The sequence below is a fragment of the Streptomyces sp. HUAS TT7 genome, assembly GCF_051550175.1.
In the GTDB taxonomy this organism is placed as follows: domain Bacteria; phylum Actinomycetota; class Actinomycetes; order Streptomycetales; family Streptomycetaceae; genus Streptomyces.
The window spans coordinates 1641802-1699472 of the sequence record NZ_CP196175.1; the positions used below are offsets into that span (position 1 = coordinate 1641802).

At 69.0% G+C, this 57671-nt stretch carries 40 protein-coding genes and 4 pseudogenes (1 of these 44 running past the window's edge); 18 read left to right on the top strand and 26 right to left on the bottom strand.

Annotated features, from left to right (window positions below):
* On the top strand, positions 1-32 hold the 3' end of the coding sequence (locus ACSHXC_RS07215; RefSeq protein WP_438290771.1) for a hypothetical protein. Its footprint begins 361 nt before the window's first position; the window shows 32 of its 393 coding nt (coding positions 362-393); its start codon lies beyond the left edge, outside the window; it ends in the stop codon at positions 30-32.
* A 200-nt stretch (positions 33-232) separates the two neighbouring features.
* Positions 233-958 carry a VOC family protein gene (locus ACSHXC_RS07220; protein WP_438290772.1) on the top strand — a complete coding sequence of 242 codons (726 nt, stop codon included), beginning with the start codon at positions 233-235 and terminating at the stop codon, positions 956-958.
* Positions 959-1104: 146 nt separating this feature from the next.
* Here the strand turns inward: ACSHXC_RS07220 and ACSHXC_RS07225 are convergent, their stop codons facing one another.
* From ACSHXC_RS07225 to ACSHXC_RS07240, 4 genes are all read right to left on the bottom strand, one after another.
* Positions 1105-1851 (bottom strand): class I SAM-dependent methyltransferase, encoded by a 747-nt coding sequence (locus ACSHXC_RS07225; RefSeq protein ID WP_438290773.1) that lies wholly within the window; start codon positions 1849-1851, stop codon positions 1105-1107.
* Between the two features lie 136 nt (positions 1852-1987).
* On the bottom strand, positions 1988-4414 hold the full coding sequence (locus tag ACSHXC_RS07230; RefSeq protein WP_438290774.1) for a SpoIIE family protein phosphatase: 2427 nt from the start codon (positions 4412-4414) through the stop codon (positions 1988-1990).
* A 134-nt stretch (positions 4415-4548) separates the two neighbouring features.
* Positions 4549-6939 carry an MFS transporter gene (locus ACSHXC_RS07235; RefSeq protein WP_438290775.1) on the bottom strand — a complete coding sequence of 797 codons (2391 nt, stop codon included), beginning with the start codon at positions 6937-6939 and terminating at the stop codon, positions 4549-4551.
* A 187-nt stretch (positions 6940-7126) separates the two neighbouring features.
* Positions 7127-7570 (bottom strand): SRPBCC family protein, encoded by a 444-nt coding sequence (locus ACSHXC_RS07240; RefSeq protein WP_438290776.1) that lies wholly within the window; start codon positions 7568-7570, stop codon positions 7127-7129.
* A gap of 163 nt (positions 7571-7733) precedes the next feature.
* On the opposite strand from ACSHXC_RS07240, the gene ACSHXC_RS07245 reads away from it, so the two are divergent.
* Both ACSHXC_RS07245 and ACSHXC_RS07250 read left to right on the top strand, forming a co-directional pair.
* The gene (locus ACSHXC_RS07245; protein WP_438290777.1) at positions 7734-8771 is read left to right on the top strand and encodes an Rv2578c family radical SAM protein; all 1038 of its coding nucleotides are present in this window, start codon (positions 7734-7736) and stop codon (positions 8769-8771) included.
* 81 nt (positions 8772-8852) lie between these two features.
* Complete coding sequence (locus tag ACSHXC_RS07250) at positions 8853-9257, top strand: RidA family protein (protein WP_438290778.1); 405 nt, start codon at positions 8853-8855, stop codon at positions 9255-9257.
* A gap of 3 nt (positions 9258-9260) precedes the next feature.
* On the opposite strand, the gene ACSHXC_RS07255 is transcribed toward ACSHXC_RS07250, so the two are convergent.
* Positions 9261-9839: an adenylosuccinate lyase gene (locus tag ACSHXC_RS07255; protein ID WP_438290779.1), complete on the bottom strand. Its 579-nt coding sequence runs from the start codon at positions 9837-9839 to the stop codon at positions 9261-9263.
* A 403-nt stretch (positions 9840-10242) separates the two neighbouring features.
* Between ACSHXC_RS07255 and ACSHXC_RS07260 the strand changes: the two genes are divergently transcribed.
* From ACSHXC_RS07260 to pssA, 9 genes are all read left to right on the top strand, one after another.
* Positions 10243-12024, top strand: a complete 1782-nt coding sequence (locus tag ACSHXC_RS07260) for a 3-hydroxyacyl-CoA dehydrogenase family protein (RefSeq protein WP_438290780.1) — start codon at positions 10243-10245, stop codon at positions 12022-12024.
* A gap of 91 nt (positions 12025-12115) precedes the next feature.
* The gene (locus ACSHXC_RS07265) at positions 12116-12922 is read left to right on the top strand and encodes a TetR family transcriptional regulator (RefSeq protein WP_399487554.1); all 807 of its coding nucleotides are present in this window, start codon (positions 12116-12118) and stop codon (positions 12920-12922) included.
* 390 nt (positions 12923-13312) lie between these two features.
* Positions 13313-14650 (top strand): crotonyl-CoA carboxylase/reductase, encoded by a 1338-nt coding sequence (ccrA, locus tag ACSHXC_RS07270; protein WP_438290781.1) that lies wholly within the window; start codon positions 13313-13315, stop codon positions 14648-14650.
* A 14-nt stretch (positions 14651-14664) separates the two neighbouring features.
* Complete coding sequence (locus ACSHXC_RS07275) at positions 14665-16692, top strand: protein meaA (protein WP_438290782.1); 2028 nt, start codon at positions 14665-14667, stop codon at positions 16690-16692.
* Positions 16689-17663 (top strand): HpcH/HpaI aldolase/citrate lyase family protein, encoded by a 975-nt coding sequence (locus ACSHXC_RS07280; RefSeq protein ID WP_438290783.1) that lies wholly within the window; start codon positions 16689-16691, stop codon positions 17661-17663. Before ACSHXC_RS07275 ends, ACSHXC_RS07280 begins: the two co-directional genes overlap by 4 nt.
* Before the next feature lie 5 nt (positions 17664-17668).
* On the top strand, positions 17669-18178 hold the full coding sequence (locus tag ACSHXC_RS07285) for a MaoC family dehydratase (RefSeq protein WP_189963304.1): 510 nt from the start codon (positions 17669-17671) through the stop codon (positions 18176-18178).
* A gap of 2 nt (positions 18179-18180) precedes the next feature.
* Positions 18181-19386 (top strand): acyl-CoA dehydrogenase family protein, encoded by a 1206-nt coding sequence (locus ACSHXC_RS07290; protein WP_053730140.1) that lies wholly within the window; start codon positions 18181-18183, stop codon positions 19384-19386.
* A 173-nt stretch (positions 19387-19559) separates the two neighbouring features.
* A complete protein-coding gene (locus ACSHXC_RS07295) occupies positions 19560-20216 on the top strand; it encodes a phosphatidylserine decarboxylase (protein WP_189963308.1) in 657 nt (218 codons plus the stop codon).
* Complete coding sequence (gene pssA / locus ACSHXC_RS07300) at positions 20203-21057, top strand: CDP-diacylglycerol--serine O-phosphatidyltransferase (RefSeq protein WP_189389371.1); 855 nt, start codon at positions 20203-20205, stop codon at positions 21055-21057. Before ACSHXC_RS07295 ends, pssA begins: the two co-directional genes overlap by 14 nt.
* Before the next feature lie 223 nt (positions 21058-21280).
* Here pssA and ACSHXC_RS07305 read toward each other — a convergent pair whose 3' ends face one another.
* Positions 21281-22801 carry an MFS transporter gene (locus ACSHXC_RS07305; RefSeq protein WP_438290784.1) on the bottom strand — a complete coding sequence of 507 codons (1521 nt, stop codon included), beginning with the start codon at positions 22799-22801 and terminating at the stop codon, positions 21281-21283.
* Between the two features lie 141 nt (positions 22802-22942).
* Positions 22943-24097: a glycerate kinase gene (locus ACSHXC_RS07310; protein ID WP_438290785.1), complete on the bottom strand. Its 1155-nt coding sequence runs from the start codon at positions 24095-24097 to the stop codon at positions 22943-22945.
* 142 nt (positions 24098-24239) lie between these two features.
* On the opposite strand from ACSHXC_RS07310, the gene ACSHXC_RS07315 reads away from it, so the two are divergent.
* The 3 genes from ACSHXC_RS07315 to ACSHXC_RS07325 are packed head-to-tail and all read left to right on the top strand — an operon-like array spanning position 24240 to position 27223.
* Positions 24240-25955, top strand: a complete 1716-nt coding sequence (locus ACSHXC_RS07315; RefSeq protein ID WP_438290786.1) for a BCCT family transporter — start codon at positions 24240-24242, stop codon at positions 25953-25955.
* 59 nt (positions 25956-26014) lie between these two features.
* Entirely contained in the window at positions 26015-26527 is a 513-nt protein-coding gene (locus tag ACSHXC_RS07320; RefSeq protein ID WP_438290787.1) for an NUDIX domain-containing protein, read from the top strand.
* A gap of 36 nt (positions 26528-26563) precedes the next feature.
* Entirely contained in the window at positions 26564-27223 is a 660-nt protein-coding gene (locus ACSHXC_RS07325) for an SIR2 family NAD-dependent protein deacylase (RefSeq protein WP_438290788.1), read from the top strand.
* 24 nt (positions 27224-27247) lie between these two features.
* Here the strand turns inward: ACSHXC_RS07325 and ACSHXC_RS07330 are convergent, their stop codons facing one another.
* The 9 genes and pseudogenes from ACSHXC_RS07330 to ACSHXC_RS07370 all read right to left on the bottom strand — a co-directional run.
* On the bottom strand, positions 27248-27745 hold the full coding sequence (locus ACSHXC_RS07330) for a hypothetical protein (RefSeq protein WP_438290789.1): 498 nt from the start codon (positions 27743-27745) through the stop codon (positions 27248-27250).
* Positions 27746-27791: 46 nt separating this feature from the next.
* The gene (locus ACSHXC_RS07335) at positions 27792-28625 is read right to left on the bottom strand and encodes an eCIS core domain-containing protein (protein WP_438290790.1); all 834 of its coding nucleotides are present in this window, start codon (positions 28623-28625) and stop codon (positions 27792-27794) included.
* Between the two features lie 90 nt (positions 28626-28715).
* A complete protein-coding gene (locus ACSHXC_RS07340) occupies positions 28716-30107 on the bottom strand; it encodes a hypothetical protein (protein ID WP_438290791.1) in 1392 nt (463 codons plus the stop codon).
* A gap of 229 nt (positions 30108-30336) precedes the next feature.
* Complete coding sequence (locus tag ACSHXC_RS07345) at positions 30337-30834, bottom strand: methylated-DNA--[protein]-cysteine S-methyltransferase (RefSeq protein WP_438290792.1); 498 nt, start codon at positions 30832-30834, stop codon at positions 30337-30339.
* Positions 30835-30846: 12 nt separating this feature from the next.
* The gene (locus ACSHXC_RS07350) at positions 30847-32316 is read right to left on the bottom strand and encodes an AlkA N-terminal domain-containing protein (RefSeq protein ID WP_438296475.1); all 1470 of its coding nucleotides are present in this window, start codon (positions 32314-32316) and stop codon (positions 30847-30849) included.
* A 127-nt stretch (positions 32317-32443) separates the two neighbouring features.
* Positions 32444-33301, bottom strand: a complete 858-nt coding sequence (locus ACSHXC_RS07355; protein WP_438290793.1) for a geranyl diphosphate 2-C-methyltransferase — start codon at positions 33299-33301, stop codon at positions 32444-32446.
* A gap of 90 nt (positions 33302-33391) precedes the next feature.
* Entirely contained in the window at positions 33392-34585 is a 1194-nt protein-coding gene (locus ACSHXC_RS07360) for a family 2 encapsulin nanocompartment cargo protein terpene cyclase (RefSeq protein ID WP_438290794.1), read from the bottom strand.
* Between the two features lie 120 nt (positions 34586-34705).
* Positions 34706-36124, bottom strand: coding sequence for a family 2B encapsulin nanocompartment shell protein (locus ACSHXC_RS07365; protein WP_438290795.1), 1419 nt, complete (start codon positions 36122-36124; stop codon positions 34706-34708).
* A gap of 390 nt (positions 36125-36514) precedes the next feature.
* Positions 36515-36790: pseudogene (locus ACSHXC_RS07370) on the bottom strand (macro domain-containing protein); the annotation flags it as partial.
* Positions 36791-36901: 111 nt separating this feature from the next.
* Here ACSHXC_RS07370 and ACSHXC_RS07375 point away from each other — a divergent pair.
* Positions 36902-36997, top strand: a pseudogene (locus tag ACSHXC_RS07375) (Uma2 family endonuclease); the annotation flags it as partial.
* Between the two features lie 127 nt (positions 36998-37124).
* Here ACSHXC_RS07375 and ACSHXC_RS07380 read toward each other — a convergent pair.
* The 4 genes from ACSHXC_RS07380 to ACSHXC_RS07395 are packed head-to-tail and all read right to left on the bottom strand — an operon-like array spanning position 37125 to position 46133.
* The gene (locus ACSHXC_RS07380; protein WP_438297101.1) at positions 37125-37646 is read right to left on the bottom strand and encodes a hypothetical protein; all 522 of its coding nucleotides are present in this window, start codon (positions 37644-37646) and stop codon (positions 37125-37127) included.
* A 46-nt stretch (positions 37647-37692) separates the two neighbouring features.
* Complete coding sequence (locus ACSHXC_RS07385; protein ID WP_438290796.1) at positions 37693-39174, bottom strand: polymorphic toxin-type HINT domain-containing protein; 1482 nt, start codon at positions 39172-39174, stop codon at positions 37693-37695.
* 40 nt (positions 39175-39214) lie between these two features.
* Complete coding sequence (locus ACSHXC_RS07390) at positions 39215-39514, bottom strand: Imm53 family immunity protein (RefSeq protein ID WP_438290797.1); 300 nt, start codon at positions 39512-39514, stop codon at positions 39215-39217.
* Complete coding sequence (locus ACSHXC_RS07395; RefSeq protein WP_438290798.1) at positions 39507-46133, bottom strand: RHS repeat-associated core domain-containing protein; 6627 nt, start codon at positions 46131-46133, stop codon at positions 39507-39509. Before ACSHXC_RS07395 ends, ACSHXC_RS07390 begins: the two co-directional genes overlap by 8 nt.
* Before the next feature lie 806 nt (positions 46134-46939).
* Between ACSHXC_RS07395 and ACSHXC_RS07400 the strand changes: the two genes are divergently transcribed.
* Positions 46940-50776, top strand: coding sequence for an FG-GAP-like repeat-containing protein (locus ACSHXC_RS07400; RefSeq protein ID WP_438290799.1), 3837 nt, complete (start codon positions 46940-46942; stop codon positions 50774-50776).
* A 955-nt stretch (positions 50777-51731) separates the two neighbouring features.
* Here the strand turns inward: ACSHXC_RS07400 and ACSHXC_RS07405 are convergent.
* The 6 genes and pseudogenes from ACSHXC_RS07405 to ACSHXC_RS07430 all read right to left on the bottom strand — a co-directional run bounded on the left by ACSHXC_RS07405 (position 51732) and on the right by ACSHXC_RS07430 (position 57277).
* Positions 51732-52427, bottom strand: coding sequence for a type 1 glutamine amidotransferase domain-containing protein (locus tag ACSHXC_RS07405; protein ID WP_438290800.1), 696 nt, complete (start codon positions 52425-52427; stop codon positions 51732-51734).
* Between the two features lie 336 nt (positions 52428-52763).
* A complete protein-coding gene (locus ACSHXC_RS07410; RefSeq protein WP_438290801.1) occupies positions 52764-53057 on the bottom strand; it encodes a hypothetical protein in 294 nt (97 codons plus the stop codon).
* 882 nt (positions 53058-53939) lie between these two features.
* Positions 53940-54632: pseudogene (locus tag ACSHXC_RS07415) on the bottom strand (eCIS core domain-containing protein); the annotation flags it as partial.
* A 382-nt stretch (positions 54633-55014) separates the two neighbouring features.
* The gene (locus tag ACSHXC_RS07420) at positions 55015-55569 is read right to left on the bottom strand and encodes a hypothetical protein (protein ID WP_438297102.1); all 555 of its coding nucleotides are present in this window, start codon (positions 55567-55569) and stop codon (positions 55015-55017) included.
* 32 nt (positions 55570-55601) lie between these two features.
* Positions 55602-55676 (bottom strand): annotated as a pseudogene (locus ACSHXC_RS07425) (hypothetical protein); the annotation flags it as partial.
* Positions 55677-55771: 95 nt separating this feature from the next.
* Positions 55772-57277 carry an AAA family ATPase gene (locus ACSHXC_RS07430; RefSeq protein ID WP_438290802.1) on the bottom strand — a complete coding sequence of 502 codons (1506 nt, stop codon included), beginning with the start codon at positions 57275-57277 and terminating at the stop codon, positions 55772-55774.
* Between the last annotated feature and the right edge of the window lie 394 nt (positions 57278-57671).

A 57671-nucleotide genomic window follows, 5' to 3' on the forward strand; every position in this document is an offset into this window, starting at 1 on the left:
GGCGCAGGGAGAGCTGCGACCCCGACCAGTGACCCGCGCGGGACGGGCTCCGACATGCGAGCGGGGGCCGAGGGCGAGACAATGGTGAGGTCTATGTGCCGGTATGCCGAAATTCCCGAGAGCGAGGGTTTCAGTGACGCCGTCACCGAGTAATCCCGATACCACCGCGGATCCGCGCCCGGCCGCCGATTCGAGCGCCGCCGTGTGCGGGGCTCCGTGCTGGGTGAGCCTGATGGCCCGCGACCTGGATGCCGCGCTCGACTTCTACGGCGCGACCATGGGCTGGACGTTCCGGACCGGGTCGCTCGGTGAGGAGTTCCGGGTCGCCCTGGCGGACGGGGTTCCGGTCGCCGGGATCGGAGCGCTGGCGCCGTCCCTGCAGGTGGCGGTCGCGTGGACGCCGTATTTCGCGGTCGGGGACGCCGATGTCACCGCGGCGCGCATCCGCGAGCGGGGCGCCACGGTCGCAGTCGGCCCGGTCGCCCTGCACACCGGGCGCGGCGCGCTGGCCGCCGACCGGGACGGCGCCGTCTTCGGGATCTGGCAGGGCCCGCTCCTCTCGAACTGGGAATCCTGGCGCGACACCGCCCCCACCTGGACCCGGCTGCACACCCGCAACGCCTTCGACGCGGCGATCTTCTACGGCGAGGTCCTCGACTGGGCCTGCGACCGGCCCGGCTGCTGCGACGTCCAGTACGAGCACGAGGAAGTCGTCCTGCGCCACGCCGGGCACATCGTCGCGCGCCTGACGTCCGGAGCGGTCGAGGCCGCTCCGGACCCGAGCCTGCGCCCCCACTGGCACACCCACTTCTCCGTCGAGGACCCCCAAGGCCACGCGGAGAAGGCCCTGGCCCACGGCGCCACCGCCCTCGCCGACGGCATCTCCGCCACCGGCACCTGGGTCCGCCTCAAGGACCCGGACGGCGCCACCTTCACCCTCAGCGACACGGCGCGCTGACTCCTGCGCGCCGAAGGCGATGGCGCGGGACGAGTGCGAGGATCCCGGTCGGCGCCGGAGCGACGGCCTGGGCGATCGGCCAACTGCCGTGCTGTGCAAGGACTTTGCTGCGTACGGTGGCATGTCCCCGGTGAATTCCCTTGAGATCAGGGCCCCTTCGAGCCCTCGCTGCCTGCCGGGCTGACCACCAGCCATCTGGACGGCAGCTCGATGCGCCGGCCGTCGGCGGTGTACTCCGTGGTGGTGAGCGGGAGTTCGCCCTCGGCGAGCACCGTCAGGCCCGCGGTGGTGAGCAGCTCCACCAGAGCGGCGTCGGAGAGCTCGCCCGGCGCGATGCCGTGGGCGAAGACCGGGCGGAGCTTGGGCGGCGGTCCCGCCGGGCTCTGGGCCAGACCCATCAGGACCGGCTTCGCGGCCTCGGCGAGCTCCACCACGAAGGCCCGGCCGTCCGTGCCGACCAGCGTGGCGATGGCGTCGGCGACGGGCTGGCGGTCGGCCGCCTCGCACTGGTGCAGGACGCCGCGTACGTACACGTTGGCGTCGCCGATGCGGGTGTGCAGCTCGTCGACGGCCTTGGTGTCGGCGGCGTCGAGCTGCTCGAACTCGGCCTCGCCGTCCGGGTCCTGACTCCGGGCGTGCTCGACGGCGGCGAGCGAGAGGTCGACGCCGGTCACCTTCGGGTAGCGGGCCGCGAGATAGCGGGTCTGGGTGCCGTTGCCGCAGCCGAGGTCCACCAGGGGCAGGCCGGGGCGGTCGATGCGGGCGGCGAAGTGGGCCAGGTGACGGGCGGCGGTGAGGGCCGGTTCCGCATCCCAGAAGACCGCGCCCTGCTCGTCCGGCGCCTCGCGCCAGAACCCCTCCCAGGCGTCCTTGTACCGACTCGTCACGCTCATGACCGACTCCCCAGGCTGCACACACAGTGTCAAGATCGGTCTACCGCGCCGGGCGCACCCGGACAAGCACCGGCGCATACCTTCATCTGCCGTTCGGCTGCGGGGAGTTCGGGCGCCCCCCAGGATGCGGACGATGTCAGCGCGCCCGGCGCCCCGTGTGCGGCAGTGCCACGTCGAACCAGACGGTCTTGCCGTTGCCGGTGCGGCTGGTGCCCCACTCCCGGGCGAGCGCGCTGACCACGCGCAGGCCCCGGCCCGCCTCGTCGCGCGAGCCCGCGCTGAGCAGCGTCGGCAGGGTGTGGTCGTCGTCGACCACCTCGCACAGGAGCGCCTCGGCGCGCACCAGGCGCAGCTCGACCTGGTGGCCGTGCGTGTGCCGGATGCCGTTGGTGACGACCTCGCTGACCAGGAGCTCAACCGTTTCCGCGACGTCCGACAGGCCCCAGTGCGCGAGCTGTTCGCGGACCAGGCGGCGGGCCCGGCCGACCTCGCGCGGGTCGGCGTCGAGCCGCCACTCGGCGACGTCCTCGCGGGTGATGCCGTTGAGCCGCGCCATGAGCAGGGCCACGTCGTCCTTGCGGCCGCCGCGGGTGTTGAGGGCGCGGATGATCGTGTCGCAGGCGTCGTCCATGGAGGCCGCCGGGTGCGCCGCGAACTCGCAGAGCGTGGCGAGGCCGACGCCTATGTCCTCGCCGCGCACCTCGACGAGCCCGTCGGTGCACATGACGAGCCGGTCGCCGGGCTCGACCCGGATGCGGGCCGTCTCGAAGGGCACCCCGCCGACGCCGATCGGGGCTCCGGTGGGCAGTTCGAGGAGCTCGCTGCGGCCGTCCGTCGACCGCACGATCACCGGCGGCACATGGCCCGCGTTGGCCATGAGCAGCTCGCCCCTGATCGGGTCGTACACGGCGTACAGGCAGGTGGCGAGGTAGTGCTCGCCCAGGCGCTGTGCCAGGTCGTCGAGGTTGCGCAGGAGCTGGTCGGGCGGCAGGTCGAGCGCGGCCATGGTCTGCACGGCGGTACGCAACTGGCCCATCATCGCCGCCGAGTTGAGGCCGTGGCCCATGACGTCGCCGACCACCAGGGCGGTCCGTGAGCCGGGCAGTTTGATCGAGTCGAACCAGTCGCCGCCGACGCGGCCGAGCAGCATGCCGGGCAGATAGCGGGTGGCCGTGTCGCAGCCCGCCATGCGCGGGGTGACCTGCGGCAGCATCGAGTCCTGGAGGGTGTCGGCGACGTTCTCCTGATAGGTGTACATGCGGGCGTTGTCGAGCACGAGCCCGGCCCGCGCCGCCAGTTCGGCCCCGGTGACGCGGTCCATGTCGTTGAACTCGGCCCGCTCGGCATGCCGCAGCAGGATCATGAAGCCGAGCACCACGTTGCGCGCCTTGAGCGGGACGACCAGCATCGAGCGGCCGTTGATGAGCGGCCGGATGTCGCGCTTCTCGAACTGCGAGGCGATGGCGGTGCCCATCTGCTCGCTGATCCTCGGCACCAGGACGGGCTCGCCGGACGTCATGCACTGGAAGAACGGGGTGTGCGCGGGGAACGGCATGGACTCGCCGACCGGCACCACGTCGTCCCAGCGGCCCGGCTCGTCGACGTGCTCGACGGCGACCCGGTGCCACAGCGTCCGCTCGTCGGGCGGCCCGTCGGGGAAGCCCTCGCCCGCGATGACCTGCTCGCGCAGATAGGTGCCCGCAACATCGGTGAAGCGCGGCACGACGGCGGCGCTGACTTCCTGGATGGTGCGGGACAGGTCGAGCGAGGAGCCGATACGGCCGCTGACCTCGTTGAGGAATTCGAGCCGCTCGCGCACCGCCGCGTATTCGAGGTCGGCGGCGAACTCGGGCGAGGGCGGCTGGCTCCGCGACACCGGCTCCATGGGGTGGCGGCGCCGGGCGGGCCGGTGTTCGGCGCGCCGCGGCACGCCCCAGTCGGGCGTTACGGGCACTCGGTCGTGCTGGCTGAACTCCAGGACGGGATAGCCGAGTTCGAGGACCTGCGAGACGATGCGGGAGCTCTCGCCGACGCTCATGCTGGGCAGGATCTCGGGCAGCCGGCGGGCCAGTTCGTCGGAGCCGGGGAAGTCGGTGTGCAGGGCGAAGCCGGGCGCTATCCGCTCGACGGAGCCGCCGTCGTCATCGTCCTCCCGGTGCAGCTGGGCCGCGTCCGCTGCGAGCACCAGGAGCCGCTCGGGCCCGGGTCCGACCAGGGGGTAGGCCCACCACAGCACGTCGGTACGGTCCCGGCCGGGCTCGGTGAGCGCGGCCCGGCCCGCGGTGGGGTAGGAGGTGCGTCCGGTCAGCGGGCCGTCGAGGCCGGGGCCGAACTCGTCGAACACGTCGTAGTCGTCGAAGCGCTGCTCCAGCGCGCCGGAGACCGGGAGCAGATCGGCGGCGGGCCTGCCGACCGCGTCCTCCTTGCCGGGACCGAACAGCCTGCGCGCACCGGAGGACCAGTGCGACACGAGGCCGTCGCCGTCCACGACGATCACGGCAAGCGGGATCCGGCCGGCCACGGCGAACTGCTGCGGCAGCTTCGGCGGAGTACCACTGTCCATGGGTGGGAGGCTCCTTCCCCGCCGCGAGAATCGGCGGCTGCAGCACCACCGTACGGCCATCGCGGGGCCGCGCGGGAGGCAACCCGTGAATAGGCGCACGCCCGCGCGAAACCGGCCCCTTCGTTGAAGAAAGGTCAGTCCTCGTGGCCGAGTTGGAGGTCCCGCTCGGTCCGTCCGCCGCCCGCGACCTGGAGGACCGTGGCCACCGGCGGATAGCCCGCCGCGATGACCGTGTATTCGCCGGATGACAGGTCGACGAACCGGAAGGTGCCGTCGGGGCCCGTGGTGAGGGTGTCCACGACGTTGCCCGCGGCATCGAGGAGCGTCACCCGCGCGTCCTCCACGGGCCGCCCGCCGCCGGCCCGCACGGTGCCGCGAAGGACGGCCCCGCCGGCCAGCTCGATGTCCTGCCGGGTCTCGCGGGAGGCCTGCACACTGACCGGCAGGGCGGCGGGCCGGAAGGCGGGTGCGCTGGCGGCCAGGGTGTACTCCCCCGCCACCAACTCCGTGATCACATAGCCGCCTTCGCGCCCGCTGCGGGTGGCGGCCACGACCTCGCCGCGTACGTCGGTGAGGGTGACGGCGGCGTCCCGCACGGGGCTGCCGTCGGCGGTGACGACGGCGCCCGCGAGGCGTCCGGCGCCGCCGAGCACCACGTCGAGGTCGACGGGTCGTTCGCCGACGGTCACGGCGACGGCCTGCGGCTGATGCCCGCCGGCCGCCGCGATCAGGACGTACGATCCGGCGCCGGGCACGCTCAGCGCGTACCGGCCGTCGGCGCCGCTGGCCCCGCGCCCGACCTGCCGGCCCCGTACGTCGACGAGGGTCAGGGCGGCGCGCGGCACGGTGGATCCGTCGTGGTGCTGGACCGTTCCGCAGACCGGAACGCCGCTGGGGAAGCCGGAGTTGCCGGTGCGGGCGTGGGGCAGGGGCGCGGTCTCGGCGGCGGGGGCGTTCTGGGACACCAGCGGTTTCTCCTTGAGGAAGAAGGCGAGGACGAAGCCGAGCACGAGCACCGGCACGAGGTACAGGAAGATCCGCGGCATGGCGTCGGCGTACGCCCGGATGTATCCGTCGCGCAGCGCGGGCGGCATGGCGCGCACCAGTTGCGGGGTGATCGACTCGGGGTCGGGCCGACGGGCTCCGGCCGGGAGCCGCTCGGTGAGCGCGTGGGCGAGGCGGTTGGTGAACAGGGTGCCGAAGACGGCGGCGCCCACGCTGCCGCCGATCTGCCGGAAGTAGTTGTTGGCACTGGTGGCGGTGCCGAGGTCGGCGGGGTCGACGGCGTTCTGCACGGCCAGGACGAGGACCGGCATGACCAGGCCGATGCCGGCGCCGAGCACGGCCATCCAGATGCTGTAGTCGAGCCGCGGGGTGTCGGTGCCGAGCTTGGACAGCAGCCACATGCCGACGGCGGAGACCGCGCCGCCGAGGATCGGGTAGATCTTGTAATGCCCGGTGCGGCTGATGAGCTGGCCCGAGACGATCGAGGCGCCGACAATGCCGCCCATCATGGGCAGGACGAGCAGCCCGGACTCGGTGGCGCTGGCCCCGTCGACCATCTGCAGGAAGGTCGGCAGATAGCTGGCGGCGCCGAAGAGGGCGACGCCGATGACCGCGCCGACGAGCCCGGAGACGTTGAAGATCGAGTCGCGGAACAGCCGGAGGGGGATGACGGGTTCGGCCGCGAAGTTCTCGACGACGAGGAACAGCAGAGTCGTTCCGGCCGCGCCGGCGGCGAGCCCGAGGATCTGCCGCGAATCCCAGGCGTACTCCGTGCCGCCCCAACTGGTCAGCAGCACCACGCAGGTTGAGGCGGCAGCGAGCAGCAGCATGCCGAGCACGTCGAGGCGGGGCCGGACGCGGGGCCGGGGCAGTTTCAGTACGACGGTGATGACGGCCAGGGTGACCAGGCCGAACGGCACGTTGATGTAGAAGCACCAGCGCCAGGAGGCGTGGTCGGTGAAGAAGCCGCCGAGCAGGGGCCCGGCCACCGAGGCGAGTCCGAAGACGGCGCCGATGAGGCCCATGAAACGGCCGCGCTGCCGGGGCGGCACGATGTCCGCGATGATCGCCTGCACGCCGATCATGAGCCCGCCGCCGCCGATGCCCTGGACGGCGCGGAAGGCGATGAGCTCGTCCATCGTGCGCGACCAGCCGGCCAGGGCCGAGCCGACGACGAACACGACGATCGCGAACTGGAAGACGGGTTTGCGGCCGAACTGGTCGCCGAGCTTGCCGTAGATAGGCAGCCCGATGGTGGAGGCGAGGAGGTAGGCGGTGACGGCCCAGGAGACCTTGTCGAGACCGTGCAGATCGCCGACGATCTTCGGCAGCGCGGTCGCGACGATCATCTGGTCGAGGGCCGCGAGCAGCAGGGTGAGCATCAGCCCGAGGAAGACCATGCGCACCCGGCGGGGCGTCAACGGCGCCTGCCGCACCGGGAGTTGGTCCGTCGGCGGATCCGCCGGGACCGGAGCGGGCTCGGCGGCCCGCTCGTCCTTCACCAGAGTGATCCCGCCCACGAAACTGCTCCCCTCGTCGCGCTTGCGCCGACCATTTCTCGCATTACGCGACAACCGGGGCAACCGAGACGAGCGGAGCGGGAGGCGCACGCCGGGGGCTTAAGCGCTGGCGGGAGCCCCTACGGCGCACTACGGGCCGGAACGGAAATCCACCCGAACCGGTGACCGCAGGGGAGGGTTGCGCGGGCTACTTCTCCACTTCTTCGGCCAGCTTGGCGAGCATGGCGTCGTAGATGCGGCCAAGTCCCTTGGGCGCAAAGGTCCTTTCGAAGAATCCGCCGATGCCTCCGGCGCCGTTCCACACGGTGCTGACGACGACCTTGGAGCGGCCCTCGCCCGCGGGCGTGACCGTCCAGGTGGTGACCATGGAGGAGTTGCGGTCCTTCTCGACCAGCTGCCCGTCGGTCGGCTCGGTGACCTCCAGGAGGCAGTCGCGTACGCGCTTGCTGGTGGCCTGGAGCTTCCAGTGGACGAGAGTGCCCTCGCCGTCGCCACCCTCACGGACCTGGTACTCGCTGAAGTGCTCCGGCAGCAGCTTGGGGCGGCCGTCCTTGTAGTCGGCCAGCGTGTCGAACACGGTCTCCGCATCCGCTGCGACGATCCGCTCCGTCGTGGCCTCGACCTGCGCCATGGCACTTCCTCCAGCACTTGTGTTTCCGGGGTTTCGGGGGTGGGCCAAGCCAACCACCTCGGGGTCCGACGTCACAATCCGGGTTGCGATCAAGAAGGGAACATGTGTTCTATTCAAGGGTGGGGGTGACCGAACAAGGCCCACGGGAACAAAGGAGGCGTTCATGCGCTGGGAGAATCTCGCCGATGACGACGCCCCGTCCGGCCCGGCCCGCACGGCCGCGCTCTTCGCCGCGGACGCGGTGACGACCCGGACGTTCGACACCCCCGAGTTCCGCGGGATCACCTTCCACGAGATCCGGGCCCGCTCGATCGTCAACCGGGTGCCGGGCGCCTCGCGGATGCCGTTCGAGTGGACCGTCAACCCTTATCGCGGCTGCTCGCACGCATGCGTGTACTGCTTTGCACGCAAGACGCACAGCTATCTGGATCTGGACACCGGACTGGGTTTCGACTCGCAGATCGTGGTGAAGGTCAACGCGCCGGAGCTGCTCCGGGTCCACCTCGCCTCGCGCCGCTGGCAGGGCGCGCACATCGCGATGGGCACGAACGTCGACTGCTACCAGCGGGCCGAAGGCCGCTACCGCCTGATGCCGGGCATCATCGCGGCCCTGCGCGACCACGCGAACCCGTTCTCCATCCTCACCAAGGGCACGCTCATCCTGCGTGATCTGGAGCTGCTCAAGGAGGCGGCCGCGGTGACCGAGGTGGGCATCTCCGTCTCGGTCGGCTTCCTCGACCAGGAGCTGTGGCGCACGGTCGAGCCGGGCACGCCCGCGCCGGACCGCCGCCTCGACGCCGTGCGCGCGCTCACCGAGCACGGCATCGGCTGCGGAGTCCTGATGGCCCCCGTGATCCCCTTCCTCGGCGACCACCCCGACCAGCTGCGTGCCACCGTCCGCGCGATCGCCGCCGCGGGCGCCACCTCGGTGACCCCGCTGGTGCTCCACCTGCGGCCGGGCGCGCGCGAGTGGTTCATGGCGTGGCTGGGGCAGCACCACCCCCATCTGGTGCGGCGGTACGAGCGGCTGTACGCGGAGGGCGCGTACGCCCCGAAGTGGTACCAGCGCCGCATCACCGGCCAGGTCCACGAACTGGCCACGGAATTCGGCATAGGCCCGGCCCACCGCGGCGAGGCCCGCCGCATCCCGGCCGCGCCTGAGCCCACCCGGCCGGAGCCGACCCAGCTGTCCTTGCTCTGAAACGGCTCCGGCCTGCGCCGCAGCCTTCAACTGCCCCGCCCCTCGGGCCGATTGTCAGTGCCGTGCGCGAGAATGATCCGCATGACTTCACCGACTCGCATCTCCGCACCCGAAGGCGTCGCTCCCGGCACCGGCTACAGCCATGTGGTCTGGGGGACCGGCCGGTTCGTCGCGATATCGGGGCAGTGCGCCCTCGACGAGAAGGGGAACGTCGTCGGCGAGGGCGACGCGCGGGCCCAGGCGGACCAGGTCTTCGAGAACCTGCGCCGCTGCCTGGCCGCGGCGGGGGCCACGTTCGAGGACGTGGTGAAGCTGACCTACTTCGTCACCGACGTGTCCCACCTGCCCGCGATCCGCGCGGCACGCGACGCCGTCATCGGCCCCGACCAGCTGCCGGCGAGCTCGGCGGTGCAGGTGAGCGCCCTGTTCCGCCCCGAGCTCCTCGTGGAGATCGAGGCGTTCGCGGTGACCGGGGAGACGGCCTGACCCTCAGCGTCGCCCCGCCCCGATGCGGCGCAGGGCCCAGGCCGCCGAGCGGGCGAGGCGCGGGTGGGCCAGCGCCTCGTTCAGGACGTCGACGGCCTGCTTGTCGCCGAGCTCGCCCAGGCCCTCGATGCAGGCCTGGGCCACGCGCCAGTACGGGCTGTGCGGGGAGAGCAGCGGGCGCAGGGTCTTGATCAGGGCCGGTACGGATTCCGGGGCCCGCAGCGCGGTGAGCAGGCGGACCGGGTGCAGGGCGTAGGCAGTACGCAGTTCGTTGGTGGCGAGGGCCGCCGCGGCGCGCGCGGTGCGCGGGTCGCCGAGCCTGGCGAGCGCGTACGCGGCGCTCACACAGCGCTCCGGGTCGCGGTGGTTGAGCAGCAGGATCAGCGCTTCGAAGGCCCGGCGATCCCCCGCGACGCCGAGCCGGAACGCCGCGATCTCCCGCGCCCAGAGCGGGCGTTCGGGCTCGGTGAGGACCACCGCGAGCTCATCGCGGTCGACGCAGGCGATCAGCCGCTCGTACGCCGCCGACCCCCCGGTCTCGGCGCGCACCCGGTCCGCGAGCGACCTGAACTCCTCATCCATGCCCAAAAGGGTAGTGGCGCAGGGGCGTTGGCACCCCAAGGATGATCGGATGCGGGTCTCCAGAAAGCAGGAGAAGTGTCCAGAAAACGCACTTCCCTGCCCAGAACGGGCGCGAGCCAGATCACACCGGTTCGACGCGACGGAGGTCTGGCGCGCTCGTTACTCGCCGGTTAACCTCAAGTGAGCGGGTAACCCCCGCCGACTCCGGTGGCCTGGTGACGCAGCCGCCGCGAGTGCTTGTCGGTTCGGCAGTTCTGTACGACGCGCCCCGGGACAGGGCCGTCGGCCCTTGGCACCACGACACAACTCCCGCACGCCGTGCGCCCGTTGGCGTATCCGAGCGCCCTTCGATGCCGGTCGCGTGCGCCCTCTCTCAGTCGTCACTCATCCCTGGAGTCCCGTGATGGACATCCCCCTGAACACTGTCGCCGTGGTCGGTCTCGGCACGATGGGCACCGGCATCGCCGAGGTCCTGGCCCGCGCCGGCCGCGAGGTCATCGGCATCGACATCAGCGAGCGCGCCGCCCGCCAGGCCGTGGCCTCGCTCGAAGCGTCCACGGCCCGCGCGGTGTCCCGCGAGCGGATCACCCCGCAGGAGCGGAGCGACATCCTCGCCCGGTTCCGTACCTTCACCGACCTCCAGGCCGCGGCCGAGGCCGAGCTCGTGATCGAGGTCGTGCCCGAGTCGTACGAGCTCAAGAGCCAGGTCTTCCACGCGCTCGACGCCATCGTCGCGCCCACCGCGATCCTGGCGACCGGCACCAACGCGCTCTCGGTGACCCGGCTCGCCGCCGACTCCGCGCACCCCGAGCGCGCCCTCGGCCTGCACTTCTTCAACCCGGCGCCCGCGATGAAGCTCGTCGAGATCGTCTCGTCCGTGCTCACCGCTCCCTGGGCCGTCGACGCGGTCACCGCGCTCGCCCTCGACCTCGGCAAGGAGCCCGTCGCGGTCGGCGACCGCCCCGGCTTCGTCGCCGACGGGCTGCTCTTCGGCTACCTGAACCAGGCGGCCGCGATGTACGAGTCGAAGTACGCCTCGCGCGAGGACATCGACGCCGCGATGAAGCTCGGCTGCGGCCTGCCGATGGGCCCGCTCGAACTGCTCGACCTGATCGGCATCGACACCGCCCGCACCGTCCTGGAGGCGATGTACGCCGCCTCGCACGACCGCCTCCACGCACCCGCCCCCATCCTCGGCCAGCTCGCCGAGGCCGGTCTCACCGGCCGCAAGAAGGGCCGCGGCTTCTACACGTACGAGGGCGAGGGCAGCTCGGTCGTGGTGGCCGACGCGCAGACGCCGAGCGCCATCGCGGGCGCGGGCGGCGGCCGTGAGATCCGCTCGGTCGGCGTGGCCGGCTCGGGCACCATGGCGTCCGGCATCGCGGAGGTCTTCGCCAAGGCCGGGTACCACGTGGTGCTCGCGGCCCGCAGCCTGGAGAAGGCGGAGACCGCCAAGTCCCGTATCGGCAAGTCGCTTTCGCGCTCCGTCGACAAGGGCCGGCTCACCGCCGAAGCCCGCGAGGAGACCCTGAACCGGATCACGGCGGCGGGCGCCCTGGAGGCCTTCGCCGAGGTCGACCTCGCGGTCGAGGCCGTCGCCGAGGACCTGGAGATCAAGCAGCAGCTCTTCGCGGCCCTGGACAAGATCTGCAAGCCCGGCGCGGTGCTCGCCACCACCACGTCCTCGCTGCCCGTCGTCGCCTGCGCCCGCGCCACCTCGCGCCCCGAGGACGTCATCGGCATGCACTTCTTCAACCCGGCCCCGGCGATGAAGCTGGTCGAGGTGGTCCGCACCGTGCTCACCTCCGACGAGGTGCACGCCACCGTCCGCGAGGTCACCGCGAAGATCCGCAAGCACCCGGTGGACTGCGGCGACCGCGCCGGGTTCATCGTCAACGCACTGCTCTTCCCGTACCTCAACAACGCGATCAAGATGGTCCAGGAGCACTACGCGTCCCTCGACGACATCGACGCCGCGATGAAGCTCGGCGGCGGCTACCCGATGGGCCCGTTCGAACTGCTCGACGTGGTGGGCCTGGACGTCTCGCTCGCCATCGAGAAAGTGCTGCACGCCGAGTTCCGCGACCCGGGCCTGGCCCCGGCGCCGCTGCTCGAACACCTCGTCGCGGCCGGCTGCCTGGGCCGCAAGACGGGCCGCGGATTCCGCGAGTATGCCCGGCGCTGATCCGGAAGCAGGGTGGGGCGGGCTGCTGCAACCTCCGGGCAGCTCGCCCCTGTGGGCGCGACTTCCTGCAAATATGCAGTACGTTCGGTCCATGCCCCAGCCAGCCAGGTCCTCCCGTACGAACGCTGTGCCCGACGCCCCGGAAAGTGCCGCGGGCAGCCGGGCGGCCGCCCAGCGGCTCAAGATGCGCCGGGAGCTGGCGGCCGCGGCGATGGACCTGTTCTCCGCGAAGGGGTACGAGGCCACCACCGTCGACGAGATCGCGGCCCGGGCCGGGGTGGCCCGGCGCACCTTCTTCCGCCACTTCCGCTCCAAGGAAGAGGCGATCTTCCCCGACCACGACGACACCCTGGTGCGCGCCGAGGCGGTGCTCAACGCCGCGCCCCCGCACGAGCACCCGCTCGACACGGTGTGCCGGGGCATCAAAGAGGTCATGAAGATGTACGCGGGCTCCCCCACGGTGTCCGTGGCCCGCTACAAGCTGACCCGGGAGGTGCCGACGCTACGCGAGGCCGAGATCGCCTCGGTCGCCCGCTACGAGCGCCTCTTCACCCGCTATCTGCTCGGCCACTTCGACGAGCACGACCACCAGCCGGGGAACGACGACCCGCTGCTCGCCGAGGTTGCGGCGTCCGCGGTCGTCACCGCGCACAACCACGTGCTGCGCCGCTGGCTGCGGGCCGGCGGCCAGGGCGATGTGGAGACCCAGCTCGACCACGCCTTCTCGATCGTGCGGGAGACCTTCGGCTCCGGCATAGGAGCGGGCCGCACGGCCAAGCCGAAGCCGGCCGCCGCCTCCGTCTCGACCAGCGACGAGGTCCTGGTCGCGGTGGCCCGCACGGACGCGCCGCTCGACGAGATCATGCAGACCATCAAGCAGGCCCTCAAGACCAAGTAGCTCTCACACGCCCCGGTGGCCGCATCCCTCACTCAGGGATGCGGCCATCGGCGTATGCGCTGACCTGCAACGATCGATCATCGCTCATCTGCGCAGGTCAATCCGCAATTGAGAGAAACTCTTGGCACGCAGTGTCTTGTCACTTGGCACCGGGTGCCATACGTTGATGTTGTCCGGGCGGCCGGCGTGCAGAGCAACCTCGTACGCCGGCTGTCCCCACAAGCCGCCACTGGCGAGTGCGCCCGGACGCCTGCGTCACAGGCAACCCTCCCGCGCCCACCAGGCGCTGCCGTATGCGAACCACACCGCCGAACCGACGGCACACCTCCACAGCACCACCCCCGAAGACCCTCAACGCCCCCTGTCGGGCGCTTCGCCGGAGGCAACACCGTGAAGGAAATCCTGGACGCGATCCAGTCGCCGGAGTCCACCTCCGCCGACTTCGCCGCTCTGCCGCTCCCCGAGTCGTACCGCGCGATCACCGTGCACAAGGACGAGACGGAGATGTTCGCCGGGCTCAGCTCCCGGGACAAGGACCCCCGCAAGTCCCTGCACCTGGACGAGGTGCCGATCCCCGAACTCGGCCCGGGCGAGGCCCTGGTGGCCGTCATGGCCTCCTCGGTCAACTACAACTCCGTGTGGACCTCGATCTTCGAGCCGGTGTCCACCTTCGGGTTCCTGGAGCGCTACGGCCGCCTCAGCGAGCTCACCAAGCGCCATGACCTGCCGTACCACGTCATCGGCTCCGACCTCGCCGGCGTCGTGCTGCGCACCGGGCCCGGCGTGAACGCCTGGCACCCCGGCGACCAGGTCGTGGCGCACTGCCTCTCCGTCGAGCTGGAGAGCTCCGACGGCCACAACGACACGATGCTCGACCCCGAGCAGCGGATCTGGGGCTTCGAGACCAACTTCGGCGGCCTCGCCGAGATCGCGCTCGTCAAGTCCAACCAACTCATGCCCAAGCCACGGCACTTGAGCTGGGAGGAGGCCGCCGCGCCCGGTCTCGTCAACTCGACCGCGTACCGCCAGCTGGTCTCCCGCAACGGCGCCGGCATGAAGCAGGGCGACAACGTCCTGATCTGGGGCGCCAGCGGCGGGCTCGGCTCCTACGCGACGCAGTTCGCGCTCGCGGGCGGCGCCAACCCGATCTGCGTGGTGTCCAGCGAGCAGAAGGCGGACATCTGCCGGGCGATGGGCGCCGAGGCGATCATCGACCGCAGCGCCGAGGGCTACAAGTTCTGGAAGGACGAGCAGACCCAGGACCCGAAGGAGTGGAAGCGCCTCGGCAAGCGCATCCGCGAGCTCACCGGCGGCGAGGACGTGGACATCGTCTTCGAGCACCCGGGCCGCGAAACCTTCGGCGCGAGCGTGTACGTCACCCGCAAGGGCGGCACGATCGTGACCTGCGCCTCGACCTCGGGCTACAACCACGAGTACGACAACCGCTACCTGTGGATGTCGCTGAAGAAGATCGTGGGCTCGCACTTCGCCAACTACCGCGAGGCGTGGGAGGCCAACCGCCTGGTGGCCAAGGGCAAGATCCACCCGACGCTGTCCAAGGTGTACTCCCTGGAGGACACCGGGCAGGCTGCCTACGACGTGCACCGCAACCTCCACCAGGGCAAGGTCGGCGTGCTCGCGCTCGCCCCCCGCGAGGGCCTCGGCGTCAGCGACCCCGAGCTGCGCGCGCAGCACATCGACGCCATCAACCGCTTCCGCAACGTCTAGGCCCAGGACCATTCATGACAGAGCGCCAGAAGGATCGGCCGTGGCTCATGCGGACGTACGCCGGTCACTCGACCGCCGAGGCGTCCAACGAGCTCTACCGCAACAACCTGGCCAAGGGTCAGACGGGTCTGTCGGTCGCGTTCGACCTTCCGACGCAGACCGGATACGACCCCGACCACATCCTCGCCCGCGGCGAGGTCGGCCGGGTCGGGGTCCCGGTGTCCCATCTCGGCGACATGCGGCGGCTGTTCCAGGACATCCCGCTGGAGCAGATGAACACCTCGATGACGATCAACGCCACCGCGATGTGGCTGCTCGCCATGTACCAGGTGGTCGCCGAGGAGCAGGGCGCGGACATCACCAAGCTCCAGGGCACCACCCAGAACGACATCGTGAAGGAGTACCTCTCGCGCGGGACGCACGTCTTCCCGCCGGGTCCTTCGCTGCGGCTGACGACCGACATGATCTGCTACACCGTCAACAACATCCCCAAGTGGAACCCGATCAACATCTGCAGCTACCACCTGCAGGAGGCGGGAGCCACCCCGGTCCAGGAGATCGCGTACGCGATGTCCACCGCGATCGCCGTCCTCGACTCCGTGTTCGCGTCGGGGCAGATCCCCGAGGACCGCAAGGGCGATGTCGTGGCCCGCATCTCCTTCTTCGTGAACGCGGGCGTCCGCTTCATCGAGGAGATGTGCAAGATGCGCGCCTTCGGCCGCATCTGGGACAGGATCACGCGGGAGCGGTACGGGATCGAGGACGCCAAGCAGCGCCGCTTCCGTTACGGCGTCCAGGTCAACTCGCTCGGCCTGACCGAGGCCCAGCCGGAGAACAACGTCCAGCGGATCGTGCTCGAAATGCTGGCCGTCACGCTCTCGAAGGACGCCCGGGCCCGCGCGGTCCAACTCCCCGCCTGGAACGAGGCGTTGGGGCTCCCGCGCCCCTGGGACCAGCAGTGGTCGCTGCGCATCCAGCAGGTCCTGGCGCACGAGAGCGATCTCCTGGAGTACGAGGACATCTTCGCCGGGTCGCACGTCATCGAGGCCAAGGTGGACACCCTCGTCGAGGAGTGCCTCGCCGAGATCGACCGCATCCAGGAGATGGGCGGGGCGCTCGCCGCCGTCGAGTCGGGCTACCTCAAGTCGCAGCTCGTCTCCTCGCACGCCGAGCGCCGGGCCCGTATCGAGGCCGGCGAGGAGAAGATCGTCGGCGTCAACTGCTACGAGTCGACCGAGCCGAGCCCGCTCACCGCGGACCTGGACGGCGCGATCATGACGGTCGACCCGGCCGTCGAGGCCCGCGTCGTCGCCTCGCTGAAGAACTGGCGCGACACCCGCTACCAGCCGCCCTTCAACCACCCGCGGCCCTGCAAGGCCCTGGAGAAGCTGAAGGAGGCCGCCCAGGGCACCGGGAACCTCATGGAGGCGACCCTGGAGTGCGTGCGCTCCGGGGTCACCACCGGCGAGTGGTCCGAGGCGCTGCGCGAGGTGTTCGGCGAGTTCCGGGCGCCCACGGGCGTCTCCTCCGCGCCGGTCGCGGTCACCGCCGAGGAGGGCACGCCGCTGGCTCTGGTCCGCGAGAAGGTGGCGCGGACGGCCTCGGACCTGGGCTCCGGGCGGCTGCGCCTGCTGGTCGGCAAGCCGGGCCTCGACGGGCACTCCAACGGCGCCGAGCAGATCGCGGTGCGGGCGCGCGACGCCGGGTTCGAGGTGGTCTACCAGGGCATCCGGCTGACCCCCGAGCAGATCGTGAGCGCCGCCCTCGCCGAGGACGTGCACTGCGTCGGCCTGTCCATCCTGTCCGGCTCGCACGCCGAACTCGTCCCGGACGTCCTGGTACGTCTGCGCGAGGCGGGCGCGCCCGACATTCCGGTGATCGCCGGCGGGATCATTCCGCCCGCGGACGCCGAGGAGTTGCGCAAGGCGGGCGTTGCCGCCGTTTTCACCCCTAAGGACTTCGGTATCACGGAGATCATCGGCCGTATCGTCGACGAGATCCGGAAAGCGAACAAGCTCGACCCGTTGGAGGTCCCCGCATGAGCACCCCTGTCACCCCGGTCAACCGGCTCCGCCCGCGTCGCTCCTGCCTCGCGGTCCCCGGGTCGAACCCGCGCTTCCTGGAGAAGGCCCAGGGCCTCCCCGCCGACCAGGTCTTCCTCGACCTGGAGGACGCCTGCGCCCCGCTCGCCAAGCCCGAGGCGCGGCACACCATCGTCAAGTTCCTCAACGAGGGCGACTGGACGGGCAAGACGCGGGTCGTGCGCGTGAACGACTGGACGACCGAGTGGACGTACCGCGACGTCGTCACCGTCGTGGAGGGCGCCGGCCAGAACCTCGACTGCATCATGCTGCCGAAGGTGCAGACCGCCGACCAGGTCGTGGCCCTGGACCTGCTGCTCACCCAGATCGAGAAGACGATGGGCTTCGAAGTCGGCAAGATCGGCATCGAGGCGCAGATCGAGAACGCGCGCGGCCTGAACAACGTCAACGCGATCGCGGAGGCCTCGCCGCGCACCGAGACGATCATCTTCGGCCCGGCGGACTTCATGGCGTCCATCAACATGAAGTCGCTGGTCGTGGGCGAGCAGCCGCCCGGGTACGGCGCGGACGCGTACCACTACATCCTCATGAAGATCCTGATGGCCGCGCGCGCCAACGACCTCCAGGCGATCGACGGTCCCTACCTCCAGATCCGCAACGTGGACGGCTACCGCGAGGTCGCGCGGCGTGCCGCCGCCCTCGGCTTCGACGGCAAGTGGGTGCTGCACCCGGGCCAGGTCGAGGCGTCGAACGAGATCTTCTCGCCCTCGCAGGAGGACTTCGACCACGCCGAGATGATCCTCGACGCCTACGAGTGGTGCACCTCCGAGGCGGGCGGCAAAAAGGGCTCGGCGATGCTCGGCGACGAGATGATCGACGAGGCGAGCCGCAAGATGGCGCTGGTCATCTCCGGCAAGGGCCGGGCCGCCGGCATGAAGCGCACCACGAAGTTCGAAGCCCCGGAGGCGTAGGAATCATGCAGTTCGGCCGCACCTACGAAGAGTTCGAAGTCGGAGCCGTCTACAAGCACTGGCCCGGAAAGACGGTCACCGAGTACGACGACCACCTCTTCTGTCTGCTCACCATGAACCACCACCCGCTCCACATGGACACCAACTATGCGGAGAACACGACCGACTTCGGCAAGAACGTCGTCGTGGGCAACTACATCTATTCGCTCCTTCTCGGCATGAGCGTGCCGGACGTCTCGGGCAAGGCGATCGCCAACCTGGAGATCGAGTCGCTGCGGCACGTGGCGCCGACCTTCCACGGCGACACGATCTACGGCGAGACGACGGTCCTCGACAAGACCCCCTCGAAGTCGAAGAACGACCGCGGGATCGTCTACGTCGAGACCAAGGGCTACAAGCAGGACGGCACTCTGGTCTGCGTCTTCCGCCGCAAGGTGATGGTGCCGACCGAGACGTACATCAAGGAGCGCGGCGGCGAACAGCCCGGCCGCCCTGAGTTGCGGGAGAAGAACTAGCCATGGCCCGTCTCGCGCAGACCGCCGGTCTGACCGACGTCCAGCAGGAAATCCTGGCCACCGTGCGGGACTTCGTCGACAAGGAGATCATTCCGGTCGCGACCCAGCTGGAGCACAAGGACGAGTACCCGACGCAGATCGTCGAGGGGCTCAAGGAGTTGGGCCTGTTCGGCCTGATGATTCCCGAGGAGTACGGCGGCCTCGGGGAGTCGCTGCTCACCTACGCGCTGTGCGTCGAGGAGATAGCGCGTGGCTGGATGTCGGTGTCCGGCATCATCAACACGCACTTCATCGTCGCGTACATGCTCAAGCAGCACGGCACCCAGGAGCAGAAGGACACCTTCCTGCCGCGGATGGCGCTCGGCGAGGTGCGCGGTGCGTTCTCGATGTCGGAGCCGGCGCTCGGCTCGGATGTGTCGGCGATCACGTCGAAGGGCGTCAAGGACGGCGACGAGTACGTTCTGAACGGCCAGAAGATGTGGCTGACCAATGGCGGAACGTCATCACTGGTGGCCGTTCTGTGCCGGAGTGACGAAGGACACCCCGAAGGCACCGCGCCCCACAAGTCGATGACGACCTTCCTGGTGGAGAAGGAGCCGGGCTTCGGCGAGGTCCGCCCCGGCCTGACCATCCCCGGCAAGATCGACAAGATGGGCTACAAGGGCGTCGACACGACCGAACTGGTCATGGACGGACTGCGCATTCCGGCCAATCGGGTCCTCGGCGGGGTCACCGGCCGAGGGTTTTACCAAATGATGGACGGCGTCGAGGTCGGCCGCGTCAACGTGGCCGCCCGTGGCTGCGGAGTCGCTCAGCGTGCATTTGAGCTGGGTGTCTCATATGCCCAGCAAAGGCACACTTTCGGAAAGCCGATCGCCCAGCACCAGGCGATTCAGTTCAAGCTCGCCGAGATGGCTACCAAGGTCGAAGCCGCCCATGCGATGATGGTGAACGCAGCACGCAAAAAGGACTCCGGGGAACGAAACGACCTCGAAGCAGGGATGGCGAAGTACCTCGCCTCCGAGTACTGCAAGGAGGTGGTGGAAGACGCCTTCCGCATCCACGGCGGCTACGGCTTCTCCAAGGAGTACGAGATCGAGCGCCTGTACCGCGAGGCGCCGATGCTGCTCATCGGTGAAGGTACCGCCGAGATCCAGAAAATGATCATTGGCCGCCGACTTCTTGAGGAGTACCGGTTCCAGGGTTGATTGTCGCTTTTGGGTCGGTTTGGCCGCGAAGAACATCACACCCTGTCATCGTCTTCCGGCCGCCGACTCGGCTTCTGGCTTGCCCAGTTGCGGCTCGCAACCGATACCATCGCCGGTAAACCTGCCGCCGTCCCCTGTTGCCAGCGCGGCATCATCCGCTACGAAGGTCATCCATGCCCCACAGCCAAACCTCTGCACCACGCGACGGCTTCCTCAAGGGACGCCTTGCTCGCGGAGCATCGCCGTGGCTTCTGCCGACCGTCGCCACCGCAGCCCTCAGTCTGGCCCGCTCGCGCCGTTCCAAGGGCGCCGCGATCGTGGCCGTGCCCACCACCGCCCTGGCGGCGGGCATGCTGTGGTTCTTCCGCGACCCCGAGCGTGAGATCACGCAGGGGCGGGTCATCTCCCCCGCCGACGGTGTGGTGCAGAGCATCATGCCGTGGAAGGACGGACGTACCCGCGTCGCGATCTTCATGAGCCCGTTGAACGTCCACGTCAACCGCGCGCCCCTCGCGGGCACGGTGACTTCGGTGGAGCACATCCCCGGTGGCTTCGTCCCGGCGTTCAACAAGGAGAGCGAGAACAACGAGCGCGTTGTCTGGCACTTCGACACCGAGCTCGGCGACATCGAGATGGTGCAGATCGCCGGCGCGGTCGCGCGGCGCATCGTGCCGTACGTCCCCCAGGGCACCAAGGTGGAGCAGGGCGAACGCATCGGCCTGATCCGCTTCGGCTCGCGGGTCGACATCTACCTCCCCGAGGGTGTCGAGGTCGCGGTCGAGGTCGGGCAGGCCACCACGGCGGGGGTGACTCGAATTGACCGTGATTGATCCCGAGACGCAGGCCGGCTGGGTCCCCGAGGCGGAGTCCGAGGACGACGTCGAGGAGATGCCGCTGTCACTGCGCCTGTCGATAGCGGACACCCTCACTCTCGGCAACGCCACGTGCGGATTCATGGCGGTGTACTTCACCACCACGGGCATCCTCATCCCGCACCTCTCCGGCAGCCAGGAGACGGGCATGGCGCGGCACTCCGCCGCGACCGCCGTGATCCTGATGCTGCTCGCGGCGATCTTCGACCTCTGTGACGGTCTGGTCGCCCGCAAGCTGCGCAGCTCCCCGATGGGTGCCGAGCTGGACAACCTGTCGGACCTGATCAGCTTCGGGCTCGCCCCGGCCTACTTCGTGCTCGTGTACGGAATGGTCGCGGACGACGCCCACCAGCGGGTCGCCGCGGTCGCCGCGATCACGGTGCTGCTCGCCGTGGTGCTGAGACTCGCGCGCTTCTCGTGCGTGACGATGAAGGACGGCATGTTCCAGGGCATGCCGAGCCCCTTCGGCGCCCTGACGGTCGTCTCGATCGTCCTGCTGGAGCTGCCGTTCGTCCCGACGCTGCTCGCCGTGATAGGAGTCGCCTGGCTGATGGTGAGCCGGGTCGAGTACCCCAAGCCGCGGGGCATCCTCGCGGTGGCGATGCTCAGCTGGATCATCGGTGCGATGGGTCTGCTCGCGGCGTGGGCGTTCGACGCTCCGGGCGGTCAGATGCTGCTCCAGACCGGCTGTGCGCTGCAGATCGTCCTGGCCGCCACGATCCCCCTCTTCGCGACGGCCCGCCGGGTGAACACCTTCCGCGACAACCGCCGCGAGGCGCGTGCGGCCCAGCTGCCGTAGTTCCTCACGGTGCTTGAAAAGGGGCCCCGGGTTCTTGAACCCGGGGCCCCTTTTCGTATGCCCTTCCGCGTGCCTGCGGGGTGATGGTTGCTCGGTTGCGGGCGGCTGGTGGTGCTTGCGCAGTTCCCCGCGCCCCTAGGAGGCCTCGGTTCGCCTGCGGGCCGTGGTCGCTTCTCGCGCAGTTCCCCGCGCCCCTGGCAGGACCGGTGCGGGCCCACATGGGTCAGTGCGCGTTCTCCGTCGGCCGCAGGTTCTTGGGGATTTTCGCCCAGGCCAGGACGGCGGCGGCCAGTGGCAGGGCCGCGGCGAGCAGGAACGTCGGGGTCATGCCCGAGGTGAACGCGCCCGAGGCCTGCTCCAGGAGCAGCGCCCCGGCCGGTCCGCCGATCTCCGCGGCCACATGGGCCGCCTCGCCGACCGAGTCCCGTACGGAAGCGGTGGCGGCCCCGTCCAGGGCGAGCTCCGGCAGATGCGCCCGGTACAGCGCCGCCGCGACGCTGCCCAGGATGGCGACGCCCATGGCCGCGCCCAGCTCGTAGCAGGTCTCCTCGACGGCGGCCGCCCCGCTGACGTGCTCCTTCGGGGTGGAGGCCATCAAGGTCACCGACGCGGCCGTGGTCGCGACGCCGACACCGCAGCCCAGCACGCCGAGCGCCACGGCGATTCCGGGGTAGGCCAGCGGCCCGGACTGCTGGAACAGCCACGGCAGCGCCAGGCCCGCGGTCATCAGGAGCAGCCCGCCGCCGATCACGTGCCGGATCGGCAGCCGGTGCATCAGGACCGGGGTCACCAGCGAGGTGACGACCAGGCCGAGCGGCGCCGGCAGCAGCCGGACACCGGCCTCCAGCGGGCTGTAGCCCTGTCCGTACTGGAACCACTGGGTGACCAGGAACAGCGCCGAGCCGAGCGCGATCATCCCGAGGAAGATCGATGCGGCGGCGATGCTGAACGAGCGGCTGGTGAACAGCCTCACGTGGAGCAGCGGCTGGGGCAGCCGCAGCTGACGGCGGACGAAAATCGTCAGCGCCACGGCGGCCACCACGAGCAGCGTCCACGCGACGGGGTCGGTGGGACCGCCCTTGCCGAGCTGCTTGATGCCGCCGGCCAGGGCGAGCATGCCGACGATGGACTGGCCCACGCCCCACCAGTCCCAGCGGCCCTCGCGCGGCTGCCGGGACTCGGGCAGCATCCAGGCGCCGAACGCGATGATCACCAGGGCTACGGGGATGTTGATCAGGAACGCGGACTGCCAGCCGTTCTGCTCGACGAGCAGCCCGCCGACCACCGGCCCGAGCGCCATGCCGCCACCGAAGACGGCGGCCCACACGGCATAGGCGAGGGCACGTTCGCGGGCGTCGGTGAAGACGTCGCGCAGGATCGACAGGGTCGACGGCATGATCGCCGCGCCTCCGACGCCGAGCAGCGCCCGGGCGGCGATGACCTGCCAGGCCTCGGTCGCGAAGACCGCCATCAGCGAGGCGACCGCGAAGATCGCGAACCCGGCGAGCAACAGCCGCTTGCGCCCCCAGCGGTCGCCGAGCGCACCGGCCGTCACGAGCAGTCCGGAGAGCGCGAGCGCATAGACGTCGATGATCCATAGCTGCTGTACGGAGCTGGGCTGCAGGTCGCTGACCAGCGAGGGGAAGGCGACGTTGAGAATGGTGGTGTCCATGGCGATCAGCAGCAGGCTGCCGGAAAGGATCGCGAGGACGAGCCAGCGCCGAGGGTCGAGGGGCGGCGTCATGAAACACTCCAGTATCGAATGAGACACCAGTGTCTCATATGGGATGGGGGTGTGCACCCGCATGCGCCGGCCATGGATCCAGGGAACGACAGAACGGCCCCTGCCGCGATCTCGCGACGGGGGCCGTTCTCGTACGACGGGCTACAGCAGGAAGTCGCCCGCGATGTTCTGGGCGACCCGCTCCAGGAGCGGGCCCGCGTTGGCGATGCACTGGGCCGGGTCCGGCTCCAGCTCGGTCAGCGGGTAGGCGCGGCGGATGCCCGCCTCGCCGAGCTGCCCCGGCTGGAGCAGGAGGCGGCCGCACACCGCGACGACCTCGACGCCGGCCGCACGCGCCGCCGCGGCGACGCCCGCCGGGGCCTTGCCGTGCAGGGTCTGCTCGTCGAGCGAGCCCTCGCCGGTGATCACCAGGGTGGCCCGGGCCAGCGCGGGCGCGAAGCCCAGCACGTCGAGCATGACCTCGATGCCGGGCCGGAACGCGGCGCCGAGCGCGACCAGCGCTCCGTAGCCGATGCCGCCGGCCGCACCGGCGCCCGGGGCGAGCGCGGCCTCCGCGGCCTTCGCGCCGAGCACGCCTTCGAGGACCTTGGCGTAGTGGGCCAGGGCCGCGTCCAGGGTCGCCACATCCTCGGGCGATGCGCCCTTCTGCGGGCCGTAGACCGCGGGGGCACCCTTGGGGCCGGTCAGCGGGTTGTCGACATCGCTGGCGAGGACGAGTTCCACGTCCTCGAAGCGGGCGTCGAGGCCCGAGAAGTCGGCCGTCGCGAGGCCCGCGAGCGCGCCGCCGCCGGGGCCGACGGGCTCGCCCGCGGCGTCCAGGAAGCGGGCGCCGAGCGCGGCCAGCATGCCGGCGCCGCCGTCGGTCGTCGCGCTGCCGCCGACACCGAACACGATGGTCCGCGCACCCGCGTCGAGGGCCGCGAGCAGCAGCTCGCCGGAGCCGTACGTGGTGGCGGTGAGCGCCGCGAAGACGCCCTCGGGAAGGTGCTGGAGCCCGGAGGCCTCCGCCATCTCGACCACGGCGACACCGTCGCGTACCGCGTACGCGGCGGTCACCGGGGTGCCGACGGGGCCGGTGACCCGCACCTCGCGGCGCTCGAATCCGGCCGCCACCGCGGCCGCCACCGTGCCGTCGCCGCCGTCGGCGACCGGCAGGGTCTCCACCCGCAGATCCGGGACGACCCGCCGCAGCCCGGCCGTCACCCGCTCAGCGACCTGTACGGCCGTGAGCGAGCCCTTGAACTTGTCCGCCGCCACGAGTACGCGGGCGGTCTCCAAAACTGCGCCGTCCGTCACCTTGCTATCCCTTGCTTTCGAACAGGCAGTCGCGCCGCTTCAGACCCTATCCGCCCGGCGCGCACCTGCCCATAGCTGCCAGGGTCCACCGACGGCGCGCCACCCCACAAAATGCGTACATTTCGTACCATAGTGGGCCAACATGACGATGGATTCGATCGATCATTCCGGCTCCGGCACCCCGCCGGGCGGTTCTCCCCCGGCTCCCGGCCCCTCCCCCGACCACACCGTGATCACGATCGGCGTGCTCGCGGTGGTGGCTGTGGTCGGCTGGGCTGCTCTCGGCAAGAGCTCGTTCGACAGCGCCTCCTCGACGGCGCTGGCCTGGGTCCTGAACAACTTCGCCTGGCTCTTCGTGGTCGCCGCCGACGTCTTCCTGGTGCTGTGCGTGGTCCTCGCGATCAGCCGGTACGGACGGATCAGGCTGGGCGCCGACGACTCCGAGCCGGAGTTCACCAACCTGGCCTGGATCGCGATGATGTTCAGCGCCGGCATGGGCATCGGCCTCATGTTCTACGGGGTCGGCGAACCGCTCACCCATTTCCTGAGCCCGCCCCCGGCGACCGGTGCTCAGCCCGGCTCGGGTGATGCCGCGCGCACCGCCCTGGAGTACTCCTTCTTCCACTGGACGCTCACCCCCTGGGCGATCTACGGCATCGCGGGGCTCGCACTGGCCTACGCGGGGTTCCGCAAGGAGCGCGGCAACCGGCTGTCCTCCGCGTTCGTACCGCTCATCGGCGAACGCCGGGCGGACGGCCGGCCCGGCAAGTGCATCGATCTGCTCGCCGTCTTCGCGACCGTCTTCGGCACCGCGACGAGCCTCGGCCTCGGCGCGCTCCAGGTGGCCGAGGGCCTGGACATCACGTCGGACATCAACAACTCGCAGACCACCCAACTCGTCATCATCGCCTCGCTGTCGGCGGCATTCGTACTCTCCGCCTTCTCGGGCCTGCACAAGGGCGTGAAGTGGCTGTCCACGATCAACATCGTGCTCGCCGCGGTACTGATGGTCTTCGTCTTCCTGCTCGGCCCGACCGTCTACATCCTCGACACCATCCCGGCCTCGATCGGCGGCTATCTGCACGACCTGCTCCCGATGGCCAGCCGCACCGGCGCCTTCACCGACCGGGCGTGGCTCGGCGCCTGGACGGTCTTCTACTGGGCCTGGTGGCTGTCGTGGGCGCCGTTCGTCGGCACCTTCATCGCCCGGATCTCCCGCGGTCGTACGATCCGCGAGTTCCTCATCGGGGTGCTGCTCGTGCCCAGCGGCGCGACGGTGATCTGGTTCTGCGTCATGGGCGGCACGGCGATCCGGCTCGCTTCCACCGACGCGGCCGACCTCGCCGGCGCGGTGAAGGACGGCGCCGAGGCCTCGCTCTTCGCGATGCTGGACGCGCTGCCGATCGGCACGGTCACCTCGTACATCGCGATGGCCCTGGTCATGACGTACTTCATCACCAGCGCGGACTCGGCATCGCTCGTGATGGGCTCGCTCACCAGCCGGGGCTCGCTGCACCCGCCGACCTGGCTCGTGGTGATGTGGGGCGTGCTGATGGCGGCGGTCGCGGCGGTCCTGCTCGTCGCGGGCGGCCTCAAGTCCCTCCAGACGGCGACGATCCTGGTCGCGCTCCCCTTCGTCCTGGTGATGCTGGGCCTGTGCTGGTCCCTGGTGAAGGAGCTGCGCGAGGACCCGGGCGCGGGGCCGTCCCGCCACGGCGCCCTGCACGGTCTGGGCGACGCGGTACGGGCGATGGTCGGCGACGCGATCACCGAGCAGGGCGCCGCCCGGCACTACCGACTGCGCCGGGCCGCCAAGTCCCGTACGGGTGAAGACAGTTCGGCCCCGCCGCAGGTCTAGCGGGGGCGGGGCCAATACGGCGAGGCACCCCCTGAGCACGGCCCCCTACCCTGGCGACCATGAGCACCGACAACGCCACAGCCCCCGACAACGACTACGCCGCCTACATCGCGGGACTCCCCCGCGTACTCGCCGGAGCCGCCGCGCTGTTCCTGGACGCCGGGAACCGGGTGCTGCTCGTCGAGCCCAACTACCGCGAGGGCTGGGCGCTGCCCGGCGGCACCGTGGAGTCCGACACCGACGAGACCCCGCGCGGGGCGGCCCGCCGCGAGACCCTCGAAGAGATCGGCCTCGACGTGGAGCTGGGCCGCCTGCTCGCGGTGGACTGGGTGCACGGCAAGGCACGCCCGCCGATCGTGGCGTACGTCTACGACGGCGGGGTGCTCGCCGAGGACCGCCTGCGGTCGATCCAGCTCCAGGAGGAGGAACTCCTCTCCTGGCGCCTGGTCCCCCGCGAAGACCTCCCCGCCCACCTGCCCGGCGCCCTGGGCCACCGCGTACTGGCCGCGCTGGACGTCCTGTTGGAGGGGCGGGGGACGGTGGAGCTGGAGAACGGTCACCGGGTGGGGTGAGCGGCCGGCGAGCACCGGGTGCGGGACCTGGCTCACATGGCCGGGCCGGGGCCGGGTGCGATGAGCCCGGCATCCGTGACCTGTCGGGACCCACGAGAGCGCGTCACGAACAGCCGGTCCTGGCTGATGCGCCGGGACAGCGCCCTCAAGGCCGAGCCGAACGCCGCGCACCGCGCGGTCGCCGCGTTCGAGAAGTCCGGCGTGCCGGTGCGGGTGATCACGCAGAACGTCGACGGGCTGCAACAGCGCGCGGGCTTCCCGGAGCGCAAGATCCTCGAACTCCACGGCGCCGCGAGAGCGGTGACCTGCACCCGCTGCCACGCACGGTCCTCGATGGACGAGGCGCTGGCGCGGGTGACGGCGGGCGAGCCGGATCCGCCGTGCACGGTCTGCGGGGGCATCCTCAAGTCGGCCACGATCATGTTCGGCGAACGGCTCGACCCCGAGGTGCTGTCCCAGGCGATGGCAATCGCCTGGGCCTGCCAGGTCTTCATCGCGGTCGGCACGACGCTCCAGGTCCAGCCCGCCGCCTCGCTCGCGGGGATCGCGGCGGACGGGGGCGCCCGGCTGATCATCGTGAACGCCGGTCCGACCCCGTACGACGCGCTCGCCGACGAGGTCGTAAGGGAACCGATCGGCACGGCCCTGCCGCGGCTCCTCGGCACGCTGGGGCGGCCGGGCCCGGACGGCCCGTAGTCGAAGGGCCGACCGGCGGAGCGCTCAGTCGGCGGAAGTGGCGTTCCGGTCGTAGGTGTCGAAGTCGGCGTTCTCGAAGTCGGTGCGTTGGCCGTCCTGGAACGCCCAGATGTTCGTCTGGGTCTCGATCACCCAGCGCAGGAAGGTGTTCAGTGCCCTCATGGAGACGAGCAGCTGGAAATAGAGGGCCGCGTAGTGCCCCTTGGTGGCGGTGAGCCAGGTGTTGAAGGCGGGCCGCTGCCCCGGTGTGAGGCGGTTCTGTTCAATCTTCCTCACCGCGTCCGGGTCGAACATCTTCGCTTCGAGAAGCGTGCCCCACTCCGGCGTGGCCACATTCAGTTCGCCGCCTATGGCCCATCCGGCGGTCCCGCACTCCTGGGCCTTTCTGGTCAGTGCACGGGAGAAGTTGCCGAACGTTTCCGCGTTGGCGTCCGGGCCCGCCACCGAGTCCTCCGCCAACGTCGCGATGAACGGGCTGTGAGGTACGTCTCCGGACGGATGTCCAGCGTTCCCGGCGGTCACGGCAAGCTCCTGCAGAAGGGCACAACTGTCTTTGAAATCATCGAGATTACGGGTGAACTTCGCCCAGAGCAGCGGGGTCTTCCTGATTACCTTCCTTGACGTCGTCGTCGATTTCCGCACCGACGTCCCTCGCCCGCTGCTTGAGCGCAGTACCGATCGTCGCCGCAGTGTTGTCAAGGGCGTTGAACACATGGTCGCCCTGCGCGTGACCGCCGCCGCTCACGCGCTGAATGGCGGTGGCACCGCCGTGGGTGTGCTTCGGGGTCTCGGCCCTCTGCACCTGGGGGGCGGCCCCGGACATGGCGCGCGTCGCGTTGGCCTCGGCTTCCCTCTCGAAGCGGTCCGCGGGGTCGGAGACCTTCAGCCCGCTGCCGTTGTCGGTGCCCGCGACGGGGCCTTGCCGTTGCTGGATCACATGAGTGAGCTCGTGGGCGAGGGTGTGTCTGTCCGCGCCGCCGTCACCGATGACGACATGGCTGCCGGACGTGTAGGCGCGGGCGCCGACCTCCGCCGCCGAGGCCCTGGCCGCGGCATCGGTGTGGATGCGTACATCGGAGAAGTCGGCGCCGAGCCGCGACTCCATGTCGCTGCGGGTCGCCTCGTCCAGGGCCCTGCCCGGCGTGCCGAGGACGTCCTGCACCGCGGAACGCTGCACCGCGGCCCCACTCGTGTGACCACAGCCCGCGCCGTGCTGATGCCGCTCCTCGGCACCGGCGTGCCCGGACCGGCGGAGCAGATGCACGACCGCCCCGTTCCCGGCGCTGCCTTGCAGAGCGAGGAGAAGGCGGGACGGCGCCGGTTCACCCCGGCGGGGTGAGGCGCCGGGCGGCGTGCGGAGCTCCGCCGCGTTGCGTGCGGTGCCGCTGTCTTGGACGTGCATGAGGTCTCGCTCTCGGGCGGGGACGGACGTTCCCCTGTGTAGCCCGCCCGAGGAGGCGGGGCAAGGTACGCAAGGGCAAGCTACGCGCGCCTACTGGAAGTTCGTCAGGTCCGTGAATCCCTTGGACAGGCCCAGTTTGCGGATGACCTCCGTGAGGAACTCGTGGTTCTTCGGGTACATGGACACCATGCAACTCGCCAGGAGAGACGCATGGTTCAACTCTCCTACGGGCGTGTTCTTCGGCACTGTGACGGTGAATACACCGGCGCCGTCCCGCTTCCAGGTGATGCCGCCCTCGCCGGTCACGTCTATCGTCGCCGGCCCGGCGAGGGATCCCATGACGGGAGAGATGAATCCGGCGATTTTTCCGAGCTTCTTGATTCCTTCCCGGGCGTCCGCCTCTTCCTTCATCCCAACATTCCTGCGAACTGCGTTGACGTAGCCGAGAGTTGGCACGGTGATGCCCTTGTAGCGGGCCGAATCCTGGCCCTCCTTTCCACCTTGCTCCGCCTGCTCCAGCAATCGGTGGGCATCGGAGACCACTTGCAGAGCGATACCGAGGGACTGGCGGATCGCCCCCTGCTGCTCCTGCGTGAGCCCTTCGCCGAAGCGGTCCTGGATCTGATGCCCTGCGCCCGCCGTCGTCTGGCCTTCGACCACGCCCAGGGCGTACCACACATAACTGTCCGGGTTCTGCAGGGCGCCCTTCGTGGAGAGGCCGTCGATCAGGCGGGACGCCTTGTAGGCGACGTCGGGAGTTCCCAGTGAGGCGTGCACCGCCTCGTGGACCAAGGTGTTGCGGCGCGTCGTCTCGTCCACCTCGTGGAAGTGCGTCGTCGCGGTGATGGTCTGCCCCACGGCGTGCGCGATGATGCTCGTCTTCTCCCCGGCCACGTAGAGGTCCTTCACCGCCAACGGGTCGTTCTCATCGGCGGTGTTCGCCTCGTCGAGCCGGGCGAGGACCCGCTGGAAGTTCTCCTTCACCTGCCCGGCCTCGGCATCCGGGCCGAACACCGACTTCAGGAAGCCGTCGTCCGTGATCTTCGGCAGTGCCGCCGACACCAGGGCGCGGCCACCGTCCACGGCCTTCTGGATGGCCGCACGGCGCATCCGGCGATCCTGGGCCGTGGCGCCCTCCGAGTCCTTCGCTTCCTTGCGCGCGCCTTCGGGCTCCGGGCTGCTGCTCCGTTCCCGCTTGTCCGCGGTGCGCTGGACGACCGCGCCGCCGAGCCCCTCGTTCCCCGCAGAACGCTGCACTTCCTCGCCACTGGTGTGACCACAGCCCGCGCTGTGCTGATGCCGCTCCTCGGCACCGGCGTGCCCGGTACGGTGGCGGAGCATCTGCACGACGGCGGCGTTGCCCGCAACGCTCTGGAGGGCTAGCAGGCCCGCCCCAACTCCTGTGCCCGGAGCCCGGTTTACGCCGGGAGCGCGCTCGGGCTCCTTGCCGTGGGGATGCTGGGCCTGCTGGTGGGAGCGCATGGGGACCTTTCACGGGCGGTGGAATCCGGAACCCTGCGAACAGAGCCCGGCCCGTCGCCCGGGCAGCGGGCCCGGTCCGCGCAGGGACACCCGATGCTTCCGGGTCCCGCCAACGCTTCCCTAACTTCCTTCCGGCCGGGCGTTAGTGGCGCCCCGAAGGGGCGCGGGGAACCTGCGCGACCGGTCACCACAGACCCTTGGCCGACGGACACCGATGTCCGCGGGGCGCTCAGAACAGCGCGTCCTCCGCCTCGCCGCGTTCGAAGGACAGCAGCCGCTGCTTGCGGTCGAGGCCGCCGCCGTAGCCGGTGAGGCTGCCGTTCGCGCCGATCACCCGGTGGCAGGGGACGATGATGCCGACAGGGTTCTTGCCGTTGGCGAGGCCCACCGCGCGGGAGGCGTTCGGGTTGCCGAGGGCCTCGGCAAGCTCTCCGTAGGAGCGGGTCTCTCCGTACGGGATCTGCTGGAGCTGGTGCCAGACGCGCTGCTGGAACGGCGTGCCCTGGAGGTTCAGGTCCAGTTGGAACTCGGTCAGTTCGGATGCGAAGTACGCCGCCAGTTGGCGGATGGCTTCCGGGAACGGGCCGCCCTCGTCCCGCTCGCCGAAGGTTTCCTGCGGGGGTCGGTGGCGCTGGCCCTCCATGTAGAGGTGGCTCAGGACGCCGTCCGTGGCGACCAGGGTGAGCGGGCCGTAGGGGCTGTCGATGACCGTGTGGGTGATGTGCACGACTGAACTCCCTTATGCGGGAAGGTGGTTGATGGCGTGGTCTTCCGTCGCCCAGAGGTACTGGACGGCGTAGGCCCGCCAGGGTCGCCAGGCGGCGGCGCGCGCGGTGAGGGCGGCGGGAGTGGAGGGCAGGCCCAGGTTCTGGGCCGCGCGGCGCATGCCGAGGTCGGTGGGCAGGAAGGCGTCCGGGTCGCCGAGGGCGCGCATCGCGATCGCCTCGACGGTCCAGGGGCCGAAGCCGGGGAGCTCCATGAGCTGGGCCCGGGCCAGGTCCCAGTCGCTGTCGATGCCGAGTCTGAGGGTGCCGTCGGCGAGGGCGGCCACGAGGGTGGTGAGCGTTGTGCGGCGGCTGCGCGGCAGGGCCAGCGTCTCCGGGTCGATCTCCGCGAGCTGGGCCGGCGTCGGGAAGAGGTGGGTGAGGCCGCCCGTCGGGTCGTCGACGGCCTGGCCGTGTGCGACGACGAGACGGGCCGCGTGGGTGCGGGCGGCGGCCGTCGACACCTGCTGCCCGAGCACGGCCCGCACCGCGAATTCCGCGGCGTCGACCGTACGCGGCACCCGGCGCCCCGGCGCCTTGTCGACCAGCGGCGCGAGCAGCGGATCCGTGCGCAGGCGGTCGTCCACGGCGACGGGGTCGGCGTCCAGGTCGAGCATCCAGCGGCAGCGGCTGATGGCGATGGTGAGGTCGCGCAGATCGGTCAGGTGCAGCACGCATCCGATGTGCTCGGGCTGCGGGGTGAGCTCCGCGATGCCGTGCCCGTACGGCAGGGACAGCGTGCGGCGGAACGAGCCGTCGCGCCACTCCTCGACGCCGGGCACGCCCGTCGCGGCGAGGTGGCCGAAGAGGTTGTCCGGGGTCAGCGGGGCACGGAAGGGCAGCCGCAGGGTGATCGCGCCCGGCGTCTGGCGGGCGATGCCGCGCACGGCGCGGGCCCGCAGCTCTGTCGGGGCCAGGGCGAACACCTCGCGGACGGTGTCGTTGAAGGTGCGGATCGAGGAGAACCCGGCGGCGAAGGCGACCTCGGCCATGGGCAGCGGGGTCGTCTCGATGAGCAGCCGCGCGGTCTGGGCACGCTGGGCACGGGCCAGGGCGAACGGGCCCGCGCCGAGCTCGGCGAGCAGCTGGCGCTCGATCTGGCGGGCGCTGTAGCCGAGCCGGGCCGCGAGGCCGGGGACCCCTTCGCGGTCGACGACTCCGTCCCTGATGAGGCGCATGGCGCGGGCGACGGTGTCGGCGCGGGCGTTCCACTGGGGCGAGCCGGGCGTGGTGTCGGGGCGGCACCGCTTGCAGGCCCGGAATCCGGCCTGCTGGCAGGCGGCCGCGCTCGGGTAGAAGGTCATGTTCTCGACCTTCGGCGGCACGACCGGGCAGCTCGGCCGGCAGTAGATGCGGGTGGTCAGGACGGCCGTGAAGAACCAGCCGTCGAAGCGCGCGTCCTTGGACTGGACGGCGCGTACGCAGCGCTCGGTGTCGGTGTGCATCGGGGCGGGAGCGACGGTGGGCATGCGTCAAGCATCGGGCACGGCCCCCGCCCCGGCTGGCGAAAATCCGACATCGACCTCGCGGGGCCAGGGGCGGGGAAGCCCCCAGGTTCTCCGCGCCGCTGGATCAGATGCGGTCGGCGGCGATCAGCAGGTAGTGGAAGCTGCCCTCGCGGTACGCCGTCAGGAACGGGTCCTCGACGCCGGTGGCCAGGGAGGACTGGGCCCGCAGCTCCCAGTACGGGATCGCGTCGGCGGTGAGGTCGACGACGTTGATCGGGACGAGACCGCTGGCGGCCATCGCCTTGAAGTAGGCGCTGCGGGGGTGGATGTTGCAGGTGTAGTGCTCGTCGATGCGGCTGACCGCCTTGGAACGGCCGCCGGTGACGTCGTTGTAGCAGCCCGTGATGACGACGTAGCGGCCGCCGAAGGCCAGCTGGCGGGCGTGCTCGGAGAAGAGCTCGAAGAGATCCACGTACATGGTGGACTCGTTGTTCCAGATCCCCTGGAAGGCGCCGGTCGGGAAGCCGGTGTCGAGCATGTTGCCGAAGTGGTAGCGCACCTTGTCGTCCACGCCGCGCTTGCGGGCCTGGCCGTTGGCGAAGTCGACCTGGGACTGGGAGATGGACACGCCGTCGACCTCGCAGCCGAAGCGTGCGTTGGCCATGATGCTGGTGCCGCCCCGGCCGCATCCGGCGTCCAGGAGGCGCTGGCCGGGGGCTACGGGGCCGAGGTGGTCGAGGAGGACGTCGGCCTGGGCCGACTCCAGCCGGTGCAGCTCCTCGACGATGCGAGCGTCACGGGTCTCCTCCGGACCCTCCAGGACGGAGGGGTCGTAGTCGCCGAGCCCGTAGTGGTGGTGGTAGAGGCCGTCGACATCGCCCAGGCGCAGGTTGACCGGGTCCTGCTCGTTGTTCCAGTACTCGGCGACGGCCTTCTGGTAGGCGGTGCGCAGCACGCCGACGGGGGCAGGGGTGGTGGTCATGGGGGCTCCTTGCTTGGGTGCGGGCGTACCGCGGAGGGGGTGACAAGACTTGGGTGACCGCGGGGGCGGTGACAGGGCTGAGGGGTGGGCTCAGGCGTCGTTGTAGCGGAGGCTGCCGCTGTGCCATGCGCGGTTGCCGCCGAGCCAGGCCCACACCCCCGCGAGGAAGTGGCGCAGCTGGGGCGATCCGGTGACGGCGAGGGCCGCGGCCTCGGTCTCGTAGGTGCGCACCAGCTCGTCGTGGATCTCCACGCTCCGCTCCACCGCCTCGGCCGGCGAGCACCGCTCTTCCTCGGCGATCACGGTGGGCAGGTTGAACTCCACGCCCGAGGACTGGTGTTCCTTGGTCATCGAGTACAGGTCGTTGACGAGCGTGCCGGCCGTACCGGCCATCGTCACGGCGCGGCGGACCCGGGGATCGGCGTACTCGGAGGCCGTCAGCGGATGGCCGCTCACCACGTCGACCAGGGCGATGCACGGCAGGAAACTGTTGATCTGTCGGTGTGCCAGATATTCGCGGACGGTGGGCATGTGGCCCCGGGAGCGCCAGGAGCCCTCCTGCCCGTAGCCGACGAACAGGACGGCGACCTCGTGCCGGAGCCGGGCCAGCTGGGCGGAGTCCGCATACCTGGCCAGGTCATGGAGCGCCGAGCGCAGGGCGACCCGTACGGGGTCGGCGCCCATGTCCGCATCCCACGCGGACGCATAACGGGCCGGGAGGTGGGCGGGGTCGAGGGCCGCGTGGGCGAGACCGAGGTGCGAGCCGAGGAGTTCGGGCCGGGACCCCATGGTCTCGTCGTCGCAGTAGTAGTCGTCCGTGGCCCACTCCGCCAGCGCGCACCGGGCCGCGGCGAGGAGCCGGTCCGGGTCGTCGGTGTCGGGGTGGGCCAGCATCATGAGCCGCCCGAAGTCCGCCGCGCGTACGCGGTCGAGCCGTCCGGCGTAGAGCCCGGCCTCCTCGGCCCAGCTCACCAGGCGGTCGTTCACCTCCTGGCCGAGCGCCGGGTCGTCCCGGATCGCGGGCGGGCAGTAGAGCTCCAGGACACCGGTGCCGCGCGCCTCCGCACTGTTGGCGGCCGCCCTTCCCGCCGCGATGCGGGCTGCGGAGGTGCCGAGGCCCGTCGGCCCGGTGGGTATCGCGGTGCCCGCCGGACGCGGGGCGGTTCCGGGCAGCACCTTCGGAGCGGCGGGGAGGGCGCCCTGGCGGTGGCCGAGGAGCGTGGCCACGAGTCGCGCCGTGTGGTGGCGGGCCGTGGGTGCGGTCATCCGGGACAGCTGTGACACGGGTTCTGCTCTCCGTTCGCGCTGGTCGACGTCTTCGTCAGGACGGCTGACGCCTTCTCAGTACGGACTGACGCTGCGTCAGGACGGCCTGTCGTCAGGACGGGCCGGGACGGGCTGCCGTCAGGACGGGCTGTGGAAGACCTCGACGTTTTCGAGGACGCCCAGTGCGTCGGGCACGAGGACCGCGGCCGAGTAGTAGGTGCTGACCAGGTAGGAGATCAGGGCCTGGTCGTTGATGCCCATGAACCGCACGTTGAGGCCCGGCTCGTACTCGTCGGGGATCCCGGTCTGGCGCAGGCCGACCACCCCTTCCTCGGCCTCGCCCAGGCGCATCGCGAGGATGGCGGAGGTTCCCTCGTCGGAGACGGGGATCTTGCCGCAGGGCAGGATCGGCACGCCCCGCCAGGCGGGAACGGCGTGGCCGCCCATGTCGGCGCTGTCGAACGAGAGGCCCCGCTTGTTGCATTCGCGGGCGAACGCGGAGATGGCGCGGGGGTGCGCGAAGAAGGCCTTGGTGCCGCGCCGCATGCTCAGCAGCTCGTCCATGTCGTCCGGGGTGGGCGGGCCGGAGTGGGTGGAGATGCGCTGGCTGTGGTCGGCGTTGTGCAGCAGCCCGAACTCGGGGTTGTTGACCAGCTCCGACTCCTGGCGCTCGCGCAGCGCCTCGATGGTCAGCCGCAGTTGCTGCTCGACCTGGTCCATCGGGTCGTTGTAGAGGTCGGCGACCCGGCTGTGCACCCGCAGGACGGTCTGGGCCACGCTCAACTCGTACTCGCGGGGCGCCAGTTCGTAGTCCACGAAGGTTCCCGGAAGGACCGGCTCACCGGTGTGGCCGGAGGCGAGGGCTATGTTCGCCTCGCCCTTCTTGTTCTGCGGCCTCGCCTTTTCGTCCTGGCGCCGGCGGACGTGGTCCCGCAACTGCTCGTTCCGGCCGGCCACTTCCTCGTACGCGGCCCGGGGCAGGGCCAGCACCGTGCACGACGTCATCGCGCGTGCCGTGAACTCCCACTCCCCCGGCTCCTCGGCCACCGCCTGCCCGCCGAAGAACCGGCCGTCGGACAGCACGCCTCGCCGGGTCTCCTCGCCGTACGGTCCGGTGCCGGCCTTCTCCACCTTGCCGTGCACGATCAGATAGACGTGGTCGACGGCCCCGCCCTGCTCGGCGATGACCTGGCCGGGGCCGTACTGCTGCTGCCGGCACCGATCCGCGAGCGCGCGCAGCGCCTCGTCGTCGTCGAAGCCGCGCAGCAGCGGCAGTTCGCCCAGCTCAGCGGGGACGACCCTGACCACGGTGCCCTCCTGGACGAAGGTGACCCGGCCGTCGCCGACCTCGTACACCAGGCGCCGGTTGACCCGGTACGCGCCGCCCTTCACCTCCACCCAGGGCAGCATGCGCAGCAGCCACCGGGAGCTGATGCCCTGCATCTGCGGGACGGTCTTGGTGGTGGTCGCCAGGTTCCGCGCGGCGGCGATCCCCAGGCTGAGCTGTGCCCGGCCCGTCGGCTGCTCGGGCTGTGGCCGGTACGCAGCGGTCGACATCCTGGTCCCTTCCGTCGGGGCGCATGCGCCAAAGAAGGAGCCCACGGATTCACCCGATCGGGTGGCGAGAGGCTCCTGCCGGGCAAGTGAACCAGCGGGTAATGATGTTGGTCGAAATGGCTGACGACCTGTCGACGCATTTCCGCCACCGGGGCGGCAGGGCTTCCGCGGCCCACCTCGGCGCCCCGCGCCCGGACGGCAGCGATCAACTCGACCGGGATACAACGACATACGGCGCTTTGATCAAGCCGATTCGTGGAGACGCGACAGCGGCGGTCTCCACGAAACCGGTCGGCGAGGTGGCCGATATCGCGCGCTCGGGCTCATGGCTCGACTTGCCATGTGGCCCTCGGCCCGGCCCACCCACGGGCGAGTTGGACGGCTATGTCCTCAGCTGCCCAGGACCTGCGCAAACGCCTGGTACGCCGTCTCGTCGAACAGCACGAAACGGATCTCGCGCAGCGGTGCGCCACCGTGCTCGCGGGCGACGCGGATCGCGATCTCGGCCCCGTTGCCGATCGGCCAGCCGTAGATGCCCGTCGAGATCGCCGGGAAGGCGATGGTCGCGGCGCCCAGCTCCTTCGCGAGCTTGAGGGACTGCTCGTAGCAGGAGGCGAGCAGCGCGCTCCGGTCCTCGGCCTTCGACCAGACCGGGCCCACGGTGTGTGTTCACCCAGCCTTCGTTGCCCACCCGAACTCCCGGAAATCAGCAGGTCAAAGCCACAGGGCAGGCGGGTAATCCACACCGTCGACGCCCCCGTTCCCCAGCGGGGACCAGAGAAGCCGAGCGCCTACGCCCAGACCGGCATCCCCGTCTATCTCCTCATCGACCGGAACACCTGCGAAACCCTCGTCTACACCGAACCTGACGGCGACACAGCGCCGAGCCGCCGCCCCTCACCGACTTCGTCCGTTGACGTTGCCGTCAACTACTGCCGTCAAACACCCAAGGAGCCCCGCCGGAACAATTCCGGCGGGGCTCCTTGGATTACTGATGCGCCTACTTCGCGAGGCCGATGCTCCGCTGACTGCGCCACACTGAGGCAAATTCCAGGGTCAACGGCTCAACACCCACTGCCCCTGACACGAAGGCCGCCCACCAGAGCTCTTCGCAGGGAATATGAGCCTCACCCTTCGTGTCCACCCAGACGCATACTTTCCCATTCTCATCAACGGTTACATCCCACCAGGACCACGCCCGAAGATCCGGGTCGAAGCAATAGATCCAGTCCCCCGAACTCCATGGGCGATCGTCCCTAACCTCCAGATACCTGCGCTTCCCTTCACTCCCAATTGAATCTTCCGGAACATCCCCAACTGATCCGCTAGAAAGCTCCAGAAACCAAGACGGAAGCGCATCCTCCGAAACGTCATCGCCCTCAAAATCGGCCAACCTGGAGATCTCAACGGCTTCAGCGATCAAGCGCCTAAGTCGCTGGGCGTACTTAACCCCATCCGCTACGGGCGTGACCACCAGCAGCCCAAGCAGACTGATCGGGTCCTCCGTGGGGCGCTCGCTCAAGCGGCGCCCCTCACTTGCAAGTTCGTAACGACTCATCAAATCCGCCCTACCCAATGATCCGACCTGATCCTGGAATGATGGCATCCATTAGCCCAGGGATGTGGTGATCGCGAAGACCGAACAGCCCAGATTCATCAGACTGATCTGGAGCCATTTTAAGGGCTCGATTCCATTCCCGCTTCGTTCCCGGCCAGCCGCGCGGCATGCGCTGAGGCAGGGAGGCCTCTGAAAGCTGCCGAACAAAGGGTGCCGGGACATCAAAGGCGACCAGTTGATCACCCTTAAATCCGAGCGAATGGCCAATATCGCCAGTCATATTGAGGTACAGCGATCCAGATCCGGAGTGTGAGACATTTCCGTCCGCATCGACAGACAGCCTCTGAGTTTCAGGAATCGACGTGTCCTGCTTCCGATAGACCGTCGTGACGTCAGTCTCACCGCAATTGTGGACCAAGATCGGTGTGGCGCCTGCTAGCACATAGTACGTGTGGATGTGGTCGACGGTGAGGTTGTAGGTGGTAACGGCACGGTGGTAGTTGCGTACGTTGACGACCGTGGTGAGGGTGCCGTCGGGCTGGCGCAGTTGTTCGCCCGGTTTCAGGTCGGCGGCGTCGACCCATTGCTTGCCGGTGGCGTCCCAGTACGGGTGGTGCTGGGTGGAGGTGATCGTCTGGTCGCCGGTGGTGGTGTGGACCTTGGTGTCGGTGAAGTCCTTGTCGGTCAGGGTGACTTCGACGTGGGTGACCTTCTCCGGCTTGGTGGTGTTGGTCAGCGGGTCCGTGGCCTGGACGGTGTCGCCGACCTTGACCTGGTCGATCGGGATGGCCGCGCCACTGGCGAGGAGCACCGTCGTCGGGGCGGGGAAGCTGTCGCATCCGGGGGACGACGCGGGTTCCTGCTTGCCGGCGGCGCCTCCCTCGCTCTTGGCGGCTGCCGCGGCGGCCTCGCCTTCGCCTCCTGCCTTGCCGGCGCCGCCCTTTGCTGCCTTGGCCACCTTGGCGGCGCCGGCCACGACTGCAGCTCCGACGCCCAGCACGGATAGTGCTTCGGCGCCTGCCCCGACGGCGGCTCCTGCGACCGCTGCGGTCACCCCGAGTTCTGCGCCTGCGGTGAAGCCCGATGCGGCTGCGACCAGTACGCCTGCGCAGGCTCCTGCTGTTGCGGCGATGCATCCGACGACGACGGAGACGACGACCACGGTGACCGCGATCTCCACGACGTGGTCGGCGGCCCAGTCGACGGCCTTCTGCCACCAGTGGTGGTGCTTCTTCGGCTTCGGCTTGCTGACGTACGTCGGCTTCGGCTTCGGCTTGTCATCGGTGGTGGCCCGGTTGCCGTCGGTGTTGGCCGTGCCGTCGGTGTTCCAGTCGTCGGGGTAGCAGGCGGCGCCGCCCTCGCCGCACATCTGCATCAGGCCGGTCGGGTCGCTGCTGGTGACAGGGGTGTTGTTCGAGTAGGCGTAGCCGTTGACGGACTGCGGGTTGGTGGGGTCGAGGACCGGGTCGACGGAGACACCTCGGAGCCCCACCGGAGCACTATTCCGGTGGGGCTCCGAGGTGTCTTTTCATCTATGCAGGATCACTCAAGAGAATCATGACCAATGCAAGACCAGAATGGAGTGACTTTACATCACAGGCCACGTGCAAGACATCCCCATCCGACCAATGGTGAATCCAGCACCCATCCGACTCTTGAGCAGTTCGCTTCACCTCGACCCCTTGCATACTTGTTCCTTCCAGGGCCACTCGGATCATCCAGCCAGGATTATCGAGAGTTTCAATCTTAATTCCGAATCCATGCTCCCAATCACCATCGCATTGATCAGAAAACCAGGACTCGACTTGACTCAGTACATCCAGGTCACTCATGTGTCAGATCCTCCAGAAATCCCTTGGTTATCTCCCAGGGTTTCGCCGGCGCTACAGATCCATCGGGATAATTCACGTGCGGTGTCGGAATATAGTCTCCGGTAACCCTGTCATAATGGGCCGCCCCCTGCATATCAACACGCTTGAGCATTTCCCATGGGGCAGGATTCCTTGGATTTGACTGCTTCGCCCATTCGGCATAATTCGTGACCTGCCCAGAAGCGTTCCGTCGAAATGTGACGTGCGGCCCCTCAGCATTCGGATCAGGTCGCAAATTCTTGGGCCTACCAGCGGCACAATTGTGGACCAAGATCGGTGTGGCCCCCGCCAGCACATAGTACGTGTGGATGTGGTCGACGGTGAGGTTGTAGGTGGTAACGGCACGGTGGTAGTTGCGTACGTTGACGACCGTGGTGAGGGTGCCGTCGGGCTGGCGCAGTTGTTCGCCCGGTTTCAGGTCGGCGGCGTCGACCCATTGCTTGCCGGTGGCGTCCCAGTACGGGTGGTGCTGGGTGGAGGTGATCGTCTGGTCGCCGGTGGTGGTGTGGACCTTGGTGTCGGTGAAGTCCTTGTCGGTCAGGGTGACTTCGACGTGGGTGACCTTCTCCGGCTTGGTGGTGTTGGTCAGCGGGTCCGTGGCCTGGACGGTGTCGCCGACCTTGACCTGGTCGATCGGGATGGCCGCGCCACTGGCGAGGAGCACCGTCGTCGGGGCGGGGAAGCTGTCGCATCCGGGGGACGACGCGGGTTCCTGCTTGCCGGCGGCGCCTCCCTCGCTCTTGGCGGCTGCCGCGGCGGCCTCGCCTTCGCCTCCTGCCTTGCCGGCGCCGCCCTTTGCTGCCTTGGCCACCTTGGCGGCGCCGGCCACGACTGCAGCTCCGACGCCCAGCACGGATAGTGCTTCGGCGCCTGCCCCGACGGCGGCTCCTGCGACCGCTGCGGTCACCCCGAGTTCTGCGCCTGCGGTGAAGCCCGATGCGGCTGCGACCAGTACGCCTGCGCAGGCTCCTGCTGTTGCGGCGATGCATCCGACGACGACGGAGACGACGACCACGGTGACCGCGATCTCCACGACGTGGTCGGCGGCCCAGTCGACGGCCTTCTGCCACCAGTGGTGGTGCTTCTTCGGCTTCGGCTTGCTGACGTACGTCGGCTTCGGCTTCGGCTTGTCATCGGTGGTGGCCCGGTTGCCGTCGGTGTTGGCCGTGCCGTCGGTGTTCCAGTCGTCGGGGTAGCAGGCGGCGCCGCCCTCGCCGCACATCTGCATCAGGCCGGTCGGGTCGCTGCTGGTGACAGGGGTGTTGTTCGAGTAGGCGTAGCCGTTGACGGACTGCGGGTTGGTGGGGTCGAGGACCGGGTCGACGGAGAGGAAGCGGCCCAGGTTGGGGTCGTATTCGCGGGCGCCGAGGTTGGTGAGGCCGGTGTCGGTGTCGGTCGTGCCGCCGACGAAGCCCTTGTCTCCCGGCCAACTGGTGGGCGCTGGTGCGCCGTTACGGTTCTGGCCGAAGGGGGTCATCGGGCGTCGCTGGACGGACAGGGTGGCCGAGTCGATGGCGACGTTGTCGGTGCCGTGTGGGTCGGAGGCCAGGTAGGTCAGGTGGCCACCGGTGCTGCGGGCGACGGTCAGACCGCCGGGTGCGGTGTAGTAGCGGGTGGCGCTGGTGGTGTTGGCCGCCTTGTCGAGGACGACTTCGGTGCCGGGCAGGTACAGCGTCGCCGTGGTCGGGTCGTGGCGCAGGAGCTGGTTGCCGTCGGCGTCGTAGACGAAGTCGGTGCCCTTGTCCTGCTGGGTCTTGGTGATGGTGTCGAGCTTGCCTTCGTCGGTCCAGGTGAAGTTCTGGGTTCCGGCGCCGGTGGTGTGGGCGGTGGTGTTGCCCGATGCGTCGTAGGCGAAGGTGTCCGTGCTCGTTCCGGCTGCCTTGCTGCCCGTGGTCATGGACTGCACGGCGTGCGGGTGCGGCTGTCCGGAGACAGGGTACGTCTCGGTGTGGGTGGCGTCCTTGTCGGTGTTGCCCGTGACGTCGTGGTCGACTTCGCTGGTGCGGTTGCCGGTCAGGTCGTAGCCGTAGGACTGCCAGTACGGGTTCGGGCCGCCGAGGTTCGCGGCGCTGGGCTTGGTGTTGGTGCAGCCTCCGATGCCGGCGGCCTTCGGGGCCGGTTCGGTGCTGGTTCCACCCTTGTCGGTCCAGGCCTCGGTGAGGCGGTTCAGGTAGTCGTAGGTGAAGCACTGGGTGTCGGTCTGGCCCGTGTCCTGGACGTCGGACACCGATGTGACGGCTCCGGACGGGGTGTAGGTGTAGTTGGTGACGTCGACCGAGGAGGTGGTGTTGGTCTCCTTGTCCAGGGTCGACTTCAGGACCCGCCCGGTGGCCGCGTCGTAACTGTTGGTCTGTACGACCTGGTTGGGGACGTCACCGACGGTGGACCGCTGGACCTGGCCGAGCGGGGTGTAGGTCATGCCGCTGAGGTAGTCGGCGTCACCACCGGCCAGGAGGAGCTGCCCGGCGATGTTGTACGAGTAGTACACGGTCTCGGCGTTCAGGCCGCCCGCGGCGGGCATCGTCGTGTTGTCGAGCAGTCCGACGTTCGGGGTATAGGCCATGCCGGTGTTGTAGGTGCCCGCCAGCTTCCCCTCCGAGGAAGGGATGGTGACCGACGATCCGGTGGGGCGGTAGCCGGTGTCGTAGCCGGTGACCGACGTCGTGTAGGCGTTGCCGTTGACGAATCGGGTCGACGAGGTGGGGTAGCCCTTGGCGAGCGTGTCGTACGTCCACGAGGCGAGCTGGGTTCCCGTGGTCGAGCCGGAGTACTCGCCGGTCTTGCGGCCGAGGGCGTCGTACGTGTATGCCAGGGTCTTGTTGCGGGCGTCCGTCGTCGAGGTGACCTGGTCGAGGTCGTTGTAGGTGTAGGTGGTGGTGCCGGTGTCCGGGTCCGTGGACGTTGTCTTGCGGCCGCGCAGGTCGTAGCTGGTGCTCCATTTGTTGCCGGAGCTGTCGGTCACCAGGTCCGGCTGGCCTGCCACGTTGTAGTGGTAGTGGGTGGTGTCGGCGTCGCCGGTGGGCGTGACACCGTGGTACTGAAGGAGCGCCGTGGTGCGGCCGCGGGCGTCGGTGACCTTGCTGGTCGCGGACGCGCCAGGCGGTGGGGTGACGTCGACCCGGTCGGCTCCGGGGTAGGCGGTGGTGCTGCGCCACTGTTCGACGGCGAAGCTGGAGAGCGCCTGGGCGACGGGGCGGCCCATCCCGTCGAAGTAGGTGCCGGTCTGTGAAGGCACCTGGTCGTCGTTGACGACGTAGAGGGTGGTGGAGGGGTCGGCCGTGTTGTAGTACTTGGCGTTGGCCTTCACCGTCCAGCCGTGGCTGTCGTAATAGGTGTCCGAGATCAGGCGTCCCGAGCCACCGTCACCGCTGCTCTGCTGTTCCTGGCGCAGCCGGAGCAGTCCGTCGTACAGCTTGTGGTCAATGCCGTATGACTCGTCCTCGCGCAGCGTCTGGGTCGTCACCACGCTGGGCGTGGTGTTGTTGAGTGCGTAGGTGAACTTGTTGTTGGGGGACTTGGTCGCCTTGGGCCGGCCGGGCAGCCAGACAGCGGAGATCCGGCCGAGCGGGTCGTAGGTGACGTCGGTGATGCGTCCGTTGGCGTCCGTGGTGGTGAGGGGGGCGGAGCGCAGCGGGTCGTAGGTCGTGGTGCTCTTCCAGCCGGTGGTGGCGGGGGCGACGGCCGGCTGGGTGCTGGTGACCGAGGTCGGCAGCGCCCCGGTGGCCGGGGTGTAGGCGGTGGAGGTCGTGGCACCGGCCACGTTGGTCACGCTGGTGGCACGGCCGTAGTCGTCGTACGTCGTGGTGCCGATGGTCTTGAGCTGTGCGGTGCCCGAGGCGTCGAAGTGGTCGAGCGCCTGGGTCTGCGAAATGTCACCGGTTGCACCGAGGGTGCCGAAGGACTTGCTGTCGTAGATGTTGCGGTTGTCCGCGAGGGTGTTGGATGCATCCGGGGTGGCGGCGCACCCTCCGGCGATTTTGATGGCTTCGGCGGGGAAGGCCAGCATGTTCGCCGCGGTGTTCTGGGCGTAGCTGGTCTTGGTGCAGGTCTCGGGGGTGGCGGCGGTGCCGTCGCCCTTGTCGTCGACGGTGCTGACGAGCCCGTCGGAGGTGTAGGTGGTGTCGGTTTCGGTGGTGCGCCAGGAGCCGTCCGCGAGCAGCGCGCGCTGGTGCACGGCGGCGATGCCGCCCTGGCGGGCTGTCAGGTCGGGCAGTCCGGTCCGCTTGTGCGTGGCGGTGATCCGGCCGGCCCATGGGTCGTTGAGGGTGGCCGATTTCAGCGTGCCGCCGATGGTGTCGTAGGTACGGCTTTCGCGGGAGAACCCTGCGAGCTGGTCGTCGTCAGTGATCGTCCCGCCGCTCGAGTCGGTCACGGTCACGGACCGCTTGGAGCTGTCGGCCTTCACGTCGCCGTTCATGCCGCGTAGGTAGAGCGTGGAGGACTGGGTCAGTGTCTGCGGGGCGGCGCCGGTGTGGGTGATGACTTCGCCGTAGCCGCGGAACTGGCCCCAGGTGCGGTTCTTGGGGTCGGCGAGTTCCTCGTCGTCGTGGTGCCAGGCGGCGCCGCCGAGGTACTCGTAGGACGTGGACTTCGTGGCCGCGCCGATGCCGGTCTTGTCGACCTCAGTCACCTGCTGGACGAGGTACTTGTGGAACCAGTCGAGGACCGGGTCACTCGCTCCTTGTGGCGTCCAGTAGACCGGGTAGCAGGACATGGTGTTGCTGTCGGGCGCGGCGGGCATGTGGGTGCCCTTGACGCACTCCGGGTCCTTGTAGACGACGTTGATCTGGCCGCCGGACTCGGTGTTGATGGCGTTGATCCGCAACCGGAAGATCGGCGGGATGTTGTCGACCGCGCCGACCCGGTTGGCCATCCGCTGTCCGAGGAAGGTGACCGTGGGGGTGGCCGCGGTGCCGCCGTCGTTACCGGTGCGGGTCAGCGAGGCCAGCCACAGGGAGGGCTTGTTGGTGTCGCCCGAGGCCGGGAACTGGTGAGTGAGCGTGTAGGTGTCGGCGGTGGAGTAGGCGGTGCCGACCAGGACCTGCGTGGTGATGGTGGCAAGCCGCTTGGTGCTCCAGAACGACGGAGCATGGTTCGAGCAGGTACCGGTGGACGGGCAGTTCTGGTCGAACGGGACGTCCGGCCAGTGCGCCGCGTTCGCCGTGGTCAGCAGGTTCGGAGCACAGGTGAAGCTCGCGTCCGGGATGCAGCGCTCTGACGTTGTGAAGAGGACCTGGGCGGCGGCCTTCTTGCCCGCCAGGACATCGGGCAGCCGCTGGCCGTAGGTAATGGTGGTCAGGTAGCCACCGCGTATGTACGGGGTGAGCGTGTTGGCCGTGCCCCGGGAGTAGTAGTTGGACTCGGTGTTGTACGCGTAGGTGGTGACGTTCTGGTTGGTGTCGACGACGAAGTCGAGCGCCCAGCGCCAGGCCTGCTGGCACCAGGAGGTGTCGAACGTCGTCCCGTGGCAGGGCTCACCGGCGTCGTTGCCGAACACGGGGGCGGTCCAGGTCGAGTTGGTGGCGGGTGTGGTGGTGCTGCCGGGGGCGTGGTTGAGGCCGAAGTAGTACTGCACACCGTTGGTCGTGGTGATCCGCCAGTACTCGCCGTTCTGGGCTCCGTTCGCGGCCCCCGTGAGGTGCTCGACCCGCGAACCGTCGTCGCTGCTCTCCCGCCAGGTGCCGGTGGTGTCGTCCTTGACCAGCTTCACGGAGCGGCCGCCCAGCGACATGGTCATGTTCTCGCCCGACCAGCAGTTGTCGCCGACGGTGTTGGGCTGGCCGTCCTTGGAGCACGGCTTGTAGGAGCGTTCGATGAAGCCGGGGTCGTAGTCCCAGCCGTCACCGACCCACGACGCCTGGTTGTTGGTGGCCGAGGTCCGGCCGTCCAGGCTCGCCGAGTCATAGGAGAGCGCCACGGCGGGCGCGGATCCGCCCAGCGGGGCCGGCACGCTGACCGGATAGGTCCAGGTGAAGTCGCCCGTCGAGGTGCCCGCGCTCCAACTGCCCGATGGGGCAAGGGTGGTGGCACTGTAGGTGCCTCCGGCTCCGCCCGGAGCCGGGGCAGCGGCGAGAACCATGGGCTGCGCGCTGGCCGAGAAGGCCTGCGAGGTGAGCGCGGCGCCCTTGAGTTGCGCCGCGGACGACGGAGCCGCACCAGGGGGCGTTCCGGAGGTGGGGAGGGCGACATCAGCGACGAGTCGGTGGTTCGCGTAGTCGTTGTGGAAGGGGATGGGCTTGGCAGTGCGGCACTGGGCTGCCTGCGGCGTGGTCAGGGCGCACGGCGGCAGCTGGACCAGTTGGAGCCGGGAGGTGTAGTCGCCTCCGTAGGCGTTGGCGAATCCGGAGTACTCCAGACCGACCGAGACCTTGCCGTCCCCCTTGGTGGTGGCGTTGTCGGTCAGGGACACCAGTACACCGTTGATGCCGGCTCGCTGCGCCTCCTCGCGGCCTGCGACCGTGACCGCGACTTTGTCCGGTGTCTGACCGGCTGTTGTTGTGGCCTGGTGTTGCTTGGTCAGGGATCCTGGACGGCCCAGCCAGACGGGGGTGCCGATGACGGAAGCGGGTCCGGGCTCCACGGAGGGGGCGCTTTTCGGTGAGAGCGACTGTGCGGATCCGGGGTTGCCCGCGGCCGGGTTCGCCAGCGTGCGGGTGGCTGCAGGCCACACCACGGGAGTCGGGGCAGGCCCGGTCTGGCTCGGTCCGTGCAGCGTCGAGTGCGACGGAGGCACCGCTGATACACCGTCATGGCCGGAGACAGAGTGCTGCTTGTCGAGTGGTCGTGGTGACCACAGCTTCGGCAAATCGTGTCCCCGGGCGAAGACCGGAGCTCCCGAGAGCATCGTCAACGTCAGCGCCAGACAGGTCGTCAGAGCGACCGTATTGCGCCGTGCGCAGGCATGCCGGATCCAGCCGAAAATTAGCGAGAAAGTCCCGCTTCTGCTCTTCACTAAAGCCCCACCCCTGGAAACAAAATAGACCGGAAAGCTACCAGTGGATCACCAATGACTTGACCAAGAAAAAAGAAAGCATCAGAAAATAATGAGGCACGGGAAGGCAATGAATCGAGCACAATCAGGCACACAGCGAGCCAGAACTCACAGAACAGACACTGCACCTACACAAGATGGCTAACTAATTGCCCGAACAAGCGAAGCTTGCGCCGTTATGCCCGATAGCTGGTAATGCTCCCGACGGGAAAGAATCGATATCGCCATCACAACAGCCTGACCAGCTCCCACCGAGAACCCTCGAACTTCATGCCGGATATGCTCCGCAAAGCTCGCCGGATCCGGCATGGAAATCGATAATTCAGAGGCACGTCAGGAGCAGCATGAGGACACAGAGCCGATATAGACGCAGAGGCATGGCCTCCGCTTTGAGTGTGACTCTCAGCGCCGCGCTTATCTCCCTCGCCGTCGACACGAGCGTGGCGGCGGCGTACGGCACAACCGGTTCAACTTCCCTTCAGCCCGGTGGAGTTCCCCCGGCAGACACACCGTCAACTCCGGGCCAGGCGGAAGCGATCTCGGCCTCGGCCAAGGCCAAATCCACGGGTTCCTCCGTCTCTGTAAGTGCGGCGACCACGTCGACGAGTACGCTGACGGCCAACCCGGACGGAAGCTTCACCCAGACCCAGAGCCTTCAGCCTGTACGGGTCAACAAGAGCGGAACATGGGTGCCGGTCGACGCCACCCTCCAGCGCGGCACGGACGGGACGATCGCCACGAGCGCGACCCCCACGGCTTTGGTCTTCTCCGCTGGGGGCAGCGGCCCGCTCGCCAAGATGACCGCCCCTGATGGCAAGGAACTCGCTCTCAGCTGGCCCGATCCGCTGCCCGCTCCCACCCTTTCTGGTTCCAGCGCGCTGTATCCCGACGTGCTTCCGGACGTCGACCTCCGTGTCACCGCGCAGGACCAGGGCGGCTTCACGCAGGTCCTGGTCGTCAAGACCCCGGATGCGGCGCGCAACCCCAAGCTCGCCACCGTGCGGCTCAGCACGACGACGAACGGCCTCACGCTGACGAGCGACAGCGCCGGCGCCCTCAAGGCCAAGGACAGTTCGGGGACGACTGTCTTCTCCGCACCGACCCCGGTCATGTGGGATTCGAGCACATCGACCGTTGCACCGGCCAAGTCGCGGTCGCTGTTCATGCAGAGCCCGGCCGCAGGCAGTGCCGCCGGCGGGGCAGTCACCGGCCCGTCGGCCGGAGCCAAGCAAGCGGATCTGCGGGCGTCCGCAGGCCGGGACGGCATCACGCTGACACCGGACCAGAATCTCCTCACCGCTTCCGACACGCACTTCCCCGTCTACATCGACCCGAACTGGATACCCCGCAACACCGGCAACACCACCTGGGGCGGCATCTGGGAGGCCCACCAGTCCGAGCCCTGGGACACCGCCAAGTGGGGAGACCCTGGCGTCGGCTATCAGGGCTGGCTGGCGGACACGGGGATCGAGCGCGTCTTCTACAAGTTCGACACCTCCTTCTACTCCGGCAAGACCATCGGCTCCGCCACGCTGAACATGCTGGAGACCTACTCGGCATCGATCGGCTGCGAGAAGTACGGCATCAACGTCTACCGCTCCGACTCCTTTAACTCCGGCATCACCTGGAACACCGCACCATCGACGCACGAGCAGATCGGGAGTGCGTCCGTCACCGGTACCCGCAACAACGACTGCCCCGGCAACCAGCCGGCCATCGCGGACATCACCACCGCCGTTGCCCATGCCGGCAGCAGCCTGTCGGTCGGCGTCTTCGCCGCCGACGAAGGTGACAAGAACGCGTTCAAACGGTTCTCGACGAACCCGACCCTGACCGTCCAGTACAACTCCGTTCCCAACGTGCCTACTTCGGCCGCCACCGTCCCGGCCGCTCAGTCACCGGCAACACCGGACTGCGGCGTGAACGCGCCCTTCGGCTGGATCGGCTCGACCAACGTCGCCAGCGACGGCATCCATCTGCGGGCCACCATCTCGGACCCGGACAGCAACCAGCAGGTGCGCGGCCAGTTCGCGCTGTGGGACTACGTGAGCGGCGCCGGAATCATCTCCACCGCCGACGCGAACTCGAACACTCCCTGGGTCGGCAACAACACGACGGTCGACAAGGCCGTCGGCGCCCTTGAGGACGGGCACACCTACGGCTGGAACGTACGCGCCGACGACGGCATCAACCACTCGGCCACCAATGCCGGCTGTCACTTCCAGATCGACAGAACCCCACCGAGCCAGCCCACCGTCACCTCACCCGACTACCCCGCCGCCGGTTCCCCAACCGGCACCACCCACGTCATGGGCGACGGATTCCAGGGCCAGTTCACCTTCACGGCAACCGACGCCACCAGCGGCGTAGACCACTTCGAATACTCCTTCAACACCTCACTCCCCGTCGGCGGCGCCAGCACCGTCCCCGCCACCAACGGCTCAGCGAGCATCAAGCTCGCCCCCGGCCACTGGGGCACCAACTACCTCGACGTCAGTGCCGTCGACAAGGCCGGCAACCACTCGCAGTCGTACGAGTACGCCTTCTACGTCCCCGACAACCTCACCGCCCACGCGGCCCTCGGCGACTTGACGGGTGACGGCGTGCCCGATACCGCCATCGTCGACAAGGACGGTCAGATCCGCTTCTACGCCGTGGGGACCGACCCCGCCCTCGGCGTCCCGGTGGCCACCTCTCAAGCCCCGACGGCCGACAAGAACTGGAAGGGAGCCATCCTCGCCCACCGGGGCGCCATGCACGGCGCGGCAAACGTGGACGATCTGTTCGTCCTCAAGTCCGGCAAGCTCTACATCTATCTCAACCCCGGGCCGGGCAACTTCATCAAGGCGCAGGCAACGGCGGTGCCTCGGCCGTCGTGTGACACCACGATCACCGACTGCTCCACCTACGCGTCCGACTGGTCCCAGGCCAGCCAGATCATCGCCGCCGGCAACGTTGACGGCGACACCACCCATCACAACGACCTGATCACTGTCGAGCGCGGAAAGCTCTGGCTCTTCCCCGGCAACGGCAGCGGACGCCTGCTCTCCCCCATGCTGCTCGGGACTGACGGCTGGGACGGACTGACCGTCGTAGCCCCTGGGGACGTCACGGGCGACGGCCTGCCAGACCTCTGGGCCCGCGACAAGACCACCGGCGCCATGTACCTCTACCCCAACCGGGTCGGCGACCCCAGGGGACTCGGCGACACCAGCACCCGCCAGCAGATCAGCAGCGGCCTCGTGTCCCTTTCCTACCCTGCGCTCACCAGCGACGGCGACAGCGACGGCGACGGGATCCCCGACCTGCTCGCGGTCAGCTGGGACGGCCGCCTGACCGAACTCCCTGGGCGGAAAGACACCGGCGGCACGGTCACCCTCGGCACACCGACCGATCTCAGCCAGCGCGGCTGGACGACAACGGCACAGTCCATCGAGGGCTCGCCCTACCTTCCCTCCAGCCGGGGTGACTTCAACAGCGACGCCCGGCCGGACATCGCCGCCGAATGGACCGACGGCACCCTCCACCTCTACACGGGCGACTCCGGCGGACGGCTCACGTCCGGCCCCCAGATGTGGGACAAATCGTGGGGCGGCATGAAGCTCATGGCCACCGGTGACTTCAACGGAGACGGCAACGCCGACCTGGTCGGCGAATGGCCCGACGGCACTCTCCACCTCTACCTCGGCAACGGACAGGGCGGGCTGGACACCTCGAACGTCACGCAACAGCCCGGAGGCACCACCTGGGGCACTGTCAAGCAGCTGACCACCGGTGACTTCAACGGAGACGGCAAGACCGACCTGGTCGCCATCTGGGGCGACGGCACCCTCCACGTCTACACCAACAACGGCACAGGAGGTCTCAACTCCGACGCCTCCATGTGGCCCGACAACAGCTGGGGAGGAATGAAACTCCTCGCCGCAGGCGACTACAACGGCGACACCTACGCCGACATCCTCGCCGAATGGCCCGACGGCACTCTCCACCTCTACTTCGGCGACGGCCACGGCGGCCTGACCTCCGGCCCCCAGATGATCGGAGGCAACACATGGTCATCCGTCCAACACCTCATAGCCGGTGACTTCTCCGGAGACGGCAAAACCGACGTCGCCGCCATCTGGGGCGACGGCACCCTCCACCTCTACCCCGGCGACGGAGCCGGCCACCTGAGCGACCCCGTCACCATGTGGCCCGACAGCACCTGGGGAGGAATGAAACTCGTCAGCTGACAGACGCACCGTGGTGGCTTGGCCCCGCCCGCCAGCCGGGGCCAAGCCACCACACCCGAATGCCCCACCCGCACACCAGCAGCGGCCCTCTGGACCCCGACGACGAGGAACCCGCCCTCGAGCGATTCGCCAAAATCGTCCGGCAAAAGGGCGGCATCCAGTCTTGAGGCGACCCCACCAGCAAACGCGTCCTGGTGCTCTAGGAGGGCGGACCTGGCGACCACTCACAGTGACCACAAGCCCTCGGCAGCAGAGGAATACGCGACTCCCGATTACGCGAGGTCGCCAGGTCGGCCCTCCCTCTACGGGTTCGGGTTCATGACCAGCACGTCCGTCGTCCCGGCCGGAGCGGCCAGGGCCTCGGCCAGCTCCGTCCGGGCGACCACCCGGCGTCCAACACCGTTTCCGCCTCGGCGAGTTCGGCAAGAAGCCGCTCCGCCTCCGCACGAAGCTCTTCCGCCCGCACACGGGCAGCCGTCTCCCGCTCCTCCAGCAGCCCCATCACCGATGTCACCGGTCAACTCCGCATCGCCGAGCACGAACTGATCGCCCACACTCTCCCGCAACGACACTGGAACCATGCCTGAGCAGCGGAAACTCAACGATCACATCCGGTAAGACAACGGCTGTGTCGGTGGGTGAGCTTGTTCCTATGATTCTTCCGCAGCGAATCGGCTGATGTCGACGGGTCGGTCTCGATCTGCGCGACACAGCCGTTGTCGATGGTTTGGCTGTGAAACAAGTAGCTGAAGACCAGGTCCCCTGCCTCGATACGGCAGCGCAGTGATGACTTGCCACGGAGCTTCTCCGCTGGCTGGCAGCCGCCCCAGTGCCGCAGCGGAGCCGGCAGAACCCTGAGGATCGCGGCCGGGTCGTCTCTGAACTGGCTCGCAGCCGACGTGGGAGGAGGCGCCGGAAAACCGAAGTCGCTGGCCCGCCGGTCCGGGGATGGTGGTCAGCCCAGCTTCTTGAGCACTTCGGCTGCGGCGGGCCCGGCGGAGGCGGGGTTCTGACCGGTGACCAGGTTGCGGTCGACGACCACGTACGGGCCCCACGGCTCGCCCTCCTGGTAGTCCGCACCGATCTCGACCAGGCGGTCCTGGAGCAGCCACTTGGCGTTGGCCGCCAGGCCGGTCTGGGTCTCCTCGGCGTTGCTGAAGCCGGTGAGCCGGTAGCCGGCGAAGGCGTTGCTGCCGTCGGGCTTGGTGGCGGCCAGCAGCGCGGCCGGGGCATGGCAGACCACACCCAGCGGCTTGCCCGAGGAAAGGGCGTCGATGAGGAGCCTGCCGGACGTGGCGTCAACGGCCAGGTCCTCCATCGGGCCGTGGCCACCGGGGTAGAAGACGGCGGCGTAGTCGTCGAGGTCGACGTCCTCCAGCCTGATGGGGTGCTGGATCTCGCTGATAGAGGCGAGGGCGTCCGCCATTTTCTTCGCGCCCTCGTCGCCGCCGTTGAACTGCGGCGCCAGGCTGCCCTGGTCCAGAGGCGGCACTGCGCCGCCCGGTGTGGCAACGACGATCTCGTGGCCGGCGGCCGTGAACGCCTGGTACGGGGCGACGGCCTCCTCGGCCCAGAAGCCGGTCGGGCGCTTGGTACCGTCCGCCAGCGTCCAGTGGTCTGCGCCGGTCATCACGAAAAGGATCTTCGACATGGTGTCTGCTCTCCTCCGAAGGCGGGCTCCACAGGGACCCTCATCGATCAGCTGGGTCGACGGTACGCCCCGTTGACCGGCAGACGGTCGCGGAACGCACCCTGCTGGGCTCATCACTCAAACCGAGACCACCTGCGTACCCGGCATCATCAAGCTACAGAAAGACACCTCGCAGCCCCACCATGTCCGGCATCGGCCAGTCGGCCTATGCATAACGGCCGGTGACGAGCCTCAACGGCCCCGTCATCGTCACCGGCCGCAAGGCCACCCGCAGCCCCTCGCTCCGGCCCGATAGAAAGGAGACAAGCCGGCCCCGCCCGGTCGCGCCGCAAAGCGCTACCCGCTCAGCCATCTGAGCCCGTCCCTGAGCGTGATCACCCGGGCGCGGCCGGCCCGCCACTGCCCGGCGAACGGGGCGGAGTCCACCACGACCTCGCCGCTCTCGTCGGTGTCGACCAAGTCCCACAGGTCGAACCCCGCGGGCCAGTCCCCGTCGGTCGTGGGCGTGCCGGTCAGGGTGTGCCCGGCGGTGTACAGGTGCAGGACGTCGTGGCCGACACCGGCCTCGTCTACGTAGGTATGCGGGGCACTGTAGAGGCAGAGACCCATCGACAGCGCGGTGTGAGACATGCACCCTCAACGACACCGGGCCACTCGAGTGACAGCGGTTGGGGATCCGGCTGGTCACACCGGCTCTGAGCAGTCGCTTCAGTCGAGGGCACGGCCGAGCGCAGTCAGGAGTCGGTGCTCGCATGCACCCGGCCCGTCAACCTGGTCCACGAAGTCCCCGATCAGCGCGAGTGCGCACCAACCCCATCGCGATCCGCTCGCTGTCGGGTACCGGCTCGGCCCGGTCGCGCCAGGCACCGGATCATTCCCCTCGAAAGCCGTGCTCACGACGTGGCGCACCATCGGCAGGTCAGCCGGATCCAGGGACTCGGGCCACTGGGCCGTCCCATCGTCGGGTCATTGCGGGGCGCGGGCTGCGGACACGGCACTGAGCAGGGCTGAGAAGGTGTCCGTCATCGCATCCTTCGTATCCTTCGACCATGTTTCGAACGGCCTCTTCGGCTGGTGAGCGACCTGGTAGTCCCAGGCATCCTGGTCCACAGCGCGATCCAGAATGGTGTGGGACAGCCCCACCAGACGGCTCCATCCACCAGCCGGGTCGCTCGCCAGTACGTCCGTTACCGCAGCGCGAATGTGTTGGATGTACTGCGAGTAGCTAGTGGCGTTCGCCGAGTTTCCCTTCCCTGCCGGAGCGGCGCGGAACTGGGCATGGTCGCGCAATTCCCCAAGTCGGGCGGCCTGTTGACGCAATGTGGCGATTGCGGTCGTGAGAGCGCCCGACGGGGGCGCTTCCTGTGCCAGCCTGTTGGCAAGTTCCACAGCCAGGGCGTTGAAGGCGTTGAACACGTGCTCGCCCTGAGCCGATGCCGTGTCGGCGAGCATGAGCGGCGCTGCAGTGGCAAGGTTTTCGCCGACGCTCCCCCGTCCCGGATCTGCGGCGAACAAGCGCTGAACCGCAGCAGGTTCCTGTGCGGCCACCACCTCACAGGGTGCGGGGGAACCGTGTGTCATCGGGGCGTAGGCGGGCCCGGCTGACGACATGACACGGGATGCGTTGGCCTCGGCTTCGCGTTCGTACCGGTCGGAGGGGTGGGAAACCTTGAGGCCGGCTCCGTTGTCGGTTCCGGCGACGGAGCCCTGGCGCTGCTGAATGACGTGGGTGAGCTCGTGCGCGAGGGTGTGCTTGTCGGCTCCGCCCTCACCAATGACGACGTGGTTGCCGGAAGTGTACGCCCGGGCACCGACTTCGGCAGCAGAAGCCTTGGCAGCGCCGTCGTTATGGATGGGGACGTCGGAGAAGTCCGCGCCGAGCCGGGACTCCATGTCCGTGCGGGTCGCCTCGTGAAGCGGACGGCCACCCGAGCGCAGCACGTCGTGGACCACGGAGCGCTGCACCGCGGGCTGCCGCGCCTCCTGAGCCTGTTGGTGGCCACAGCCAGCGCCGTGCTGATGCTGCTCCGGCTGGGCCCAGGCATGCCCAGCCGCTCGGAGCATCTGGACGGCGGCCGCGTTCCCGGCGGTGCCCTGCAGGGCGAGGAGGCCCTGCGGCGCTCTCCCGCTTCCAGCCGCTAGCTTGCGGGCAGGGGCGCGCCCGTCCCCGGTGCCAGTCGTTCTGGCGTTGTCATGGTCGCGCATGGGGCCTCTTCCTCCGCTGGACTGCAACCATTCCTGCATACGCGGCCGGCGGCCCCGGAACCAGGTCCGCAGGGGCAGTACCGCCCAACCGAACGTGCAGAACGCGGCAACCGCCCGGGCGGCTGTCGTGGCCGTGCATCCCGCCACCCGGTCAACTCGCGGCCCTCGTCCTCCGCCCTGGCACAGGTTCGGGTGTGAGGTTGATCCCAAGGCCGGGTAGTTAACGAACTTGCAGGTCACGCGGGGGAGTCGGAAGGCTCCGGCATGACAGCAACCGTGTAGATGGCTTTATCAAGTTGGGGTGGGAGGTGCGATGATCTTGGTGGAATTCGGCGTGGAGAATTACGTGACGCTCAAACCACACCAAGTGGGGAAAACGACTTCAACTGTTGCAGGTCGTGAAGTAGGGGCCGGTCTGAGCCAGATAGATGCTGGAACGGCCCTGGGCGTCGCTCTTCAGCGGGACCGTGACGGTGTCCTTCGCCTTCCACGGGTACCCGTTCACGTCAAAGGTCCACTGACCGGTCACCTTCGTCGCCAGCTCCGACAGTGCCACCCACCCGTACTGATGCGACGGTACGGTGATCGTCAGGCTGTTGCCGAGGTCCTGGCGCACGTCATAGGTGACTTGGCCGGAGATGGTTAGGCTGACGCTGGTTTGGACGGGGCTCGCGACGCCTGTGCCAAGGCTAGAGGTGAAGCTCACGCCGAGCTGGCTCGCCCACCCTGTGGAAGTATTCAGCGAGAGCGTCCACGACACCGGTACCTCGGTGCCGTTGTTCCAGACGGGGAAGTGCACTTCTTGGGCAGTGGCTCGGACGGCGCCTGGGAACCCTTCGTCCAGGAGCAGGTGGTGCTGTGCTTCTGGCATCGCTTCGATGCGTAGTCGACCGCGGCCGCCAGCGCCGCGCCGCTGGCGCTGTTCTGGATCTTCCACTGCTGAGCCTTGGTGCCGTTGCAACGGTAGGTCTGCGTCCAGGCGTCGTCGTACTGTGCGGCGAGAATCACGTCGAGGCATGTGTTGTCCCCGGCGTTCCGGATCATGAATGTGTCCGTGGTGCCGATGACCGGCTGGAGATTTGAGGGGCGTTGACACCCGCCCGTAGACGCTGACGGACAGATCGTCTGATGGCTCCGGATCACTCCCCGTAGAGGGTGGGCAGATCAATCAGCATGATGTCGTCACGGCGCTCGGCCAGTTCGATGAGATCCGGATAGAAGCCGTGCAGGGAGTACAGGGCTAGCGTGGTGTTGGTGGTGTCGTGGCCTTGCTCGGTGAGCAGGGAGCGGATCCGTTCCAGGCGTGCCAGGTCGCCGGTACCTCGGCGGGCGGCGGTCGCCTTGGCCTCACCAAGGAGTGCGATCTTCGCGCGGGGGGACTGCGGGCGCTCACCGGCGGCCAGCGCGATGACGTCGACCTCGTGCTTGGTACGGGCGACCGGGTCGGCGACCTCGGTGGTACCGACGGGGCCGGGAAGCCCGCCGGGCAGCAGGGCGTGGGCGTAACGGCGGGTGAAATCGCGGGCCAGGTCCTCGAAGTGCGGGCCGAGGATCTTGGAATTGAAGGTCGGAGTGGCCTGCTGCCACACCTGCTCGGCGAAGCCCTGCTCCACCGCGGCCGCCTGCGGCAGCGTGATGAGCTGGTTGAACCGGATGACCGGGTCGGCGAGCGTGATGACCGGATGCCGGGTACGCAGGGTGTCCTGTTCACACCGGATATAGCCGGTGGACTCCAGCACCCCGAGGGGGTGGGCGACGGCATTGCGCGGGCGCTCCAGGGCAGCACCGATCTTGCTGGGGGTGGTGGCGCCCTGGGCGATGGCGGTGAGGATGTCGTAGTACAGCGTGTGCTGCGTGATCCGCGGGTCCTCCCGCAGCAAGTACTCGGTCTCCGTGCGCGAGTACACCGCCCGGCCCGGGTCGAGGAGGGTGCGGGCAAGCCAGGCGTCGAAGCCGTCGTCCGGGTGCGGGCGGGCGGCCACCGGCCGGTAACCCGGAGCACCCCCCAGGACCGCGTGCACCTTCAGCGCGGTCAGCGCATCGGTGATCTGCCAGAAGGCACGGCTGTCCCGGTAGTCGAAGGCTCCAAGGCGCAGGTCGACCACGGCCCGGCCGCGCAGCGGCTTCGTGCCCGAGAGCAGTTCGTGCATGACACTCATCGCGGAACCGCACAGGACCAACCGCGGCCCCGGCCCGGCACCGGGCCGCGTGCCACGCTGGCGCTCGTCGTAGAGCTGCTGGAGCAGGCCCGGGATCTCGGGCGAGTGCTGGAGCAGGTACGGCAACTCGTCGATTACCAGGAGCGGGTGCGGTGAACGGGCGATCACATCCAGGGCGTTGGACAGCACATCACGCCAGTCCGTCAGGCGCAGACTGCCGGGCCGCAGACCGGCATGGGCGGCGACCGCATCACTGAACCGCTGGATCGCAGGCAGCCGCCCCTCTTCCCGGACCGCCGTGACATACAGGCCGCCGACCTGCTCAGACAGAGCCTGCAAAAGGTACGACTTCCCATGCCGCCGACGCCCCGACACGATGCCGAGCCGCATCGCGGGATCCGGATCCGCCAAGAACTCAACGAGAAGGTTCCACTCCCGGTCCCGGTCGACCACGTCGTCCGGCTTGGCCACCAGCCACTTCACCACCGGGACCTCCTACAGGCCGACTAGGACATAATTCGTCTAAGTGTACCTCGACGTAATCCGTCTCACTGGGTTTCGTCATGACTCCTACAACAGCAATGCCCAGGGAGATCAGCCAGGAGAGCACGCGATCGAGCAAACCCCCGGAATCATGAGCCTCCACCGCTCCCGATGGGCACAAAAAAATGCCGCCTGAAACTGCGTTACCACAGGTCAGGTGGCATTAAATACGTGGAGCCCAGGAGACTTGAACCCCTGGTGCGTGGCAGCTGCCGCACGACCGAGGAACTCTCAGGGTGAGGCAAGCGGCTGTCCGGAGTGCATTCGACCGGCGGGCAGGCCTGCACCCAAGGGCGCCCAGAGGACAGGCGGGCCCCTGGCGGCCTTCCTCTCGCCA

Bases quoted from the DNA above. Each gene is read 5' to 3' on its own strand.
- ACSHXC_RS07340 (WP_438290791.1), bottom strand. From the start codon at position 30,107: ATGCGCTCCCACCAGCAGGCCCAGCATCCCCACGGCAAGGAGCCCGAG.
- ACSHXC_RS07390 (WP_438290797.1), bottom strand. From the start codon at position 39,514: ATGAGTGACCTGGATGTACTGAGTCAAGTCGAGTCCTGGTTTTCTGAT.
- ACSHXC_RS07405 (WP_438290800.1), bottom strand. From the start codon at position 52,427: ATGTCGAAGATCCTTTTCGTGATGACCGGCGCAGACCACTGGACGCTG.
- ACSHXC_RS07295 (WP_189963308.1), top strand. From the start codon at position 19,560: ATGCCCCACAGCCAAACCTCTGCACCACGCGACGGCTTCCTCAAGGGA.
- ACSHXC_RS07335 (WP_438290790.1), bottom strand. From the start codon at position 28,625: ATGCACGTCCAAGACAGCGGCACCGCACGCAACGCGGCGGAGCTCCGC.
- ACSHXC_RS07305 (WP_438290784.1), bottom strand. From the start codon at position 22,801: ATGACGCCGCCCCTCGACCCTCGGCGCTGGCTCGTCCTCGCGATCCTT.
- ACSHXC_RS07315 (WP_438290786.1), top strand. From the start codon at position 24,240: ATGACGATGGATTCGATCGATCATTCCGGCTCCGGCACCCCGCCGGGC.
- ACSHXC_RS07220 (WP_438290772.1), top strand. From the start codon at position 233: ATGGCCCGCGACCTGGATGCCGCGCTCGACTTCTACGGCGCGACCATG.
- ACSHXC_RS07350 (WP_438296475.1), bottom strand. From the start codon at position 32,316: ATGCACACCGACACCGAGCGCTGCGTACGCGCCGTCCAGTCCAAGGAC.
- ACSHXC_RS07225 (WP_438290773.1), bottom strand. From the start codon at position 1,851: ATGAGCGTGACGAGTCGGTACAAGGACGCCTGGGAGGGGTTCTGGCGC.
- ACSHXC_RS07250 (WP_438290778.1), top strand. From the start codon at position 8,853: ATGACTTCACCGACTCGCATCTCCGCACCCGAAGGCGTCGCTCCCGGC.
- ACSHXC_RS07275 (WP_438290782.1), top strand. From the start codon at position 14,665: ATGACAGAGCGCCAGAAGGATCGGCCGTGGCTCATGCGGACGTACGCC.
- ACSHXC_RS07365 (WP_438290795.1), bottom strand. From the start codon at position 36,124: ATGTCGACCGCTGCGTACCGGCCACAGCCCGAGCAGCCGACGGGCCGG.
- ACSHXC_RS07325 (WP_438290788.1), top strand. From the start codon at position 26,564: ATGGCCGGGCCGGGGCCGGGTGCGATGAGCCCGGCATCCGTGACCTGT.
- ACSHXC_RS07280 (WP_438290783.1), top strand. From the start codon at position 16,689: ATGAGCACCCCTGTCACCCCGGTCAACCGGCTCCGCCCGCGTCGCTCC.
- ACSHXC_RS07355 (WP_438290793.1), bottom strand. From the start codon at position 33,301: ATGACCACCACCCCTGCCCCCGTCGGCGTGCTGCGCACCGCCTACCAG.
- ACSHXC_RS07245 (WP_438290777.1), top strand. From the start codon at position 7,734: ATGCGCTGGGAGAATCTCGCCGATGACGACGCCCCGTCCGGCCCGGCC.
- ACSHXC_RS07240 (WP_438290776.1), bottom strand. From the start codon at position 7,570: ATGGCGCAGGTCGAGGCCACGACGGAGCGGATCGTCGCAGCGGATGCG.
- ACSHXC_RS07265 (WP_399487554.1), top strand. From the start codon at position 12,116: ATGCCCCAGCCAGCCAGGTCCTCCCGTACGAACGCTGTGCCCGACGCC.
- ACSHXC_RS07290 (WP_053730140.1), top strand. From the start codon at position 18,181: ATGGCCCGTCTCGCGCAGACCGCCGGTCTGACCGACGTCCAGCAGGAA.
- ACSHXC_RS07255 (WP_438290779.1), bottom strand. From the start codon at position 9,839: ATGGATGAGGAGTTCAGGTCGCTCGCGGACCGGGTGCGCGCCGAGACC.
- ACSHXC_RS07230 (WP_438290774.1), bottom strand. From the start codon at position 4,414: ATGGACAGTGGTACTCCGCCGAAGCTGCCGCAGCAGTTCGCCGTGGCC.
- ACSHXC_RS07410 (WP_438290801.1), bottom strand. From the start codon at position 53,057: ATGTCTCACACCGCGCTGTCGATGGGTCTCTGCCTCTACAGTGCCCCG.
- ACSHXC_RS07320 (WP_438290787.1), top strand. From the start codon at position 26,015: ATGAGCACCGACAACGCCACAGCCCCCGACAACGACTACGCCGCCTAC.
- ACSHXC_RS07285 (WP_189963304.1), top strand. From the start codon at position 17,669: ATGCAGTTCGGCCGCACCTACGAAGAGTTCGAAGTCGGAGCCGTCTAC.
- ACSHXC_RS07260 (WP_438290780.1), top strand. From the start codon at position 10,243: ATGGACATCCCCCTGAACACTGTCGCCGTGGTCGGTCTCGGCACGATG.